This window comes from Microcoleus sp. (genome assembly GCF_041354475.1).
In the GTDB taxonomy this organism is placed as follows: Bacteria; Cyanobacteriota; Cyanobacteriia; order Cyanobacteriales; family Microcoleaceae; genus Microcoleus.
In genome coordinates this window covers 1-53,215 of record NZ_JBGJZU010000041.1, presented here as the reverse complement: position 1 = coordinate 53,215, position 53,215 = coordinate 1, and the positions used below count along the sequence as shown (strand labels likewise).

At 45.9% G+C, this 53,215-nt stretch carries 42 protein-coding genes and 1 tRNA gene; 29 read left to right on the top strand and 14 right to left on the bottom strand.

Annotated features, from left to right (window positions below; translation table 11 throughout):
- Positions 1-1,987 (bottom strand): DUF4114 domain-containing protein (locus ACBR23_RS16420; protein ID WP_371125663.1); only part of this gene is annotated, 1,987 nt, incomplete at its 3' end.
- A gap of 847 nt (positions 1,988-2,834) precedes the next feature.
- On the opposite strand from ACBR23_RS16420, the gene iscB reads away from it, so the two are divergent.
- From iscB to ACBR23_RS16400, 4 genes are all read left to right on the top strand, one after another.
- The gene (gene iscB, locus ACBR23_RS16415) at positions 2,835-4,109 is read left to right on the top strand and encodes an RNA-guided endonuclease IscB (protein WP_371119948.1); all 1,275 of its coding nucleotides are present in this window, start codon (positions 2,835-2,837) and stop codon (positions 4,107-4,109) included.
- Positions 4,110-4,299: 190 nt separating this feature from the next.
- Positions 4,300-4,716: a hypothetical protein gene (locus ACBR23_RS16410; RefSeq protein WP_341731938.1), complete on the top strand. Its 417-nt coding sequence runs from the start codon at positions 4,300-4,302 to the stop codon at positions 4,714-4,716.
- Positions 4,717-4,795: 79 nt separating this feature from the next.
- Positions 4,796-5,812, top strand: a complete 1,017-nt coding sequence (locus tag ACBR23_RS16405; protein ID WP_371119947.1) for a saccharopine dehydrogenase-like oxidoreductase — start codon at positions 4,796-4,798, stop codon at positions 5,810-5,812.
- A 171-nt stretch (positions 5,813-5,983) separates the two neighbouring features.
- A complete protein-coding gene (locus ACBR23_RS16400) occupies positions 5,984-6,586 on the top strand; it encodes a Uma2 family endonuclease (protein WP_371119946.1) in 603 nt (200 codons plus the stop codon).
- Here the strand turns inward: ACBR23_RS16400 and ACBR23_RS16395 are convergent.
- A complete protein-coding gene (locus ACBR23_RS16395) occupies positions 6,563-7,471 on the bottom strand; it encodes a Uma2 family endonuclease (protein WP_371119951.1) in 909 nt (302 codons plus the stop codon). The two genes, ACBR23_RS16400 and ACBR23_RS16395, sit on opposite strands and share 24 nt — an antisense overlap.
- Before the next feature lie 245 nt (positions 7,472-7,716).
- Here ACBR23_RS16395 and ACBR23_RS16390 point away from each other — a divergent pair, with 245 nt between their 5' ends.
- Positions 7,717-9,228: a hypothetical protein gene (locus ACBR23_RS16390; RefSeq protein ID WP_371119945.1), complete on the top strand. Its 1,512-nt coding sequence runs from the start codon at positions 7,717-7,719 to the stop codon at positions 9,226-9,228.
- 55 nt (positions 9,229-9,283) lie between these two features.
- Here the strand turns inward: ACBR23_RS16390 and ACBR23_RS16385 are convergent, their stop codons facing one another.
- The 4 genes from ACBR23_RS16385 to ACBR23_RS16370 all read right to left on the bottom strand — a co-directional run bounded on the left by ACBR23_RS16385 (position 9,284) and on the right by ACBR23_RS16370 (position 14,760).
- Positions 9,284-9,898: a hypothetical protein gene (locus ACBR23_RS16385; protein WP_371119944.1), complete on the bottom strand. Its 615-nt coding sequence runs from the start codon at positions 9,896-9,898 to the stop codon at positions 9,284-9,286.
- Between the two features lie 81 nt (positions 9,899-9,979).
- Entirely contained in the window at positions 9,980-11,107 is a 1,128-nt protein-coding gene (locus tag ACBR23_RS16380) for a type II secretion system F family protein (RefSeq protein WP_371119943.1), read from the bottom strand.
- 347 nt (positions 11,108-11,454) lie between these two features.
- Positions 11,455-12,549, bottom strand: coding sequence for a type IV pilus twitching motility protein PilT (locus ACBR23_RS16375; protein WP_371117929.1), 1,095 nt, complete (start codon positions 12,547-12,549; stop codon positions 11,455-11,457).
- A gap of 210 nt (positions 12,550-12,759) precedes the next feature.
- Positions 12,760-14,760 (bottom strand): GspE/PulE family protein, encoded by a 2,001-nt coding sequence (locus ACBR23_RS16370; protein WP_371116477.1) that lies wholly within the window; start codon positions 14,758-14,760, stop codon positions 12,760-12,762.
- A gap of 501 nt (positions 14,761-15,261) precedes the next feature.
- Between ACBR23_RS16370 and ACBR23_RS16365 the strand changes: the two genes are divergently transcribed.
- The 10 genes from ACBR23_RS16365 (at position 15,262) to ACBR23_RS16320 (ending at position 25,620) form a co-directional block, all read left to right on the top strand.
- A complete protein-coding gene (locus ACBR23_RS16365; protein ID WP_341736029.1) occupies positions 15,262-15,879 on the top strand; it encodes an IS607 family transposase in 618 nt (205 codons plus the stop codon).
- Positions 15,803-16,960 carry an RNA-guided endonuclease InsQ/TnpB family protein gene (locus tag ACBR23_RS16360; RefSeq protein WP_371119950.1) on the top strand — a complete coding sequence of 386 codons (1,158 nt, stop codon included), beginning with the start codon at positions 15,803-15,805 and terminating at the stop codon, positions 16,958-16,960. The genes ACBR23_RS16365 and ACBR23_RS16360 overlap by 77 nt, the downstream gene beginning before the upstream one ends.
- Positions 16,961-17,003: 43 nt before the next feature.
- The gene (gene grpE / locus ACBR23_RS16355) at positions 17,004-17,798 is read left to right on the top strand and encodes a nucleotide exchange factor GrpE (protein WP_341736028.1); all 795 of its coding nucleotides are present in this window, start codon (positions 17,004-17,006) and stop codon (positions 17,796-17,798) included.
- A gap of 195 nt (positions 17,799-17,993) precedes the next feature.
- Positions 17,994-20,132: a molecular chaperone DnaK gene (gene dnaK, locus ACBR23_RS16350; protein ID WP_371116476.1), complete on the top strand. Its 2,139-nt coding sequence runs from the start codon at positions 17,994-17,996 to the stop codon at positions 20,130-20,132.
- A gap of 125 nt (positions 20,133-20,257) precedes the next feature.
- Positions 20,258-21,388 carry a molecular chaperone DnaJ gene (gene dnaJ, locus ACBR23_RS16345; protein ID WP_341736026.1) on the top strand — a complete coding sequence of 377 codons (1,131 nt, stop codon included), beginning with the start codon at positions 20,258-20,260 and terminating at the stop codon, positions 21,386-21,388.
- 340 nt (positions 21,389-21,728) lie between these two features.
- On the top strand, positions 21,729-22,016 hold the full coding sequence (locus tag ACBR23_RS16340; protein WP_371119942.1) for a sulfurtransferase TusA family protein: 288 nt from the start codon (positions 21,729-21,731) through the stop codon (positions 22,014-22,016).
- Positions 22,013-23,206, top strand: coding sequence for a ribosome small subunit-dependent GTPase A (gene rsgA / locus ACBR23_RS16335; protein ID WP_371116474.1), 1,194 nt, complete (start codon positions 22,013-22,015; stop codon positions 23,204-23,206). The genes ACBR23_RS16340 and rsgA overlap by 4 nt, the downstream gene beginning before the upstream one ends.
- 129 nt (positions 23,207-23,335) lie before the next feature.
- A complete protein-coding gene (locus ACBR23_RS16330) occupies positions 23,336-24,121 on the top strand; it encodes a MotA/TolQ/ExbB proton channel family protein (protein WP_341736023.1) in 786 nt (261 codons plus the stop codon).
- A 141-nt stretch (positions 24,122-24,262) separates the two neighbouring features.
- Positions 24,263-24,958: a biopolymer transporter ExbD gene (locus tag ACBR23_RS16325; RefSeq protein ID WP_341736022.1), complete on the top strand. Its 696-nt coding sequence runs from the start codon at positions 24,263-24,265 to the stop codon at positions 24,956-24,958.
- Between the two features lie 464 nt (positions 24,959-25,422).
- Complete coding sequence (locus tag ACBR23_RS16320; protein WP_340525411.1) at positions 25,423-25,620, top strand: NblA/ycf18 family protein; 198 nt, start codon at positions 25,423-25,425, stop codon at positions 25,618-25,620.
- Between the two features lie 459 nt (positions 25,621-26,079).
- On the opposite strand, the gene ACBR23_RS16315 is transcribed toward ACBR23_RS16320, so the two are convergent.
- The 8 genes from ACBR23_RS16315 to ACBR23_RS16280 form a co-directional block, all read right to left on the bottom strand.
- Entirely contained in the window at positions 26,080-26,529 is a 450-nt protein-coding gene (locus ACBR23_RS16315; RefSeq protein WP_340525467.1) for a hypothetical protein, read from the bottom strand.
- A gap of 92 nt (positions 26,530-26,621) precedes the next feature.
- Entirely contained in the window at positions 26,622-27,791 is a 1,170-nt protein-coding gene (locus tag ACBR23_RS16310; RefSeq protein ID WP_371116472.1) for an anhydro-N-acetylmuramic acid kinase, read from the bottom strand.
- A 53-nt stretch (positions 27,792-27,844) separates the two neighbouring features.
- Positions 27,845-28,576 carry a PP2C family serine/threonine-protein phosphatase gene (locus tag ACBR23_RS16305; protein WP_341736019.1) on the bottom strand — a complete coding sequence of 244 codons (732 nt, stop codon included), beginning with the start codon at positions 28,574-28,576 and terminating at the stop codon, positions 27,845-27,847.
- A 650-nt stretch (positions 28,577-29,226) separates the two neighbouring features.
- Positions 29,227-30,993: an AarF/ABC1/UbiB kinase family protein gene (locus tag ACBR23_RS16300; RefSeq protein WP_341736018.1), complete on the bottom strand. Its 1,767-nt coding sequence runs from the start codon at positions 30,991-30,993 to the stop codon at positions 29,227-29,229.
- A 95-nt stretch (positions 30,994-31,088) separates the two neighbouring features.
- On the bottom strand, positions 31,089-31,424 hold the full coding sequence (locus tag ACBR23_RS16295; RefSeq protein WP_341736017.1) for a DUF6825 family protein: 336 nt from the start codon (positions 31,422-31,424) through the stop codon (positions 31,089-31,091).
- A gap of 296 nt (positions 31,425-31,720) precedes the next feature.
- Entirely contained in the window at positions 31,721-33,289 is a 1,569-nt protein-coding gene (locus ACBR23_RS16290) for a serine/threonine protein kinase (protein WP_371119941.1), read from the bottom strand.
- A gap of 454 nt (positions 33,290-33,743) precedes the next feature.
- The gene (locus tag ACBR23_RS16285) at positions 33,744-34,193 is read right to left on the bottom strand and encodes a DUF2127 domain-containing protein (RefSeq protein ID WP_371119940.1); all 450 of its coding nucleotides are present in this window, start codon (positions 34,191-34,193) and stop codon (positions 33,744-33,746) included.
- A gap of 14 nt (positions 34,194-34,207) precedes the next feature.
- Positions 34,208-37,309: a CBS domain-containing protein gene (locus ACBR23_RS16280; protein WP_371119939.1), complete on the bottom strand. Its 3,102-nt coding sequence runs from the start codon at positions 37,307-37,309 to the stop codon at positions 34,208-34,210.
- A 261-nt stretch (positions 37,310-37,570) separates the two neighbouring features.
- On the opposite strand from ACBR23_RS16280, the gene psbZ reads away from it, so the two are divergent.
- From psbZ to ACBR23_RS16210, 14 genes are all read left to right on the top strand, one after another.
- The gene (gene psbZ, locus ACBR23_RS16275; RefSeq protein ID WP_371116469.1) at positions 37,571-37,762 is read left to right on the top strand and encodes a photosystem II reaction center protein PsbZ; all 192 of its coding nucleotides are present in this window, start codon (positions 37,571-37,573) and stop codon (positions 37,760-37,762) included.
- Positions 37,763-37,972: 210 nt separating this feature from the next.
- Complete coding sequence (ribH, locus tag ACBR23_RS16270; RefSeq protein WP_340522660.1) at positions 37,973-38,521, top strand: 6,7-dimethyl-8-ribityllumazine synthase; 549 nt, start codon at positions 37,973-37,975, stop codon at positions 38,519-38,521.
- Positions 38,522-38,781: 260 nt separating this feature from the next.
- Positions 38,782-39,360 (top strand): Uma2 family endonuclease, encoded by a 579-nt coding sequence (locus ACBR23_RS16265; protein WP_371116468.1) that lies wholly within the window; start codon positions 38,782-38,784, stop codon positions 39,358-39,360.
- Positions 39,361-39,891: 531 nt separating this feature from the next.
- Positions 39,892-41,130, top strand: a complete 1,239-nt coding sequence (locus ACBR23_RS16260) for a sedoheptulose 7-phosphate cyclase (protein WP_371116467.1) — start codon at positions 39,892-39,894, stop codon at positions 41,128-41,130.
- Between the two features lie 2 nt (positions 41,131-41,132).
- Positions 41,133-41,936 (top strand): O-methyltransferase, encoded by an 804-nt coding sequence (locus ACBR23_RS16255; protein WP_371119938.1) that lies wholly within the window; start codon positions 41,133-41,135, stop codon positions 41,934-41,936.
- Positions 41,937-42,430: 494 nt separating this feature from the next.
- Entirely contained in the window at positions 42,431-43,825 is a 1,395-nt protein-coding gene (locus ACBR23_RS16250) for an ATP-grasp domain-containing protein (protein WP_371119937.1), read from the top strand.
- 2 nt (positions 43,826-43,827) lie between these two features.
- The gene (locus tag ACBR23_RS16245) at positions 43,828-44,865 is read left to right on the top strand and encodes a D-alanine--D-alanine ligase (protein WP_371119936.1); all 1,038 of its coding nucleotides are present in this window, start codon (positions 43,828-43,830) and stop codon (positions 44,863-44,865) included.
- 410 nt (positions 44,866-45,275) lie between these two features.
- Entirely contained in the window at positions 45,276-45,911 is a 636-nt protein-coding gene (locus ACBR23_RS16240) for a Uma2 family endonuclease (protein WP_371116463.1), read from the top strand.
- Positions 45,912-46,021: 110 nt separating this feature from the next.
- Positions 46,022-46,645, top strand: coding sequence for a Uma2 family endonuclease (locus ACBR23_RS16235; RefSeq protein ID WP_371119935.1), 624 nt, complete (start codon positions 46,022-46,024; stop codon positions 46,643-46,645).
- A gap of 106 nt (positions 46,646-46,751) precedes the next feature.
- Positions 46,752-48,068, top strand: a complete 1,317-nt coding sequence (rimO, locus tag ACBR23_RS16230) for a 30S ribosomal protein S12 methylthiotransferase RimO (protein ID WP_371119934.1) — start codon at positions 46,752-46,754, stop codon at positions 48,066-48,068.
- Between the two features lie 587 nt (positions 48,069-48,655).
- Positions 48,656-50,140, top strand: coding sequence for a DEAD/DEAH box helicase (locus ACBR23_RS16225; protein WP_371116456.1), 1,485 nt, complete (start codon positions 48,656-48,658; stop codon positions 50,138-50,140).
- A gap of 790 nt (positions 50,141-50,930) precedes the next feature.
- Positions 50,931-51,000, top strand: a tRNA-OTHER gene (locus ACBR23_RS16220).
- A 147-nt stretch (positions 51,001-51,147) separates the two neighbouring features.
- Entirely contained in the window at positions 51,148-51,351 is a 204-nt protein-coding gene (locus ACBR23_RS16215; protein WP_371125662.1) for a hypothetical protein, read from the top strand.
- Positions 51,352-51,512: 161 nt separating this feature from the next.
- Positions 51,513-53,042 carry a slipin family protein gene (locus tag ACBR23_RS16210; protein ID WP_371116444.1) on the top strand — a complete coding sequence of 510 codons (1,530 nt, stop codon included), beginning with the start codon at positions 51,513-51,515 and terminating at the stop codon, positions 53,040-53,042.
- Positions 53,043-53,215 lie beyond the last annotated feature (173 nt).

Genomic DNA, 53,215 nt, shown 5'->3' with positions numbered 1-53,215 from the left:
GAGTTGGAGTTGGAGTTATTGTCGGAGTTGGAGTTGGAGTTGGAGTTATTGTCGGAGTTGGAGTTGGAGTTGGAGTTATTGTCGGAGTTGGAGTTGGTGTTGGCGTTGGAGTTGGAGTTGGAGTTATTGTCGGAGTCGGGATAGCTTCCTTGACAGTCAAACTTTTGACTACCGTATTGCTGGTAGCCCCTTCTTTATCATAGGCGATCGCCTTTACCTCATACTTCCCTACACTCAAATCCGGCAAAGAATAGCTAAAATTTCCCCATCCAAGGCCATCAGCCACGAAAGTTACAGCATTACCAACCTTAATCAATGCACCGCCTTCCTTTTGCACCGAAAATTCTACACTTTTCAGGTTATCAACACCATCAGCATCGTAAACTTTACCACCCGTAAAGCTAATGTTGTCTCCCACCGTGTATGTACTTGAACTCTCAAATTGCAAGTCTTTTGGTGCTGTATTTACTGGTATCGGCGTTGGAGTAGGCGTTGGAGTAGGCGTTGGAGTAGGCGTTGGAGTAGGCGTTGGAGTCGGTGTTGGTGTTGGAGTTGGAGTTATTGTCGGTGTCGGTGTTGGAGTTATTGTCGGTGTCGGTGTTGGCGTTGGTGTTGGCGTTATTGTCGGTGTTGGCGTTGGAGTTATTGTCGGTGTTGGTGTTGGCGGAACCACCACTTCAGGATTTTTGACTGTAAATTCTTTAGTCACCACAGTGCTAGAATCACCTGTTCGATCGTAGGCGATCGCAGTCAATTGATAATCACCAATTCCTAAGCTATTGAGCGAGTAGTCAAAACTTGCAAACCCAGCACTATCCGCTGTAAAATTTACAGCATCATTGCCTAGCTTTTGCCAATTATTCTTATCTTTATTGAGCCAAAAACTTACTTGCTTGAGGTCACTAACTCCTTCCGCATCATATACTTTAGCGCCAGTCAAACTAACTATATCCTTGGGATTGTAAATATCTTTGACATTGAATTGTAAGGAAGTAGGTGCTGTATTTTTAGGTACTATATTAACTTGGTCGTTAATGTATTTCACTACATCTGGCAATTTCGGTCGCCAATCAAGTGTAGGCTCGATCACCTGATCGAGTGCGATCGCCTTTCCTGTCGCATTCGTGATTTGAAAAATCGTATCATTATAATCGCGATCGCTCCCTAAATCCACCCGTAAATCTTCCATGACAAACACATTGCCATTCTCATTCACATCTGCTATTTGACCTATATGAAAAGCCTCAGATGGATTAGCTTTAGCCAGCGAAAACAAAGGACGCTTCGTACTACCGATAGTGGGATTATTAAACACTTCTTGTACCGTCCCATTCGGAACCAGCATCAGCCCAAATTTATCCCCCGGTCTCATCGTAAAGTATTGAGCACCTTTATATTCTCCAGAATTCTGGTTAGCTTCCCAGGGTAAAACCGCATCAAACTTAGCTCCTTGATTGAAGTCAGAAATTACCACATGACCAAAATAGGAATTGCTGATAATTCGCCGACTGGTTTCCTTAATAAACTCCACAGAATCGGGATTAAATTCTCCAATTCCCTCCAAGCTGAACATCCCAATTTCACCTTGGAATGTGCCACCATCCAGCAGCAAATCAAAACCTACTTCCCCTTGTGGATGAACATCAAAAAAACCTGATTCAAAAGGTGAACCGGTCAGAGAGTCAATGGTTAGCTTATAATTGGTATCACTACCTGCTTGTTGAACTTCTAAAGAATAGTTGCCTATTCCTAAATTGCCAAAATTAATGACTTGAGGAGCGAGGGGGTCTAGTTGTGTTATGGATAAAATCCTGTCAGTGCTATCTTTTAGTAGCCAGTTTATAGGAGCGCTTAAACCAGAAAATGATATGTTCAGATTGCTCGGTTCCGTAATCTTAAATTTATAAGTATCATCGGGGGCTGCAAAGTTAACCGAGTCTTGGTGACTGTATGTATTTTTAAAATTACTAATATCTAAAATCGACATTGTTTATATTCCCCTGATAAGTTGACAACACACACAAAAAATAGCCTTAATTTTGGCTGTGAGCAAAATACGCAGGATTTAAAATGCCGATGTGTCGCCGAAACTCGCCAAGCAGTTTCACGGAAAAAATAAGTGATACTTATGATTCCCTGATTCTCAGCTTAGTCTTCGACTTGCTTTAACAGCAATTCAATTCGTTTGCAGATGCTTCTAACCCTGAAATTGAAAGTCAGAACAGATATATGAATATGATGTACTTGATTTTTGGTTGAATTTTTATCTAGACCGTTAGCATTATAGGTGAATTTTAGAGCTATATTGCATTTTTTTATAAATATTTTGCTTTCCGCCTGCTGTGACCAATAAAGCTAAACTCACGGGATTACAAGAAAGTGAGAGCAAAAAGAAGAAAACAGCAGAAAAAAGCCATAAAATAAATATTTTCATCCCTTAAGAAACCCTTGATGCCCATCCCCCATGCCCCGAAACACTAGATCCGCATAACCACTTAACAGGTTAAAATATTTATACTAACCCCCACGGAGGTTCTATAATTCTGTCATTCCGATCCTTCACAAGGTTCAGGAGAGTCATGAACCCCATGCCTAAAGGCAGGGGCTTGTAGACTGTCCGACTCTTCGAGCGGGATACAAGCCAGAACACGACCAGCCTCAGACCTTCGAGGTCTACGTTTTCAAGGTCACGATACCTACAAATGCGTCGCTAGTTTGTAGCCCTATCGTTGGTTGTTAAACATCTGTAATGGGTTAAGGAAGTGCAGCCAACCTGACAAGCCTTGAAAACATTGGCGAAGCGAACGTTACGAGCAATCAGAGGAGACGCAACAATGTCTAACTTTGCCTTTGTAATTGATACCAATCGCAAACCGCTATCACCCTGTAAACCAGGAATGGCCAGGTCATTGCTGAAAGCTGGAAAAGCAGCGGTATTTCGCCGCTATCCGTTTACGATTGTTTTAAAAAAAGCAGTTGAGACGAATCCTGAACCGCTAGAACTGAAATTAGATCCGGGATCGAAAGTCACGGGGGTTGCAATCAAACAGGACAACAAGATTATCTTCGGAGCCGAACTGCAACACCGGGGCCAGCAAATTAAAGATGCACTTCTCTCTCGCCGTCAACTTAGGCGAGGAAGACGCAATCGCAAAACTCGATACCGTAAGGCGCGATTCCTCAATCGCACTCGCCCCGATGGTTGGCTCGCTCCATCCTTGCAACACCGAGTCGAAACAACACTTACATGGGTTCGCAAATTGATTCGACTCGCTCCCGTTGCCAGCATTGTTCAAGAGTTAGTGCGGTTTGATTCTCAACTCATGCAAAACCCTGAAATCTCAGGCGTTATGTATCAGCAGGGAGAATTGCAGGGTTACGAAGTCCGGCAGTATCTCTTGGAAAAATGGCATCGGCAGTGCGCTTATTGCTCGGGTGAAAATGTACCTTTTGAGGTTGAGCACATTCAGCCCAAGTCAAGAGGTGGTTCTGACAGGGTTTCCAATTTGACGCTTGCCTGTCACGATTGCAATCAAAAGAAAGGCAATCAGGATGTTGGAGCATTCCTGACAAATAAACCCGACCTGTTAAACCGCATCCTCAAACAAGCAAAGCTACCACTCAAAGATGCAGCAGCGGTCAACTCAACCCGATGGGCATTATTTAATGCACTTAAAGAAACGGGATTGCCCGTCACTACTGGCACGGGCGGACAAACTAAGTTCAATCGCCATCGGTTAGGTTTGGCTAAATCGCACTGGCTTGATGCTGCGTGTGTGGGCAGCGTTGACACGCTCAAAGTATTGACTTCAAAGCCTTTGTTGATCGTGGCATCATGTCAGGGGACACGACAGATGTGTGGCACAAACCAGTACGGATTTCCCATTCGGCACAAGTCCAGAGTGCAAATTCACAAAGGGTTTCAGACTGGCGATATTGTCAGCGCAACCGTTACCGCAGGGAAGAAACTCGGCTCTTATACAGGGCGGCTTCTATGCCGTGCTTCAGGCAGTTTTGATATCGTAACGAAGGCTGGGAGAGTAACAGGTATTAGCCACAAGTATTGCAAAGCAATCCACAAAAAAGATGGCTATAGCTATGGGTTTTAAAAATATTTCAAGGCGACGGTCGTCGCTGCCGCTTTCCTCCCCATGTCTAAAGCCAGGGGCTTCTCGCTCGTTTTTCTGGTGAAAAATCTCGCAGATACTTGGCTACACTAGGTGTCGGTCAGTATGACAAATATATCAACCGTCTTGAGGGTTGCCCGATCGCATCTACTTAACAAGGGAACATAAAAAAATGACTCGTCCTCAAAGTGTTACTATTCTGGCAATTTTACAGCTAATCAGCGCTGTTTTTAGTCTGCTTGATGGCTTATTTATCTTATTTTTTGCAGGAATTTTTGGTGGCCTCGGTGCTGTGGTTGGTGGCGCGAAAGTGGGCACTGTCATAGGGGGGGTTATTGCCATATTTGCCGCGATTAGTCTGATTTTAGGAGTTATTTCTTTAGTTTTAACTTGGGGTTTGTTTCAACTCAAAACTTGGGCTTGGACAGGAACATTAATTGTCCATGTCATTGCTACCCTTGCACAGGTGGCGAAAATGTTTGGTAGTGGTGGTACTGCGGTCAACTTTTTGACTCTGGGTTTTGCGATCGCTACAATTTACTACTTACTGCGATCGGAAGTTAAACAGGCTTTTGCGATCGCACCATAGCCACCTTATTTCATTATTCCCTTCTCACTTGTCCCCAATTGACCGATAATGAAAAATTGTCCAATATCAAGAAAGTCCCATGAATACAAAAAAAGCTACAGATTTAATTAACCAACCAATTCGAGTAGGGGTCTTGGGTTATGGCGGACTCGGCCAAGCAGCCGCCCGTTTACTCGCTCCCAAACGGGAAATGCTCTGGGTAGCCGCCGCAGATCAAAAAGGTTACGCCTATGCTGCTGAAGGCTTAAATTCCAAAGAGTGCGAGGCAATTTACAAATCTCAAGGTTCTTTAGGTTATTTGGAATCAGCGGGAGTTTTGTGCGATCGCAGTATTCAACAACTGATCCAAACAGCACAAGGAGTAGACGGCTATTTCCTCGCATTACCAAATCTTCCCAACACATTCATGGCATCCGTAGCCAGACAATTTATCGAATCCGGCTGGAAAGGAGTATTAGTAGATGCCATCAAACGCACCAGCGCCGTCGAACAAATTCTTACCATGAAAGACGAACTTCAAGCAGCAGGAATTACCTACATGACAGGCTGCGGTGCAACACCAGGATTACTAACCGCAGCAGCAGCATTAGCAGCTCAAAGTTACGCAGAAGTGCACAGCGTCAAAATCACCTTTGGAGTCGGAATTGCTAATTGGGAAGCTTATCGAGCCACCATTCGCGAAGACATCGCACATTTGCCCGGTTATGATGTACCTAAAGCTCAAGCCATGACTGATGCAGAAGTTGAAGCGCTGTTAGATAGCACCAACGGTTTATTGAAACTGGAAAATATGGAACACGCTGATGATATTATGTTGGAATTGGCTGGAATTTGCGATCGCGATCGAGTCACAGTCGGCGGCATCGTCGATACCCGCAATTCCAAAAAACCTTTGAGCACCAACGTCCAAATTACCGGCCGCACCTTCGAGGGCAAAATCTCGACTCACACCTTTACATTAGGCGACGAAACTAGCATGGCCGCCAACGTTTGTGGCCCCGCATTCGGTTATCTGAAAGCTGGTGTAATGCTGCAAAGAAAAGGTATTTCTGGCTTATTCACTGCCGCTGAAATCATGCCTCAATTTGTCAAGTAAGAAATTAGGACACGGCAGTGCCGTTTCCCTACAATATTATTTTGGGTAGGGAAACGGCACTGCCGTGTCCTCTATATCATTCCAAAACCCGGTTTCTGGCCACCCACTGCGATCCAAAAAAGTTCAGGTATTCTGTCACTAATTCACGCCTACACCAACTGAGGAAAAACCATGACAACCCTGCTAATTCAAACCCAAAGCGTCCCAATGACGATCGATCTCCCTGCGATCGAACCAATGACTGTTGAACAGTTCTATCAATTCTGTCTAGCCAATCGCGATTTGAGAATCGAACGTACCGCCAATGGAGAAGTTATCATTATGTCACCAGCTTTTTCGGATACAGGGAACCGCAACTTCAAGATTGCCATACAACTGGGGAACTGGGCAGAAGAAGATGGCACAGGTGAAACATTTGACTCCAGTGCAGGCTTTACCTTACCCAATGGAGCAACCCGCTCCCCCGATGCCTCATGGATTAAACTAGAGCGCTGGAATGCCTTAAGTGAGGAACAAAAAGCCTCATTTGCACCGATTTGTCCAGACTTTGTGATTGAATTACGGTCTTCTAGCGATACTCTCAAAGGATTGCAAAAAAAGATGCAAGAATATATTGACAACGGTGCATCGCTCGGCTTGTTGATCGATCGCAAAAACCGAAAAGTTTACATCTACCGTCCCAATCAAGAACCTGAAATCTTGGATAATCCCGAAACAGTGAGCGGCGATCCAGAGTTACCAGGATTTGTCTTACGGATGGCCAAAATCTGGTGAATCATCCGCATCAGGATCGATACCCATTGCTAACAGTCTTTCTGCAAGTCGCGCCGCTTTTTGTTCTGCCCGTTCAGCACGTTGATGTTCTTGTTCAGCACGTTGATGTTCCTGTTCAGCACGTTGATGTTCTTGTTCGGTTCGTTGACGCTCCTGTTCAGTTCGTTGACGCTCCTGTTCAGTTCTGAGTTTTTCAAGTTCAGCCCTTTCATCACCAATTAATAACAAATTACCCTGATTATCCCACCACCGCAACCAAAGTTGCGTTTGATTTTGATAACTTCCTTGCCACAGTCCCAACTCAATTTCTAATGGTTCAATCGGATAATGACCCCGTTGATTAGGTTCTAGTTTGTGATAAGACAAGTCTCTCAAATGATAGACTTCTAATCTATCGTTACTCATCTCATAAATGCCGTAGTAAGGAATCCGAATAATTTGCTCGTAAACCCAAAACTTACCCGGTTTTTGCACTTCTCCTTCATCAGTCATCAACAGAGGAGTGGCATCGCGTTCTTCATTGCCATTGCCGCTGGCAAATTCCAACGCAATTAAAGGTGCTAGATGTTCTCGCCACAGCACGTAAGAACGACGATATTTGCCCTGTTCCGGGCGTGCTGAAACATTCGGCGCGTAGAACCAGTCAGGAGCTTCTGCCCCTTTTTCTGGTGGTTCAGTTTGTCGCCAATAAATGCCAGAATCTTGTCCGATGCAGTAGCGTCCGTCGGGATGTAGCCGTTGCAAAACAGGCCCGATCGAATCGGTGAGAATTATGCTTTGAGGATGCTCCTGAAAATTTTTCACGAAAGTACCGTCAGACTCAGGAAGTTGTGTATGATCTGGAAATTGGGGGGGCAGATCTATGTCAATTAGTGTTTCCGACATAATTTTAGTGCGATCGGAGCTATTGTTAGTCATTTTATCAGAGTTTATGGCGATCGAGCAATTTAGTTATAAGTCCCCGAGGGCGCAGCCACAATCTCAAATCTCTAATCGAGTATAGCAAGTGGCGTGGATTTAGGGGGCTTGTGACTTGTCCGATCTAAAAAATCGATGGGAAATTGTGCAATACGTCTCGTTATGTAATAATATGAAGTTGATACTCAAGCAAGTCTGCTCAACGTTCAGGTATGGAAGAAATTGAAAAACGTGTCGTAGCAATGTTTCCACCAGGAGTGGAACTTTTCGATATTTATAGAAACTACGATGATGAGGAATACATTAAAATTCTAAATTCTGTGGACGACTTCCACTGGTTTAGTGGAAAGTCGTCTCACTACTCATGGTGCGCTTTTCTATATTCTGGTTGTCTCACGTTCAATAGATGGACTGCCCTTCTTCCATTCGTTAAATCGGATATTTTGGCTACATTTAGTCGTTTTGTAGAAGCTTTAATTATAGCAGAGAATGGAGTTTCAGATAATACACGAATGTTTCTCTTACAGGAGATAAGAAGTGAAATATTCAAAAGTTTTGATTGCATCCCTCTTGAATTTATAGAACCAAGAGAAGTTGGTCTTTTTATCGAGAAAATTGCTGCTATTAATCCTCCGAAGAATTCTGAAAAATTCAAGGAGTTTCTGACGGAAAAGGATAAAAATCTCAAGCTCATTTCTGGTCTATTAGGTGGCAGTATACAAACAAAAATAACTACAGATCTTCCATATATAGTTCACAAATCTCCACTATCTATTACTTCTTCTTGGCAAGGAATTAGTATCAAATCAAAACTAACTCCTACTTTCTTACAGTCAGAATTTTTGGTTTCATCAAACATACCTAATCAACCAATCAGTCCTTCAAGATGGCAGGCGGGTATCACAAAGGTAGAATTAGAGTTTCAATGCTTAATTGACTATGATGCTTGGACTCCAAGCTTATTAGAGCTAGGTTCTGAACCCCTTCCCTTTGATGGATGGGCAAAGGGCTTTACTTTAGCTTTTCAAGTTATTGATGATCTCGTTTGGAGAGTTCGTATTGAATATGGAGGAGAATCTCAATGGATTCCAGCACCCAGAGATATTTCCGCATCAAGTTTTGAGATATTATCTGACGGTCAACAAGTAGCATGGAAGCTCAAAGAAGCAGCTTCTATGCGAATTTTCCCCAAAACAGATGAAGAACTAGAGATAGAATTGGGACAGCTTCAATCAATTCCTTGGTATATAAAATGTAGATCCTTAGCTGTAATGTACCTTGAAATAGGAGAAACTAATGAGGCACTGTTTTGGTTAAATGCTGGAATTGAATCATTGTTTCAGAATCGATTCAAGGAAATAGCTTTGGCAACTGGTAGAACTAATCTAGAAGATGAATTAAATAGTCCAAATGTCTACTGGAATGATGCAGAAGAGATAGTAAAAAATCAATTCCCAGAACTTGCAGGAAAGATAGAGTGGCCAGATCATAAAAGTCACGTTAGTCTCTATAAAAAGCTGAAATACTTGCATACATCCGTGAAGATGAAAACTTCTGAAAAAGAACTCAAGGCTAAATATAGTAAAATTTCTAAACATAGAAATTCATTAGTTCATGGAGTCATAGATCAGCGTTTACCAGCAGGTGTAGTGAAAGAAGCTTTAAGTAACTTCGATTGGATAAATGAAAATTTTGTCTTATATGAAGATAATTCATGTACTTGAAGATGTTAGTTTAAAAGCATTAATTAACAGCTCGGCATAGGCGATCGCACTTACCCTACAATTCATAACTCTCCTCACCCATACTTCCCACTTCCCCGCTACCCAGAAACTCTTCCTCCTCTACTTCCTCAATCCCAGACTCGAAACTTTCCACCACAAACGGCAAACCAGCCCCCATTAAACCTCGCTGAATCAGTTCCGGCGTTTCATCAAACAACACAAATAAAGGATGAATAGCCTCAGCTTTATCGCTGAAAATATGCCTGTAGCGATGTGGCATCAACCACTCATAATCTTTATCCAGCCAAACCTGACACTGCCGCCAGCGACCGAGTAACTCAGAAAACTCCTCATCGGGGCGATGAATAAAAATCAAAATTTCCACCCCAATTTTAACTTTCCATTCAGGATCGCACATCAAAATCGCCAAATCGCAGGGCAAACAAACTGCTTGTCCGGGCGATATACTAGCGCCGCTGCTTCGCGCATAGGAAACTCCTTCTCGCAGCCGTGCGATCGGCAAAGGAATTGCGATTAAACTATCATCAATGCGGCGGATACTCGGAATCATTTCCATGTAAAGCCGATATTTTTTCAGCAGTTCAAGGGCGTTAGAAGATTCGCTATATTGTGCTAATAAAGCTTCGTAATGTGATTGTTTAATAGACATTTTAAATTAAGTAATAGGTAGTAGGTAACTGTCAACAGTCAACTGTCAACAGTCAACTGTCAACAGTCAACTGACTGTTTTTTACAACTTCTGAAACACTGCAAACATCGGCAGATACATAGACAGCAAAATCGAACCTACGATACCACCTACAACCACAATCATCAGCGGCTCTAGCATACTCGTGAGTCCTTTTACCGCTTCTTCCACTTCAGTTTCGTAGAAAGCACCAACTTTCATCAGCATCTTGTCAAGTTCCCCAGTTTCTTCGCCAATTGCGATCATTTGAATTGCCAAAGATGGGAAAACTTGCTGTTCTTGCAAAGCAATACTGATCATGCCACCGCCTTGAATTTCCTGCCTTGCATATTCGATCGCATTTGAGATTGCCTGATTCCCCGCAACATCTCGCACAATTTCCAAAGAGTTGAGAATCGGCACACCCGATCGCGTCAGCGACCCAAATATCACACAAAATCGAGCCACCGCCGATTTTTCCAGCAAATCTCCAAAAATCGGCGCCTTCATCATCATCTTATCAACTTGCAGATGACCTACTGGAGTTTTGTAGTACATCCCGAATGCAATATTTAGCGCTATAATCACCCCAATAGTTGTCACCTGTTGGATGGGAGGCCAAGCCGTACAAAATGCACTAATTGCCAACATAAACACCGTAAAAGCCGGCAAATCTGCACCAATATCCTTAAAAATTTTCGCAAAAGTTGGTAGCAGAAATATGGTCATTGCGAAAAAAATCACGATCGCGATGGAAAACACAGTCTTCGGATAAGACATCGCCGAATTAATTTCCGCCTCTGTTTTGTGATTTTTTTCCATCATCACAGCCAGACGGTCTAGTGATTCATCTAGCACGCCCCCGACTTCTCCCGCTGCCACCATACTGATAAACAGTTGGTCAAAAACATCAGGAAACTTCGCCATCGCCTCTGCCAAATTTATCCCTTCCTGCACATCAGCATTCATGCTCCTGAGTGCTCGTTTCAACTTAGGATTAGAACACTGTTCCTGCAACACAGAAAGACATCTAACGATGGCAACCCCTGCATTAAACATCGCCGAAAACTGACGAGCAAAAATCGCTAAATCTTTAATAGTAACACTGCTAAAAGTGTACTCTATTTGCTCCTGGATTTGATTAAAGCTAAAGCTGCTTTTAGGCTTTTCTCTGATAACATTCGTTGCCATATATTGCCTCTGGGATTTTAGTGAAAATTAGTAATCAGTAGTTATTGGGAATGGGGCATCGCTGCACTGGGCATCGCTGCACTGGGCATAGGGCATCGCTGCACTGGGCATAGGTTAGTTGTTATGGGTAATTGGTAATTGGTTATGGGTTACTGGTTAGTTACTGGTTACTGGTTGCTGGTTATTGTTTAGTTGTTACTGGTTACTTATTTAACCAATGCCCAGTGCAGCGATGCCCCATTCCCAGTGCAGCGATGCCCAATTCCCAATTCCCAATTTCCAATTCCCAATTCCCAATTCCCAATTTCCAATTCCCAATTCCCAATTCCCAATTCCCAATAACTGAATTAATGACCCCCTGTCTTTGCACCAACTGGTGCAGGGCCAATCAAGCGTTCGAGTTCATCAGCCTTAGAAGCCTTAGCCATTGCCGATTCCCAAGAGACTTTACCAGTTTTGTAAAGTTCAGCTAAAGCCATTTCCATTGTCCTCATACCCAACTTCGCCCCCATTTGGATTTGAGAGTAAATCATGGGAGTTTTCCCCTCCCGGATCAAGTTAGACATAGCAGGAGTATTCAGCATGATTTCCATAGCACAGCAACGGCCGCCGCCAATTTTTACAACTAAATTTTGGCTGCAAATTCCCACCAAAGAGTTAGATACCTGAGCGCGAACCTGGGGTTGTTGAATGGGGGGGAACACGTCCAAAATCCGATCGATCGTAGCAGCCGCAGAATTAGTGTGCAGCGTTCCCATGACCATGTGACCCGTTTCCGCAGCCGAAATTGCCAGACCGATCGTTTCCAAGTCGCGCATTTCCCCCACCAGAATCACATCAGGATCTTCCCGTAGAGCAGCCTTCAGCGCATTAGAAAAGCTCTTAGTATCTTCGCCCTTTTGACGCTGGTGAAACAAACTCTTGATATTGGGAAACACATATTCGATCGGGTCTTCAACTGTCAGAATATGTTCCGCCCGCGTCCGGTTGACCAGATCCAACAAAGCCGCCATCGTCGTTGTTTTCCCAGAACCCGTTTGTCCCGTCACTAAAAGCATACCTCTGGGTCTTTCCGTCAGATCCCGCAAAATCTGTGGCACACCTAAAGCATCGGCGTTCGGAATCTTAGAAGCCAAAGCCCGCATGCAAGCAGCCCAAGCACCCCGTTCCCGGTAAACGTTCACCCGGAACCGAGCCAAACCCTTAACACCGTAAGCGCAGTCTAATTCCCACTCCATTTCCAATTGCTTGCGCTGCATATTGTTGAGCATTTGGAAGATCAGGATCTGCACTTCCTCAGCAGACATAATTTCCCCGTATTGTGGCTGAGGAGTTAGTCTCCCGCTCACCCGGAAGAAAATAGGTGCGCCCGCTTGGATGTGTATATCTGAACCCCCTTGCTCTACCAGGGACTCCAGTACGTCTTCAATCATCAGACCCATAGATATATCTCCCTAATCAAGTTGATAGTTATTGACCAATTTAACTCAGTTATTTGTTGTCTGTTGTCTGTTGTCTGTTGTCTGTTGACTGTTGTTTTTCTAATAACCGATTACCAACAACTAATGACTACTGACTACTGACTACTGACTACTGACTACTGACTACTGACTACTGACTACTGACTACTGACTACTGACTACTGAATCAATCTAGAAAACGCGCGGAGTCAAACAGTAGGGACAATCCAGCATCTCCGGCTTCAATTCCGCCTGACAAGTCTTGCAGGTTAGTCCCTGCTTGCGTTTCGCTTTCAATTCTGCCTCCAGCCCAGAGTCGGTAAAAGTCACCCGCTCCACTTCTTCAAAGGTAGTCGCCCCTTCTCGCACTAACTGCAAGCTATAAGCCAACAAGGTTTTCATCCCTTCTTCTACTGCTGCTTCCTTAATTTGCTCTGTGGGAGCACCTTGAGTAATCAGAGCTTGCAGCCGCTCAGTATTTTTCAGGAACTCGTAAACCCCTACCCGTCCTTTGTAGCCGATACCACCGCACTTGGTACAGAGTTGCTCCCGATCGGCCAATTCCTTCCTCTGTTCAACTGCTATGGTGTTAGCTTTGTAGACAGTCAGATCCATTTCTTGAGTAGCCGACAGACCGTACCGACCGAGTTCTTCGGCCGTGGGCTGGTAAGGAATGCGACATTTGTCACAAACCCGGCGCATCAAACGCTGAGCCAACACGCCTAACAAAGCTGCCGAAACCATGAAGGGTTCTACGCCCATTTCGTCCAAACGGGCGATCGCACCGGCCGCATCGTTGGTGTGGAGCGTCGTCAACACCAAGTGTCCGGTCAAAGCAGCTTCTAGAGCGGTTTTAGCCGTTTCCTTATCCCGCGTTTCCCCCACCAGCAGCACGTCAGGGTCTTGCCGCAAAAACGCCCGCAGAATATTGGAAAAAGTCAAGTCTTTTTCCCGAATTACTTGACACTGGGTAATTCCCGGCAAAGCATATTCGATCGGGTCTTCCGCCGTACTGATATTAATCCCCGGATCATTCTTTTCTGCCAGAATGGAATAGAGCGAAGTGGACTTACCCGAACCCGTCGGCCCAGTCACCAAAATCAGTCCGAAGGGACGACTGGCAGTTTCTCGCACCAAAGCCAAAGTTTCTTGATCCGAGATTAACAAACCCAGACCCAACTGAGTGCTGGAACTGTCCAAAATCCGCAGCACAATTTTTTCGCCGTAACGAGAAGGCAAGCTATTTACCCGGAAATCCACCGTCCGTCCTTCAAATACCCGGCGGATGCGACCATCTTGAGCTTGTCTGCGTTCGGCAATGTCCAAATTGGCAATAATTTTGAAGCGGGCAGTAATCCCTTGCACCACTTGTTTGGGAAATCGGAAATATTCTTGCAGCACCCCGTCCTTCCGCATCCGAATCCGCATGAACTCTTCTTGAGGTTCTACGTGGATGTCAGACACTTTTTCCGATAAAGCTTTAGCCAAAATGATGTTCACCGCTTTGATGACAGGAGCTTGGTCCATGTCATTTATGGTGTCAGCGATGTCTTCTGTATCGGCAGAAACCTCTTCTAAGGAGAGTTCGCCAAAGTCTCCCTCCCCTAGGGAAAGCTTTCTCTCCTTTTCGGCTTCAGCCATTTTGGCTGCTATCTTAACTTGGTCTTCTTGATAGGCAGAAGTAATGTCTTGATAGTCATCTGGCGTAATCACCCGTCGCTGAAAACTCAACCCCTTCAAAATCCGCCGCAAATCTTCTTGAGCATCCAGGTTGTCAGGATCGACCATTGCCACTACCAGCGCCGGAGGTTCAGTTTCTGTCTTCGCCACAGGCAAAAACCGACGTTGACGACAAATGTCGATCGACATTTTCAAGTCATCGAGCATTGCTCCAAGTTGCTCGTTAGACAGTTCGCTCAATTCCGGGTCAAACGCTTCAACCCCGTAGACTATTTTGAGTTCAAACATCTGCTGCTTTTTGTAAAGCCGCAGCAATTCTGGCGGCAAGGGCAGCCCTGTAGCTGATTCCAGTACCTCCGTCAACCGCTTACCTGACTTTTTACTTTCAAGTTGAGCTTTTTTCAGTTGGTCACCGTTCACGTAACCAGACTGAATCATCTTGTTGAGAGCGGGAGTAAACAGGCTGGTAGTAACTATAGATGTGGAGAAACGCCGATCAGATGTGTTAGTCATTTACCTAAAACCCGCGGGAGACTCCCGTGATAGCAGAGAGGGCGCAGCACTTGGGCATTGCCCTTACCGGGAGAGGAAAGCGGGGCGGGGTGTATCGCTTTCCAACGATAATTTTATATTCTGTTCTAGCAAGCTTGACGGGAATCTACCGGCCATAACTTAACATTGGTTCCCTCTTGCAACCAGAAGAGACTACTCTGGGGGCAACAAGCCTAACTTGTTGAATTTGACCGCAGGATGTTAAACATTGCCTGTTCTGTGATGATAGCTTTTAGAAAGCCTTCGATCGGTCTAGTGAGATATATTTTGATTAATCAACTGCCCATCCTCCAGTCCTCACCAAGGCCGATTTGAAGCAGGTCTAATTTGCCGTCAGCAAATACTACACAGAGGGCGCGTCTCTTCCGACTGCTGACACAAAGTAAATGATTTCCTAGAAAGTTTCGGTAAATCCCTGTAAAATCTGGTACTATGTATTGAGAACAAAAATACCATCTAGCGATGACCAGATATGTCACACCGCGAGAAGCTTGCAAAATCCTGCAAGTCTCAGATAAAACCCTTAGAAACTGGGAACTTGCCGACAAAATATCAGCCATCAGAACCCCATCCAACCAGCGACGCTACGACATCGACAGCGTTCTTGGAACCGGACACGACCGAATTACAGCCATCTACGCCCGGGTCAGTAGCTACAAACAGCGAGAAGACCTCGACAGACAAGTCAGCTACCTCCAAAGTCTCTATCCGCAAGCTAAAGTCTTCAAAGACATCGGATGCGGACTCAACTTTAAAAGAAAAGCGCTGCTTGCCCTTCTGGGACAAGTCATGTCAGGAGATATCTCAGCAGTTGTGGTCGGACACCAAGACAGGCTCGCAAGGTTCGGTGGCGATCTCATCAAATGGATCTGCGAGCAAAACAATTGCCAACTCATGGTTCTCAGTAGAAATGAGTTGTCTCCAGAACGAGAAATGGTTGAAGATATCCTTGCCATCATCCACGTCTTTAGTTGCCGACTCTACGGTCTCCGAAAATACAAATCTGCTATCAAAGAAGATTCGAGTTTACCCGGAAACCAAGCTAGCAGCGAAATGGAGGACTTGGATCTCAGCAAGTAGGTGGTGTTACAACCAAGCAATTGCTATTCTTAAAAACGAAAAAATTGGCAAGTACGATTTAAGAAAGAAGGTAATGGACTCGGCTCCTAAGTGGGTATCCGAGCAGCCTTACAATCCGCGACAAATGGCAGTATTTCAAGCTTTTGAAGCGCACAAAGCTGCTAAGAAAGTCAAAGGAACGGCAAAGTTTAGAAGCCGTTTTGACACATCTGGGACTATCCGGTTCCAAACATCTAACTGGAAGTTGGGTACTTTTTACCCAAATTCTACCAAGGGGCTAAGCTTTAAAACATCAGAACCAATCGTTGAGGTAATGCAACACGAACCAACACTCAGCTTGATTAACAGGCAGTGGTTTATCTGCTATGCGATTGATGCACGAGGAATGAAGCCAATCAATAGCGATTTGGCGATCGCGTTAGATCCGGGTGTTAGAACTTTCCTTACTGGTTTTGACGGCAGTGGTTTCATCGAAATAGGGAAAAACGATATTGGCCGCATCTATCGGCTAGCAAGACATCTCGATAAATTAATGTCGCGAATTGGGGTAAGTAAAGGAAGGCAATTCAAACGACTGAGGTATTGCTTGCGAAAATCAGCAGCAAAAATCAGAATCAAAATCAAAAACTTAGTCAATGAATTGCACAAAAAAGCTGCAAAATATTTGACAGGTAAGTACAAGTTAATTTTCTTGCCAACCTTTGAGACACAACAAATGGTCAAGAAAGGTAAGCGCAGGTTGGCAACTAAAACCGCTAGAGCGATGGTCACTTTGAGTCATTATCGTTTTCAACAAATGTTGAAGCATCAAGCCACCAAACACGGTGGTGTTGTAGTAGACGTAACAGAAGAGTACACATCGAAAACTTGCTCAAAATGTGGGCATATCCATACTAAATTGAGCGGGTCTAAAGTTTTTAAATGTCCAGAATGCGGACACATTCTAGATAGAGATCAAAATGGCGCTTTCAATATTTTGTTGCAAGCTTTGAGAGATACCTCCTTGACAGGAGAGCTTGTTGCTTTCTCTGTCTTGCCATACACGGTTATTCCTGGCTTAGTCCGGGATTTACCGGATTAAATGTATCTGCTAGAATTGATAGGGTTCTGTCGCACAGATATATATGATTGACGAGGAAAAACAGCAACATCAAGATCCTAGCTCAACGGGGGAAACCCCAGAGAGTTCGCCAATGGTAAGCGAAAATCCGCCGCCAGCATCCGCAAACTCCAATGCAGCAGCCGATTGGGAGCTGGAACTTGCTCAAGCTTATCAAAGTGCTCAGGTCGATCCCGGGGCGACTCACAATGCCGGGGAAACAGGCTCCTCTAGTTCCAGCAACAGCGTCACTGCTGATGCTACGGAGTTGCTCAAGAGAGAGCTGGCACAAGCAACCAGCGACAAAGAGAGTTTAAAAGCTCAGTTGCAAGCCTATTCTACTCAATTAGAAGATCTGAAAAATCAAAATCTCCGCTTAGCAGCAGATTTTGAAAACTTCCGCAGGCGCACCCAAAAGGAAAAAGAAGAGTTAGATTTACAGGCAAAATGTTTAATTATCAAACCCCTGTTGCCAGTAATTGATAACTTTGAGCGGGCAAGAGCCCACATTAAGCCACAAACAGATGGCGAAATGAACATACACAAAAGCTACCAAAGCGTTTACAAGCAAATGGTAGAATGCCTCAAACAAATCGGAGTTTCTCCGATGCGTCCAGAAGGTGAACAGTTTGACCCCAACCTCCACGAAGCTTTGCTCAGCGAACCAACTGACGAACAGGAAGAAGGCACAATCATCCAAGAACTAGAACGAGGCTATACTCTGGGCGATCGCGTCTTGCGGCACGCCAAAGTTAAAGTTGCAGCGCCGGGGCTATCTGTGGTAGCCTCAGATGACCATCCTGATAGTTCGGAAGGTTGATCGGGATCAAACCTACTGCATTCTGGAAGCTGAAGCAGAGGCTACGTTCACATTTAAGAAACGTTGCAGTGCGATCGTCCCTAAAATATCGATAGCCTCAACGCTTCAAACTGTACAGGCCGTAACAGACCCCCGAATAGAATTCGGGGGTTTGAAAAATTTTTGTAAATATCCCACGAAGTTTTATGAGGCGCTATGGGAAAGGTGATAGGCATCGACTTAGGCACAACCAACAGTTGCGTAGCTGTGTTAGAGGGCGGTAAACCAGTCGTGATCGCCAATTCTGAGGGCGGTCGCACAACTCCGAGCATAGTAGGATTTGGCAAAGGGGGCGATCGCTTAGTAGGTCAATTGGCCAAGCGGCAAGCTGTCACTAATGCTGTAAACACTGTCTACAGCATCAAACGATTTATCGGACGTCGTTGGGATGACACAGAAGAAGAAAGATCCCGGACACCCTATACCTGCATTAAAGGCAAAGACGATACCGTTAACGTCCAAATTCGGAACAAGGTTCACACCCCCCAAGAAATTTCGGCAATGGTACTCCAAAAGCTGAAGCAGGATGCAGAAGCTTATTTGGGACAACCTGTTACCCAAGCCGTGATTACAGTCCCGGCCTACTTCACCGATGCCCAGCGACAAGCGACTAAGGACGCAGGTACAATCGCGGGTTTAGAAGTCCTGCGGATAGTCAACGAACCGACAGCCGCCGCCCTTTCCTACGGCTTGGACAAACAAAATATAGAACAAAAAATCTTAGTATTTGACCTCGGCGGCGGTACTTTCGATGTTTCCATCCTGCAACTGGGAGACGGAATTTTTGAAGTCAACGCCACTGCGGGTAATAATCATCTGGGAGGAGATGACTTTGACAACTGCATCGTGCAGTGGCTGGTTGAAGCTTTTCGCACCAAAGAAGGCACGGACCTGTCAAAAGACAAAATGGCCTTGCAACGCCTCCGAGAAGCAGCAGAAAAAGCAAAAATAGAACTTTCTAGTTGCGAATCAACCTCCATCAATTTGCCCTTTATTTCCTCCGATGAAAAAGGGCCAAAGCATCTGGAAATGCCACTTTCCAAAGCTAAGTTTGAAAAACTGGTCGCTCATTTAGTCCAAGCCACGATCGACCCTGTAACTCAAGCCCTCAAAGATGCCAGTTTGACCCCAAAAAATATAGATCGAATTATTTTAGTAGGAGGGTCAACCCGAATTCCGGCAGTTCAAGAGGCAATTAGCAAATATTTTGGTGGCGTATCTCCCGATAAATCGGTCAATCCTGACGAAGCTGTAGCCGTAGGTGCCGCCATTCAAGCCGGGGTTTTGGGTGGCGAGGTCAAGGATTTGCTACTGCTAGACGTGACTCCCCTGTCCCTAGGACTCGAAACCTTGGGCGGAGTGTTCACCAAAGTCATTGAACGCAATACCACTATCCCCACCAGTCGATCGCAAATGTACAGCACGGCCGCAGACGGCCAAACTTCCGTAGAAATTCATGCCCTGCAAGGTGAACGGGCATTAGTCAAAGACAATAAAAGTCTGGGCAAATTCCTGCTCAAAGGTATTCCCCCAGCACCCCGTGGCATACCTCAAATCGAAGTTACCTTTGAAATCGATGCCAACGGCATTCTGAAAGTTTCCGCTCAAGACAAGGGAACCTCAAAAGAACAGAGCATCCAAATTTCCAATACAGGGGGATTGAGCGAAACCGAAGTCGAGCGGATGAGACAAGAGGCAGAACTTTACGCCGAGGAAGACCTCCAACGGGCCCAACTTGTCGAACTCAAAAATCAAGCCGACACCCTGGTCTATAATTGTGGTGTCACCTTAAAAACCAATGCCCAATTACTAGGCGACGACCTGAAGGCAGAAGCCCAAACAGCATCTGTTACCTTGCGGGCAGCGATGGCTAACCCAGACATCACCTGCGAAGAACTCGAAGCACAAATCGAATCTTTCAAGCAACTGCTATACTCGCTTGGTACTGCTGTTTACGAGCAAGCTCGGAACGAGGAAGCCACTTCCCCCACTGTGGTTGCCAGCGAATCGGTGCCAGAATTAGATGAGGTTGCAGTTAGCGATGAAAGTATCTTGCCGACAGAAGACCTAATGACAATCGCGGAACCAACGCTGAAACCAAAGGCGGAACCAAAGCCGGAACCAAAGCCGGAATTAAGGCCCGAACCAAAGCCGGAATCAAAACGGCAACCAAAGCCGGAACCAAAGCCGGAACCAAAGCCGGAACCAAAACGCGAAAAACAGCAAAATCTACAGACAAAACCAAAACCACAGGTTCCCGAACCTGAAGTTGATGATATGAATCCTTTCCTTTAAAAATTAAAAATTAAAGATTAAAAGTTACAAATAAACGCTCGTAATTTTTAATCTTTAACATCTGGAAAGGTCAATAGTTTCTTTTTCGTACACTTTTTGTTATTTACCTCCAGGCAAACAGCTTTATGGCCGGCGATTACTATGAAATATTAGGCGTTTCTCGAAGCGCAGACAAAGAAGAAATTAAGCGTGCCTACCGCCGCCTAGCTCGTAAGTACCATCCAGACGTGAATAAAGAACCCGGTGCCGAAGACCGGTTTAAAGAAATTAACCGCGCTTACGAGGTACTGTCAGAGCCGGAAACCCGTGCTCGCTTTGACCGTTTTGGCGAAGCAGGCGTTAGTGGTGCAGGAGCGCCGGGGTTCCAAGACTTCGGCGACAGTTTTGCCGATATTTTTGAAAGCTTCTTTCAGGGTTTTCAGGGAGGGGTAGGCGGTCCACAACAACAAGGTCGCAGACGCAGCGGGCCCGTGCGCGGTGACGATTTACGCCTCGATTTGCGGCTAGATTTTCGCGAAGCAGTGTTCGGTGGGGAAAAAGAACTCCGCATCAAGCACCTAGAAACCTGCGAAACTTGCACAGGCACCGGCGCAAAACCGGGAACCAGACCCCAAACCTGCTCGACTTGCAGTGGCGGTGGCCAAGTCCGGCGCGCTACCCGTACTCCCTTTGGCAGTTTTACTCAAGTTTCAGTTTGCCCCACCTGCAATGGCACCGGGCAAGTGATTGAGGACAAGTGCGAAACTTGTGGCGGCCGGGGCCAAAAAGAAGTGATGAAAAAGCTGAAAATTACCATCCCGGCAGGGGTTGACAATGGTACTCGTTTGCGCGTTTCCAATGAAGGGGATGCTGGCAAACTGGGGGGGCCACCAGGGGATTTATACGTGTTCTTGGCTGTGAGTGAAGACCCCGTATTTAAGCGCGAAGGTACTAACATTAACTCGGAAGTTAAAATTAGTTACTTGCAGGCAATTTTGGGGTGCAGGTTGGAAGTGGAAACTGTAGATGGGCCGACGGAATTGTTGATTCCTACGGGAACTCAAGCGAATACTGTTCTGACTCTGGAGAAAAAAGGGGTGCCTCGGTTGGGCAATCCAGTCAGTCGTGGCGATCATTTAATTGTGGTGTCTATTGACATTCCGACTAAGGTGACGACGGAGGAGCGGGAGTTGTTGATGCAGTTGGCTAAGCTTAAGGGCGATCGTACCGGAAAAGGTGGCTTGGAGGGATTTCTGGGAAATCTGTTTCAGAAATAAGCAATTTTTTGACACCCATGGGTGTCAAATTTTCCTGTTTGATGATTCGCTGGCAACTTTCAAAACTCTCTCTCAAAAAAGTGAGACCCATGGGTCTCACTTTGTACAGGTAGAATAATTGTTTGGCAATTTGTGGGAATAGTCCTCAAAAAAGTGAGACCCATGGGTCTCACTTTGTACAGGTAGAATAATTGTTTGGCAATTTATGGGAATAGTCCTCAAAAAAATGAGACCAATTGGTCTCAAAAATCGGTCGTAGAATAATTGTTTGGCAATTGGTTCACGATAAAATACGGCTTTCAGGATTTGAGATGGGAAATTTGAAAAGAAAAGGCGCACTATGAATTCAACATCGAAAATTGAAAATCCCAAATCCCCCGATGCCCAACTCGATCTGCGGGGTACGCCCTGTCCGATCAATTTTGTCCGAACTAAACTGCGGTTGGAGCAAATGGCTCCTGGAGCGGTTTTGGAGGTTTGGTTGGACGCTGGGGAGCCGATCGAACAAGTGCCTGATAGTCTAAAAATGGAAGGCTACCAAATTCTCGAAACCCAATTTATGTCTTCTGATGATAATTCAGGGTTTTTTGCCATGAAAGTGCAGCGACCTGAACAGGAAATAGCATGAGCCGGGATTCTTCCTTGATTACGGGTACTGTTGTGGCTGTTCAGGCTAACTTCTATCAAGTGAGGTTAGATCCAGATGCCAGCACTGATGGGGCACATCCTCTTTTAGCCGATCTTCCCATTCTCCTGTGTACTCGCCGCACTAGACTGAAAAAAATTGGTCAACAGGTGATGGTGGGCGATCGCGTCGTGGTAGAAGAACCAGACTGGAACGATCGCAGGGGTGTGATTTCTCAAGTGTTTCCCCGCCAAACAGAACTCAATCGGCCGCCTGTAGCTAATGCCGATCGCATTCTCCTGGTTTTTGCCCTCACTGAACCTGACTTAGACCCCGCATCATTAACTCGGTTTTTAGTCAAGGCCGAATCTACCGGTTTAGATGTGAGTTTGTGTCTCAACAAATGCGATTTAGTCACGGCCGAGGATTTGGCACAGTGGCGCGATCGGCTGAAAGGATGGGGATACGAACCCATGTTTATTAGTGTCCGTAGCGGCTTAGGAATCTACAAGCAAACGGCTAATGACAGTCAAAATCAAGTTTCTGCCACAAACCCAAATTTATTAGACAAAATCGATAGCTCCCTTCTTCCTTCTTCCTTCTTCCTTCTTCCTTCTTCCTTCTCTCTCCAAAGTCACCTCCAAGGCAAAATAACCGTAATTTGCGGCCCTTCTGGAGTGGGTAAGTCCAGCTTAATCAACCAACTAATTCCGGCACTGAATCTGCGAGTCAGTGCTGTTTCGGGCAAACTAGGGCGCGGCAGACACACTACTCGCCATGTAGAATTGTTTGAACTCCCAGGTGGCGGACTTTTGGCCGATACTCCTGGCTTTAATCAGCCCGCACTTGAATGCGAACCATCTGAGTTAGCTCAATATTTCCCAGAAGCTCGTCAGAGGCTGGCTTTGGGTAGTTGCCAGTTTAGCGACTGTTCGCACCGAAGTGAGCCTAACTGCGTTGTGCGGGGCGATTGGGAGCGCTATGAGTATTACTTGCAGTTTCTCTCTGAGGCGATCGTCCGTCAGCAACAAGAGCTAAACTCTACCAGTGCCGAGGCGAGTTTGAAGCAGCAAACTAAGTCTGATGGTACGCAGCAATATGAACCCAAGTTGCAAACTAAAAAATATCGCCGTTCTTCTCGCCGCCTTCAACACCAGTCGCTGCAAGATATGTGTCAAGACGACTTATTCTAGGTTGGAGCAAATAGTTGATCGGCTTCAGAACAGGGTAAATTAATAGCTAAAATTAAATTGCCTTAAATTTCTTAAAAAAAAAGTACAACAGAAGTATCATTTAGCAGGTTATGCGGGAGTAAAAATACTGTGAATATTCAAGAACTGTTTCAAAAAGGCGGCCCAGCCATGTACCCCCTGTTGGTGCTGTCTATTCTATCTGTAAGTACAATTATCGAGCGCTTATGGTTCTGGGCGAGCCTCCTCACTAAGGAAAAGCAAATAGTCAACCGCATCCTCGATGCCGCTCGCAGTGATTGGGGCGCTGCTAATGAAATTGCTAGACAAGCTAATCGACAGCCTATAGGACGATTTTTATCTGCACCTCTGCGACTGTACAATCCTGAACCAGAATTATTTCGACTCGCACTGGAAGCCTCTGCTGATGAAGAGTTGGCTTCTATGCGCCGTGGTGACAAAATCTTAGAAGCGACGATCGCTCTAGCTCCTTTGTTGGGCTTGCTGGGAACTGTTTTGGGTTTGATTAACTCCCTGAGTTCGATCCGGCTGGGCGACATCGGTACCTCGGCAACGACTGGAGTAACTTTGGGGATTAGTGAGGCGCTGATTACTACGGCGACGGGGATGGTAGTCGCAATTTTTACTTTGGCGTTTTATCGCATATTTCAAGCTTTTTTGTTCGATCAGGCTAAAATTTTTCGCAAAGCTGGAAATGAACTGGAATTGCTCTACAGACAATATTGGCCTACGGCTAACGCTAAAGGTCGATCGTCTAGTACAGAAAACACCAATTCTTCCTTTGGTGTCGATGGCTTGAACCGCCATTCCCTCAATTCTCAAGAATCTATGGAACGAAATCGAGAGCCGAAATTGAAAGGTTCCGATCCTGATGTTGATTCAACTTCTAACAAGTGAACTACCTACACCCACCGCTTAGGCGGTAGGTTTGAGGCTTCCAACTTCGACGAAAGGAGCCCATTGGTGTCAACCCGCACTAAGCTGAGTAAAGCTATAGTGGCCCAATCCCCGCCGAGCTAGTTAAAACCTTGAAAAACAATGAAAATTCATCTAGATACTCCTGCTGAAGAGGCTCGGATTGAACTGGTACCTTTAATTGATGTGATATTTTGCATTCTGACGTTTTTTCTGCTGGCTGCTTTGCAACTGACTCGCCAGCAAGCCATTAATGTCGATTTGCCTAAAGCCAAAACAGGACAAACCCAGATGCGAGAAATGCTGATTGTCAGCATTGACGATTTTGGCCAAACTTATATCGACCAATTGCCTGTTAATTATCAACAGCTCGATCGAGTTTTAAACAGTTTCCACAAGCAAAATCCTGCGGGATTGACGGTGCTATACGCTCCTCAAAATGCCAAGTACGCCAAAGTGGTGGAGGTTTTGGATAAATTGCGAGAAGTAGGAGGCGATCGCGTGGCTCTAGCAACTCTTCCTAGTTCGGCTCCATCCCCGCAGCCAACTCCCTCGGTTCCCAATTCTGGCATTCCCGTCGCACCACCCACCGGCAATCGGACTCAACCCCAGCCCTATCCTCTGGCAACTCCCTCGAACCCTCCACAACCTCAGTTACAAGTACCACCGCCCCAGCAGTTGAATCAAAGTCAGTTTCCATCCCCTCTCCCGACTCCTAGCCAGGGGGTTAGCAAATCTCCTGTTTCCCCTGCACCCACTGCTCCTAATATCGGGCCGGGAGTCGCAACTCCATCGCAGAATGTTGCGCCTCAAAATTAGGCAATATATTGATTTATCTAGGCATTGGCCAAACAGGGCATTGGCCAAACAGGGCATTGGGCATCGGACTTCGGACACTGAGCGTAGTCGAAGTGTCGAAGAACCTTCTTCCTTCTTCCTTCTTCCTTCTTCCTTCTTCCTTCTTCCTTCTTCCTTAAAAAATCGGTATAAATCGCTGCAATTATTTTGGTTCGTACTGAGCTTTTTTTCTCTAGACAAGTATATATATTTATATATATCTACAGAAGGAACCTTTGTCTGTGGTTAGCCATCTCTACTCATAGATTATTTCTTAGGAAAGATGGCAATTTTGTCAAATCATTGTTACCTTTTGTAATATAGCTAAAGCAAGATGGGCTTTAGGTCATCCTGAAACCAACTAGCGTGAGCTGGAACAACTTACAAAACCGGTGAATCCAGATTTGTACTTTCAAGTCACCTCTACTTGTCAAGGAGTCAAAGTCATGAACCAACCAGCAGAACTATCTTTGGAACAGCAATTTAGCCTGTGTTCCTTCAAGACACAGGTCAATGACATGAGCCGCGAACAAGCTCAAGAGTTTCTAGTTAAGCTCTACGAACAAATGATGTTGCGGGAAACCATGTATCGTCATTTTCTGAAACACCACTGGGGCCTAGAACCAAACCCTGGTCTTGAGTAATGTCAAGTCGCAGTGGGCGACCTCCGTCTCTTACTCTCTTCCCAGATGGAAATGAGTTGGGGGTGATGGGGCGTCAACTCGAAGCCACAAGTTACAACCTAAGTTACAACCTATAGAAAGCAGAAGGTATTTTAACCTACTCATCCTTGGCTATGAACATTTGAGGCTTTCTGTTCGGAACTTTCGATCGCCCAGAGCAAGTTATTTAAATAAATCAAATATATTCGTCTCAACTTCCAGCGGATGAGGTTGAACAAAAATTTCGTGAGTCGGACATCTGAAACCGACATCCGACTAACAAGACTTTAAATTTTTCAATCAAAGCCTAGAACTCAAAAGTGATAGTTTTTCCCTAGACTTACGCCAAAACCGGGTTGTTTACGAAAAGACTGGGTTTGAACCTGGAAAACTTGTGAAAAACCCGGTTTTTTTGGTATTTATGCGTAAGTCTCAAAACATCTATTCCGACTGACGTTCCAAGGTAGCCTCCATGGTGCTGGTTAAGTAATGACCAGACATGATGCCGCTAGAGTGGTAGTAGCGGTTGCTATCGACGCGGTGAAGGGTATCAAAACCTGTTCGCCGTTGGCGTTCGTCTCCGAGTACCCAGTAACGTTGGACGATCGACTGGGGAGCGATCCAACCTTCGCCCTCGACGCGGCCAAGTTCGCTGTGCTGGAGCACAAAAGTATACTGCCGTTCATCGCTGTTGAGGTGTCCTCGGTACTGCAAAATAAGTTCTTCGCGATCGCCTCCAGGAAACACGAGCTTCGTCACCATACTGAACCAATCTGTTCGGTTCCAGCTCACTAAAGTTTTGCCTTTAACCGTAATTGGCACGCCATTGCGCTCAATCCAACTTCCTTCGAGCGTCCATTGGCCTGATTCCATTAAAAACGTGTGAGCCACAGTGCTGTTCCTATGCTTTTCCTGCTGGCTAAAATGCTGTTGCAACAACGCACAGCCGTTGTCCCTCAAACTATATGGTATCACGCCCAACTCTACCCACAGGAGTTAATTTCTCCTAAAAGTACGGGGGCTGAAGCACCAGTAACTTGAGGGAGATTACCCGGAATACCTAAAACCCGCCAGTGGGCTAAAACCGCGAAAGCGATCGCCTCTTTAAAATCTACATTCAAGCCCGCCTCAGAAGTAGTCAACACTTGCACCGAATGCAATTGTGCTTGTAATCGGCTTTTTAAGTAGAGATTGTGGCTACCGCCCCCGCATAGCAAAACTCGATCGGGCATCTGCGGTAAAAAAGTTTGGTAACTGTGAACGATGGAGGCAACTGTCAGTTCTGTCAGAGTAGCCAGCACATCAGCAGGACTGAGCTTGTAATCAGAAGCCTCGACCAAACAACGGTTAAAATAGTCTACACCAAATAACTCTCGCCCTGTAGATTTTGGCGGTTTTTCCAGGAAGAACTCTTGCTGGAGCCAAGCTTCTACTAAAGCTTGACAAGGAGTACCAAGGGCTGCCCAAGCTCCATTTTCATCACAAGTTTTAGTTCCCCCTGAGAAGTGTTGCACCGCCAAATCTAATAGAGAATTTGCCGGCCCTGTATCCCAGCCCAAGATGCCATCCCCCCCATGGGAAACCACAGAGTTGTCCTTCAAGGGGCTATTTTCCCTGGAAGGTAGATAAGTCACATTGCCAATTCCACCCAGATTTTGGATGCACAGATTGAGATTGGGTTGTGCCAACAAGTAAGCATCAACTATAGGCACTAAAGGAGCTCCTTGACCCCCGGCAGCAATGTCTGCCGATCGAAAGTTGCTCACAGTAGTAATGCCTGTCAATGCCGCCATCAGCGCGCCCCGCCCTAGTTGCAAGCTGTAACCCATCTCCCCCTTCCCAGCAGGTCGGTGGTAGACTGTTTGCCCGTGAGACCCGATTAATTCAGCTCGATCGTACTTTGCTTGAATAGTCAAGGCTGCGGTGGCAAATTCTTGGGCGATGGCATCATCCAATGCTGCTAGTTGGGCCATTGACAAAGCAGCCCCTCCGCAAACTGAAAGAATTTGCGATCGCAAATCAGGAGAATAAGGAAAAGTGTTACCTGCTAACAACTCAATTTTCAAGTCAGTTTGGGAACCGACCACATCCACCAAAGCAGCATCAATGCCATCCACTGAGGTGCCGCTGATCAAACCGATAACGCGAGTCATTCGATTTTAGATTTTAGATTTTAGATTTTAGATTGTCCGGGCGTGGACTGGATTTATTTGAGGTCGATAGTGACAATCACCAGAGTAATATTGTCACGGCCGCCTTTCTCCTTAGCTGCTTCAATCAAAGCAGTTGCAGCCGCTTCACAGGGGCGAATCGACTTCAGAGGTCCAGCAATCAAAGGATCGGAAAGTTCCTCAGTCAAACCGTCGCTACACAACAGCAAGCGATCCCCAGGCTTGACATCCACCGGCAGAATATCTATCTCACGCAAATCCTCACGGCCCAAACACTGGGACAAAACGTGACGCCAGGGATGATTGCGAGCCTGTTCAGCAGTCAGAGCCTTTCTTTGTACAGCTTGAGCCACCCAAGTTTGGTCTTCAGTAATCTGATCCAAATGAGAGCCATGCAGTCGGTACAAGCGAGAGTCACCGACATTAGCACACCAAGGCCGCCCCTCATCCCGGAACACTACAACCACAGCCGTAGTCCCCATATCAGCCCGTTCGGGATGGTTGAGCTGATCGTTCAAAATTGCTTGATTGGCGATTAAAAAAGCCTGTTCTAACAACAGGGGAGAATCCTCTGGGCCTTCCCAATGTTCTACCAGATAAGATTGAATTGCCTCAGTAGCAATCCGGCTGGCTTCTTGACCTCCGGCGTGTCCTCCCATGCCGTCGGCCACGATAAAAAATCGCCCCTCCGAGTCGATGTAGTACGAATCCTGATTTACTGAACGAACTAACCCTGTATCTGTCTGACCTGCGAAAGAGAGTTTCATCTCAAACCTCCAAGAAACCTCCACCATAGCTGTACTCAGCACGGTGGTGGGAGAAAGGTAGGCTCAATTGTAAAACATCCCTTAAGTGTATTTGTGCATGAGCACCAACCATGAGAGAGACTGTTAAATAATTAACAAATTTCTTAAGTCCCATAGGAGTAAATGTCCTGTTTGTGAATATGTGTGCTAGCTCTGTGAGTCATCCTTTGTAGCAGCCCCTACGTGGTTGAAATATAAAAATTTCCAGACTTGCACTCGATCGCAATTCTCTCCATGTATTCGCCTAATTTTGGGAAACGGAGCGCCGCAACTCTAACAATATCACTTCTTTGAAAACTAAAGTAATATTTTGTTCTCTCACAGTTTGACACTGAGATTTTTGTATCTTCAAGGCTCAAAGTCAAATAATAGCCATCAGCTTTTTTAGTGAATGATGGGGTTATAAACAAGCAGGTCACGTCTGATGTGGGAACGCTTTTGCTCACACCAATTCAAGCTATTTGCCAATAAATAATTGTCATGAAATGCCACCAGGGAACATCTCAATAGCTGGCATTGGTAATAGGGAGAAATCTCAAATCTACAATTTAAAATCTCCCCTGGTACGGCGGCACTTACACAGCCAGCGCAAAGCAGCGGAATTCCAAGCCTCAAGAAATTCTATCGAAGCGATCGAGTCGCTTAAACAAGCGCAGGAGAACAAACCCAGTACCGACTGCTAGCAAAGCCATCACGAGAGCGGGCCATACTTGATTGCTGACAAACAAAATTGTCGCCGACAAAGTAAAAGCACTCATCAGCAAACTATAGTTGGTTCCCATTTGAACACTGCTAATGCGGCGGAGCAAACGGTCTGTTTCAGAAGAACGGACGCGAATCCGCAAATCTCCCTGTTCCAGTTTGTCAATAGTTTCCTCAATCCGGCGAGGTAAACCCAAAGCAGTGGAACTTACCTGAGCCGCCTGACGGCCAAGTTCGTTAAAAATACTGCTAGTTGTATCATGCCCATTTCCATTACTCATAAGCTGCATGGCAAAAGGCTGTGCCACCTCCATAAAGTTAAACTCTGGATCTAAACCGCGGCCGACCCCTTCAATGGTCGAAAAAGCGCGCATCACAAAAGTAAAGGTAGCTGGGAAGCGAAAAGGTTGGTCGTAGGCAATATCGTAAAGGTCATCTGTAATCGCGCTGACGGACTGATTTTCAAAAGGCTTGTCCATGAAGTTATCCAGCATATACTGGATCGATCGGCGCACCGGACTCATATCACCCGTAGGAACCAAAGCCCCCAAATTAATCAAAGAATCCATAATCCGTTGACCATCTTTGGAAGCAATACCGTAGAGAGTCTCCATCAGTCCTTCGCGAACATTGGCCTGAATTTGGCCCATCATGCCAAAATCGTAGAAAATCAGATCCCCATCAGCACTAACAGCGATATTACCTGGGTGGGGATCGGCATGAAAAAAGCCATCATTGAGCAACTGGTGCAAATAAGCTTCAGCTCCCTTTTGGGCGATCGACTTGCGATCGATCCCGGCCGCCTCCAAAGCCTCATAGTGACTGATTTTAATCCCCGGCAGGTACTCCAAAGTCAGCACCCTCGGAGCCGCGTAGCGCCAATAAACCCGTGGCACCCGCACCCAGTCGCGATCGCGAAAATTACGGCGAAAAGTATCAGCATTCCGCCCTTCATTGAGATAATCAATTTCCAGCCACAGAATGCGACAGCACTCTTCATAAATCCCCAGCCAATCTCTGCCCCTGCCCCATTTAGGATGATTTTGAAAGTAGCGAGCGATGCCCTTAAGAATTTGCAAATCAATCTCGAACAGCTTCCGCAGTCCAGGTCGCTGCACCTTCACTACCACTTCCGGGCCAGAATGCAGTTGAGCCTTGTGTACCTGGCCCAAACTGGCAGCAGCCAGAGGCACCGGGTCAAAACTCTGGTAGAGTTCGTGAACCGTCTTGCCCAAATCCTGCTCAACAATTGCCTCTAACTGCTCGTAGCTGAAAGCAGGGACTCTATCTTGCAGCTTAGAAAGTTCCTCAACATACTCTGCGGGGAACAAATCAGCGCGGGTAGAAAATAACTGACCTACCTTAATAAAAGTTGGGCCCAAATCCAAGAGAGTTTCACGAACCCAGATAGCCTGAAAACGCCGTCTGGCAACTTTCTTTTCTTCAGTAACACCTTTCCAGTAGCTCCAATCTTTGCTGTCGAGCCACAGCGAAGCCAACCAGAGCAATACAAAGGTCCAAATGTCGAAGAAGCGCCGCTGCCGGGAGTATTTTTCGCGGTTCCAGCGATAAGCTTTATTGCCGTAGGATTTACCAGCGGTGGGCGGCAAAACGGCATCGCCGGTAGGCTTGGCGTATCGCTTGCGATTAACAGAGTCATCAAGGAGAGCAGACACTTGGGTTCCTAAATTGCTTATTTTATGTCGTTGCTGTGATTAGAAGTAAGAGCGCATAGCTTTGCGCTCCTAGGGTAAATATTTGTTAGTGGCTGTTAGGGCAAACTGCTGCGGTAGCGCTGCAATTCCGATCGCACTAAGGCCACTTCTGCACGTAACTCATCAATAGTTACTTGCAAGTCGGCTGGTTGGATGTCTTGAATAGAGGTAGTAGTGCTTCCAGTGCCTGTTCTACCTTGCATTGCCGAATCAGCTTCTCTATGAGCTCGTTCCACAACTCGATCTGTGAACTGCCGCAGTCGCTCTCTTTGTTCGGCATCAAATTTACCGAATTCAGAGAAAGCGTTAGTGGCTGCACTCTCCAATTGTTCGTATAGTGCTTCTGCAAGTGCTCTGCCTATGAAAAAGGCATGAACTGGGGGTTTACTCATAAAAAACTCCGGTAAGTAGGGAAACTCTATGTTTTTAGACTATGGTTTAAACACGATTTTCACAGATTCTGAATCTGTGTCATGCTTCAACGAATTTCATGGATGTGAAGAATTTTGTCTCATCTTTTCATCCCTTTAATTCGCGATCGCTGACGAGAAAATTTTCTGTGTACTTCCCCAAACAATTATAACTTGGTTATCCCTTCTCTGAAACTTCACGAGCATCTATTCAGGGTATGATTTCAACTTCTTTTCCTGCCACCATCTTGGGAATCCGCTCCTGAGTTGTCCACAGACTAATTCGTAGCAGGTTCTGGGAAAGGTACGGTTGGTGCTGGAACTGTGAGCGGGGAGTCAGGTACGATCGGACTATCGAAACTGCCTTCATTACTGCTCGGTATCGGGACTTGAGGCGATCGATCTGGCAGAATTACTGGTGAAGGCTGCTCCTGTGGCGGAGAGAAAGTTTCAGCACTCTTAGCCACTGGCGGAGTGGGAACCCCGAAGGATTTGCGAGGCGGTTCCGGGGGCAGAGGAGGAACCTCTGGTACGGGTGCTGGGGCGATGGGAGGAGATGGAGCGATGGGGATTTTAGGCTCTGGGGTAGGAGTTTCTGAAGGCTTCGGTTCCGGTGTGGGGGTGGGAGTTTCCGAGGGTTGCGGTTGCAGTGTTGGGCTGGGAATTTCTGGGCTTGGGGATACCTCTGGTTGGGAGCTAACTTCTGGGGACTCGATGGGTTCGGGCGTGCTGCTATCTGGTGTAGATGTGGGCAGATTGTCAACTTCTGGGGGTGCCACAGGACTACTTTCAACGGAAGGCTGTCCAAACATAGGTCCCGACAAATCGCGGGATTTGAGTAAATCTTCCAAAGATGGCAAGGATTCAGTTTTGGCAGTGCTATTCCTGCTGAGATTCGTACTATTGTAGCGCCATGCTAGGTCAAAACCCATCCAGCCTGCAATTAGAGATGTGACTACAAAGACCAGCAGAGTCAACTGTGGGGGCGGTGGTGCGGGCAAACGCAGAGTTTGCTTAGTTTTTGCTGGTAATTGCTCTGCTTCTTGCAGCATAGCGAGCCAATTTTCCACGGTTTGGGGGCGTTTGTCGGGTTCAGTTTCTAGTCCCCGAAGGATAGCTTGCTCAACTCCGGGGCTGAGGTTGGGTTGCCATTGTCGCAAATTTGGCAGGGGAATCCGATCGCGCAACGGTGCTGCTATGGGTGGTTGGCCTGATAGTAAGTAGTATAGGGTTGCCGAGAGGGAGTAAACATCTGTGGCGGGTGTACATTTACCACCATGGAGGTATTGTTCGATCGGTGCATATCCTGGGGAGAGCAAGTTAGTGTGGGTTTGTTTTGTGCCGGCAGTAAAGTCCCTGGCTATGCCAAAATCTATGAGCATGACGATATGAGTATCCTCTCGCCGGATCATATTTTCTGGTTTGAGATCTCGGTGTAGCAAGCCGCTGTGGTGTACTGTGCTTAAGGCTGAGGCTATTTGCCGAATGTAGTGTAGGGCTTGAGCTTCTGGTAGTGGCCCGCCTGTGGCGACTATTTTAGCCAAAGTTTGGCCGGGAATGTAGTCCATGGCGATAAAGGACTGTCCGGCTTCTGTAAAAAAGTCTATAACTCTGACTATGTTGGAATGCTGACAGCGAGAGAGGCGTTGGGCCTCGGCGATGAATTGCTCCTGAAATTGGGCAGATTCAGGGTGTTGGCGCAGACTTTCGTTAAGGGTTTTGAGTACGACGGTTTGGTTTAAATGGCAGTGTGTGGCTCGGTAAGTGATCCCGAACCCTCCTATGCCTAAAGTCGCGTTAAGTGTGTATTTGCCCTGTTGCAGGACTGTTGTTGGCGCTAAGTTCATCTTTAGTTGATGCCGTGTCCCAACCTATGCTACCGCCTTTGGGTAATTAAAGCAGAGTGAGGGCGAGCGGTTCGATGGAGCCGAAGCCTGATTTTACTCTGCTTTGTCTAAATTACTAGACTTTGTATCTGGCGATGGTTTTATGGGGATGTCCCAATCAGTTTATCTGTAACCAGCGTCTTAAAACTTAATATAATAGTTTTCCAATAAAAATCCCGCTCTTTTGGAGCGGGAAAGCCATCAGGGTGCATCTATATCTATGACTATAGTCGATGGGGGGTGTAACCCCTCTCTCCTTTAACAAGTCTTTATACTAGACTCACTTTTGTCAATTTTTAGTATTTTGCTTGACTTATGATAATAAGTATGGTAATTGAGAGTTTGAGGGCGAGCTTGAGCTTAAAAAAATCCACCCACCAATCAATATCCAGGCTAGCCACTGGTGATCGCACGTTCAATTACCGTGTTTCGGCAAATGGTGCAACAAATACCAGAATACAGCGACATTGGCGATAAATACCGCTAACTTCAGGAGAGTAACACCCTGAATTAATTCAAAAATTTCCGGCGGAATACTGATACCAACTAGCACTAAAACTAAGATTGTTGCCCAACCTTTTTCGTACCACAATCCTACAGCTTCAACAGCAGTGAGCACTGCATAAAGTCCGGTCGCAATTCCGCTAAACAGTAATGTCTTAGGCTTGAGTATCAGCAGCTTATCTAATAAAAATTCAATAAGTTTCACCTTAGTTTCTAACAAATAAGAATCAGAAAAATCTTCTAATAATTGATGATTTTTCATAGCAAAAAGCAAAGCAATAGAAGTCACTGTCAAGAGGGAAGCCACAAAACTCTTGTAAATCACTATGGCGATTAAACCAAAGGGGCGCTGTTTTTTCACCTGATTATTTTCACCTATTTTGAGAGTGGATAATGTGCTGCCAAAAAACCAATTGCCGAAGTGCGATCGCCCAAATGCCCATCCAAAGTCGCCGCCAACAAATCATCCAACATGAGTTTAAACCCAGGCCCAGGCTTGTAGCCCAAAGCCTTCAAATCATTGCCATTCAAAGGGGCTTCAACCTTCACCCACTTGGTGAAAAATTCCCAAATTTGGTGTCGAACACTTCGGGGACTTTGCAGGGCGATCGCAATTAACATCGGTAACTCATAATTCCGCAAAAATAGCACCAATTGACTCGGCAACTCACACTTGGGCAAACGCTCTAACACCTCAGAATTGCGGGCTGACAAATCTTGAAGTCGCTTAATGCTATCAGCAGGTAATTTAAGATTGGTAGCCACCTTACCCCGATATTCCGGCGCTAAATAAGCGATTAAAACTTCTAGTCGCATCTGCCAATCAGGAATATTGATAATGGGGAATTGGGAATGGGGAATTGGGAATTGGGAATTGGGAATAGTTTCTTTTTCTTCCTTCTTCCTTCCCCCCTTGGGGGGGGCTGGGGGGGGTTCTTCTTCCTTCCCCCCTTGGGGGGGGCTGGGGGGGATTCTTCTTCCTTCCCCCCTTGGGGGGGGCTGGGGGGGGTTCTTCTTCCTTCCCCCCTTGGGGGGGGCTGGGGGGGGTTCTTCTTCCTTCCTTCCTTGCAAAAAACGTTCTAGCAGACGCAATTGATGCCAGAGCGCTTTGTCCAAATCCAACGTAGGATGAATGCAGCGCAACGCCTCCAAATCTCCCAAAATTTGCAAAGCAACTTGCCAATAAGGAGCTTGCAAAATGTATTTTAATTCACTTTTGAGCCTGGTTTCCAAAGCCGGAGCGCGACCATTTTCTCCTTGAATTCGATAATAAATCCCGCTGGCTAGAGCGTGGCGAATATATCCTTCTGTCTGCGGCTCAATGGAAAATCCCAGCCGCACCGCAAACCGCACAGCTCGATAAATTCGCGTCGGATCTTCAATAAAACTATTGGCGTGCAAAACTCGAATTTGTTTACCTTCCAAGTCTAACAAACCGCCAAAAAAATCTAACAATTCGCCCGATCGCGGCGTACCCAATCTGACTGCTAGGGCATTAATGGTAAAATCTCTACGGTACAAATCTTGGCGAATCGAACTGGCTTCAACTTCAGGATTGGCGGCGGGATAAGGATAAAATTCAGTACGAGCCGTAGCGATATCCAGCCAGAGGGAGCCGAAAGGGGAGTCTTTGTGCCACAACAGGGCGGCGGTTTGAAATTCACCGTGAATTTCTAAACGGGAGGTGGGGTATAGTTTTTGTAGTTCGGAGGCTAATTCGACACCAGCACCAGAGTTACCCGATCGCCCATCACCATCTACAACCAGATCGATATCCATTAGTTGCAGTGTATCATTAGCCTCTAACCGATCGGCGGCACTCTCAGCAACAGGCATCTTGCCTATAGCACCAGAATTGGATGTTGTTGTCGGGAGTAGGGGTTGGGCATCTTGCCTGTCTGATGTCAAAGTTAAGAGTAAATCTCGAACGGCTCCACCGACAATATACAGTTGCCAGCCTCGCTCTTGTGCAATGTTGGCGGAGATCGACAATAATTGCCATAATTCAGGACTAATACGCGATCGCAACAACGGCTCAACCACTTCAGGTAAATGACAATAGGACAATTCGGTATCACTTGCTGTGTCTCGTCCTTTTTGTTGGTGCAATTGGCGCAACACATCAGTGCGAGTCACAATTCCCACCAGTAAGCCATTTTCCAACACCGGCAAACGCCCGATATCATAAGTCACCATTAAAGATTCAATTTCTGGTAACAAGGTATCGGGGGTGATGGTTTTGAGCTGCGGAGTCATGTAACCCTTGACAGGAGCGTGACTGAAGCCGTGGTGCAGGGCAATGTCAATGTCGCGACGCGAGATAATTCCCGCCAGCCGATCGCCTGTATCGACCACAGAAAGCCCGGAATGTCCGTAACGTAGGAGGATACGGTGAGCATCACCCACAGAAGTTTCTGGGCGAATACTCCGCACTGGAGATGACATTAATTCACGGGCTGTGGGCGGATGGGGAATTTGAGCTTTGAGTTCCTCAGCTAACTGATTTAAAGTTAGTAAGGGTTCCACATCTCTGACAGCTAGGGAGGCGGCGCGGGCGTGGCCTCCGCCACCTAGGGGTTTGAATAATGTGCTGAGGTTTGTGCCTTCTATGCGCGATCGACCGATAATAGTTAATCGATTGGAAACTGACGATTCGGGAGAGTCGGGATCGATGGTATCGCTGTTTTGTTTTTCACCAGATTTATACACATTTCCTAATAGCAGAGCATCGGTTTCAGTCAAATCCAGCAAGCGAGATGCTAGGGCAGAAAGTCCCGGAACATAGGCATCAGTTGTGAGCAATACCCAAGCTACACTGTTACCGCGTACAGTTTCTGATCGCAAATTATTCAGAGCTTCTTTCAGCAAATCCTGCAATTGAGCAGACAAACCGGGTTCTACATATTCAGCGATGACTCCCAAACTCGCTCCCTGCTGCATCAACCACGCCAAAGCATTTGCATCTCGCGCCGTTGCACCCTCGAAGGTGAGGGAACCTGTATCGACGTGGATACCGAGGGCCATGACTGTGGCTTCTGAGGGATCGAGATGGAATTCTTGGTTGCTCTGTGGGACTTGATTTGCGAATTTTTCCCTAAGTTTTTCGACTATTAAAGTAGTGGTGGCCCCGACTGCTTCGATGTGGGTGACGGTGGCCCCGATGTCTGAAGGGGCTTCTAAATGGTGATCGAAAACCGTAATTTCGTTAAGTTGTGGCAAATCTAGCCACTCGGCGGCTTTTCCTAGGCGATCGCGCGTGCTAGCATCAACAATGGCGATCGATCGAATTTGTTGCGGATTGACCGATCGACGTTCGATTAACGGGTACTCATCGCGGTGTAGCGCCAAAAAATCCCGCACCGTCGGGTGACACCCACCAGCAAGCACGATTCTGGTACCGGGGTGCAGCACGCAAAGTCCCACCGCCGCTCCCAAGGTGTCAAAATCTGCTGTAGTGTGGCACAAAACTAAGTCCATAAACAAATCCTGCATCTGTAACCCAAAGTGTCCCTGAATCTGGCTCACGAACAGCACACGAGCCGATCGCACTATAACTCAAGCTTAGTCAAGTATGGATTCTAGTTTCAATCGCAGCAGCCAATAATGGTAAAATTTAAGTAAATCTCAAGAGCTGCTGACTGCTGTTCGCACCACTGAGAATTTGTACGGGCCAGTCGAATTTCAACAACCGACAATTTTCCGATCAATCGTCCCACCGCTATATCGAAAGGAGAAAAAATGTTATCAATTCTGTTTCAACTTGTTTTACTAGGTTTGGTACTGCTATCTTTTGTGATGGTAGTTGGCGTTCCAGTTGCTTATGCTTCTCCCCAAAACTGGAATCAGTCTAAAACACTGATTTTTGCAGGTTCTGGTCTCTGGTTTTTGCTGGTTATTGCCGTGGGTGTTTTAAACTTTTTGGTAGTTTAAAGTTCGGTCTAGATCGACGTAAAATAGTTGTGAGTTTTGAATTTTGACTTAAATTTATGCTATAATTAGTAGTCTTAAATTTGGAATTAATTATTGATAGAAGTGACTTTTTCAATCAGTTAATTCACAGCCCAAATTTAAAACTCACAACTCATAAATAAAGCTAAGAAAAATCCCATTACCACTTACCAATTACCAAAGTATAAAATTATGGCAGTTTTCGAGGGTACTTTTACTCAAACCGAATCTTTGCGGTTTGCGATTGTCATTGGTCGTTTTAACGACATGGTAGTCAACAAACTTTTGGAAGGTTGTCAAGATTGTTTGAAACGCCACGGGGTTGATATAAATCCTCATGGTAATCAGGTTGATTTTTATTGGGTTCCGGGATGTTTTGAGATTCCCTTGATTGCTCGTCAAGCTGCATTTTCTCGTCGCTACGATGCAGTAATCTGTCTGGGTGCGGTGATTCGCGGCCAAACTCCTCATTTCGATTTTGTCGCTGGTGAGGTTTCTAAGGGAATTGCTGCTGCGGCTTTTCAAAGTGGAGTACCGGTGATTTTTGGGGTGGTGACGACTGACACGATGCAGCAAGCTTTGGAAAGGGCCGGAATTAAGAGCAATTTGGGCTGGAATTATGCAATGAGTGCTTTGGAAATGGGCACTTTGATGCGTCAAGTTAATGGTTTGGGTGGAAGTTCTTACGATAAATTAGCTGCTGCGTCTGCTGTTGAAGTGCTGTCAGGTGATCTAGCCTAATATATATCATAAATCAATACGGGATGCGGGAAACTCAGAGACTTCAGTCCTTCCTAGGGAAGCGGCGCGAGGGACTTTAGTCCCCGCGAGAGTTAGACTTTGGGTATTACCCAAGCCTACTTTGTCCGCAGAATCTCAGCGTCTTTAGACCGCTTGAGTGTCAATATGTGATTCCAACTGGTTCCCCGGCTCTGCCTGGGAACCGAGATCCAGAGGCTCTGCCTCGCTCGTCGCTTGTAGAATACTAGGTAAGCAAAGCTATGACTACTGTAACTGCAAAACGATTCTCGATCGCCGAATATCACCGTTTGGGAGAACTGGGATTTTTCGCTCCCGATGAGCGAGTAGAATTGATTCGCGGAGAACTTATCAAAATGGCTGCTAAAGGTAGACTTCACTCTTTTTGCAACAGTCTTTTAGTTGAGGAGTTAATAATTTTACTGACAAGACGCGCTCGTGTCCGCGTACAAGATCCGATAATTTTATCTACTACAGATAGCGAACCAGAACCTGATGTGGTTATCGCCCGCAATCGTTCTGATAATTATTTAGATTCTCACCCGGAACCTGCGGATATCTTGTTAGTGATTGAGGTTTCCGATTCTAGTTTAAAATACGATCAAATAACTAAGTTATCTCTCTATGCTGAAGCTGGGATTTCTAATTATTGGATATTTAATTTAGTCGATAATCAACTGGAAATGTACAGCGAACCTTATCAAAAAAGACAAGGGGATTTCAATTATCGATCGCAAAACATCGTTCTACAAAATGAGACCGTGGTAATTCCGGGTTTTCCAGATTTGTCTCTGGATTTGTCTTTGGTCTTTCCAGCCTAAGCTGAATTGAGGCTCTAAGTTAATTTATACCAACCGCCAAGGCTGTTAAGGCGACTGCTATAAAATACTCTCACGATTTTATGTATTTTTTTTATACATTTATAGACATACCTAAGTAATTTATATTTATTAAATATTATATTATACACAATACTGATAAAATACTGAATGAAGATCGACTTTTTAACTAAAAATCCCTAACTATCTAATATTTCTCAACATTTTTATGAGATTTAGATGAATCTGGTTGCACAAATATGAGAAATTCGTTATGTTAAGTTTTGTGTAAGCATTAAGGCAGTCTCAACTAGATCCTAGGATAGCTTTCATCATAAAGACTGTATAAACAGTATTTAATGTATTCTTAACGAACAGCCCTGAAAATTAATTTTCAGGTCAATTGTTAATGAAATCTTAAATAATCAATTTGTTCAGTTAACACCTAGAAAGCTTGCCAGAAAAGGGATTGATAATTTTGAGGGTAGCCCGGATACTTACAGTTACTTACCAGCCGGAAATTGCAACAATCTTATGGGTGACATTCAAGCTACGTTTACAGCGACAGACCGTGCTTTTCATGTTGAAGGGTACGAAAAAATTGATTTCAGCTTACTCTATGTAGATGGCGCTTTCAAACTTGAAAATCCAGAAATTGCCGATAGCTATCGCCCCTTTTGTCGCTGTTTAATGGTTGTAGACCAAACAGTGTATGGTCTGTATGGCAAGCAGATGCAGGCTTATTTCAAATATCACGAGATAGATTTAACCGTCTTTCCAGTGAGTATCAAGGAACCCGATAAGACCTTAACAACTTTTGAAAGCATCATAGATGCCTTCGTTGATTTCGGACTTGTGCGGAAAGAACCTGTGTTGGTAGTTGGTGGTGGATTGACTACTGACGTAACTGGTTTCGCCTGCTCCTCCTATCGCCGTCGGACTAACTATATTCGTGTACCAACAAGTCTAATTGGGCTGATTGATGCCAGTGTGGCGATCAAGGTAGCTGTGAACCACGGTAAACTGAAAAACCGCCTCGGTGCTTACCACGCCTCAAAGAAAGTAATTTTAGATTTCTCCTTCCTAAAAACTCTGCCGATCGACCAAATACGCAACGGCATGGCAGAGTTAATTAAGATCGCCGTAGTAGGAAACAAAGAAATCTTTGAGTTGCTGGAAAACTACGGCGAAGCATTGCTGCATAGCCATTTTGGGTATCTAGACGGCACATCTGAACTGCGCGAAGTGGCACATCGGTTAACCTACAACGCCATTGAGTCAATGCTGGCATTAGAAGTACCAAACCTACACGAGCTAGATTTGGATCGAGTGATTGCTTATGGTCACACTTGGAGTCCGACGCTGGAACTAACACCGGAAATTCCGATGTTCCACGGCCATAGTGTCGCTATCGATATGGCTTTTTCGGCGACGATTGCTCAACAACGTGGCTACATTTCGATCGCCGATCGCGATCGCATCTTAGGATTAATGAGTCGCCTAGGACTAGCAATTGATAGCCCTTATCTCACCTCAGAACTGCTCTGGAAAGCCACAACATCCATCGCCCGTACCCGCGATGGCCTTCAACGTGCGGCGGCACCGAAGCCCATTGGTGAATGCTTTTTCATGAACGACTTGACTCGGACTGAGTTGGATGAAGCCCTAGCGGTGCATCGAGAAATCTGTCAGGGCTACCCGCGCCATGGTGATGGCGAGGATATGTATGTAGTATTGGACAAAGTTGGAACTCGTTCCAAAGCCGGGGTATAAAGATGAGACCTGTTACCCCTGTCGGGATTTTAGCGGCTAAACTCGAAAGTCTGGTCGAGGAAGCAAAAAAAATCAATCATCTAGATCCAGCTTTCAAGGCAGAATTGCAACAAGCCTACGAATTAGCAAATGGTCTCGATCCCTACCTGAACCTTTGCACCACAGCGGAATCTGCGGATTTAGCCACCTTAGTAAAACGCACCCAATCAGAAGATTGGAGTCAGCGATTCTCCGACGGCGAGACAGTGCGCCACTTGGAACAAGAGATGCTCTCCGGCCATGTGGAGGGGCAAATGCTGAAATTTCTCGTCCATCTCACCAAAGCACAGCGCGTGCTGGAAATCGGGATGTTCACTGGCTACTCAGCACTAGCCATGGCTGAAGCCCTTCCTGTTGATGGAGAAGTAGTCGCCTGCGAAGTAGATACTTACGTCGCACAATTTGCCCAAAAGTGTTTCAACGAATCGACTGCTGGCCACAAAATCTCAGTGCGAGTCGCACCAGCCCTAGAAACCATGAAACAATTGGCTGATGCTGGAGAAGTGTTCGATTTGGTGTTTATCGATGCTGACAAAGGTGGATACACTGACTATCTCGATTTACTACTCACGACTGGTTTGTTGGCTCCCAATGGCTTGATTTGTGCTGACAATACTCTGATGCAGGGACAGCCCTATTTGTCTGGTACTACTAATGCTAACGGAATTGCGATCGCCAAATTCAATCAGGCTCTGGTTGACGATCCGCGCGTAGAGCAGGTGTTAGTGCCATTGAGAGATGGGATTACCTTGATTCGGCGCGTTTAGCAATATTAATTAGGAGACGGCACCGTGCCCGTTGGTGTCAACTTAAGGTCAAACCCATAGTCCGGCGGGGGTTTAAACCCCCGCCTCAAAGCTAAAGTCCTCTAAAAGAGGACTGAGGAGTTAGTTGATGTGTATGGGTTTTAGGCAAATTTTCAGTCAGTTTCAGGCAAATCGACCGTCGGTTTCAACCGACTTTAGCTATGAGACAGGGGTTGAGACCCCTGCCTCATGAGGAGTTAGTTGATGTGTATGGGTTTTAGGCAAATTTTCAGTCAGTTTCAGGCAAATCGACCGTCGGTTTCAACCGACTTTAGCTATGAGACAGGGGTTGAGACTTCTGTCGGACTCGTAGGATGACTGACAGACTTGGTGCGCTGACAGCTTAAGTTGACACCTATGGGCACGTGCAGTCTCCTGATTGGCGATCATATTAATTTCGATGCCAACGGATTTAATATTAATTAGGATTTTTTTTACTGTCATACTAGAAAATTATGATCGAAACAGCTTCAGTTGCAGCGATGCCATCTGAACAGGAAAAAAATGCGGGTACTCGGCGCTTTCAAACAGCACTTAAAACCATAGTAACTCTGACTTTGTTGCTATTAGTAATGCCCCTGAATCTCGCTTTGACAATCGTAGCCTTGCTCAGAGCCATCATCATCAAACCGTTCCAGTCTCCACCGACTACAGCTAATCCCCAAACAATTTTGATAAGTGGGGGCAAGATGACTAAGGCATTACAGCTAGCGAGATCTTTCCACAAAGCCGGTCATCGAGTAATTTTGATAGAAACGGAGAAATACTGGCTGACTGGTCATCGTTACTCTTGGGCGATCGAGCGCTTTTACACAGTACCAAATCCCCAGACAAAAGAATACTCCCAAGCACTCTTAAAAATTGTTCAACAAGAGGGAGTTAATGTTTATGTTCCCGTGTGCAGTCCCGTCGCCAGTTACTACGATGCCGAAGTCCAAAGGGTGCTTTCTCCCCACTGTACGGTAATGCACGTCGATGTGGAAACCCTTCAAAGATTGGATGATAAATATACATTTGCCGCCACTGCGGAAGCCTTGGGGCTGCGAGTTCCAAAGTCTTACCTAATCACAAATCCCCAACAAGTAATCGATTTTGACTTCACTGGTGCACAGCGCAAATACATTATCAAAAGTATTCCCTACGATTCTATCCGCAGATTAGACTTAACTAAATTACCCTGCCAAACCCCATCAGAGACTGCCGCTTTTGTCAACTCTTTACCAATTTCTGAGAGTAAACCTTGGATTATGCAAGAATATATTCCGGGACAAGAGTTCTGCACTCACAGTACAATCCGTGATGGTCATGTTCAGTTGCATTGTTGCTGTGAATCATCCGCATTTCAGGTAAACTACGAAAATGTCGATCGCCCGGATATCGAAAATTGGATTCGTCAGTTTGCCAAAAGCCTCAATTTGACTGGACAAGTCTCCTTTGATTTCATTCAGGCGGCGGATGATGGACAGATTTATGCGATCGAATGTAATCCCCGCACCCATTCAGCCATCACGATGTTTTACAACCATCCCGATGTAGCTAAGGCTTATTTAGATCGCGACTCTTTACCACAAACTGTGCAGCCTTTGGCATCTAGTCGCCCGACTTACTGGATTTACCACGAAATTTGGCGATTGGTGACTAATTTGTCGTCGCCAAAGCTAATTTCTGAGCGGTTACAAATTATCACCAAAGGTAAAGATGCCATCTTCGATTGGAACGATCCATTACCATTTTTGATGGTGCATCATTGGCAAATCCCACTGTTGTTATGGGGAAATTTGCAGAAGCCGAAAGAGTGGATTCGGATTGATTTTAATATTGGCAAACTTGTGGAAATAGGAGGAGATTGAGTATGTCAGTATTACGGGTTTTGCATTTAGTCGGATCGGCTGTCAGTGATTTTTACTGTAATTTGTCGCGCCTTTATGCTCAAGATTGTTTGGAGAATACGGCTAATTCAGCACTGTATGAATTTCATATTGCCTATGTTTCTCCCGATCGCCAATGGCGTTTTCCTACCTCTCTCGATCAAAGTGCGATCGAGGCTGCTAATCCCATGTCTTTAGCGGGCGCTGTGCAGGTGCTGACCGACCTCCAAATTGACATAATGATCCCCCAGATGTTTTGTATCCCAGGCATGACTCAATACCGCAGTTTGTTCGATCTGCTGAGTATTCCTTATGTGGGTAATCCCGCAGAGTTAATGGCGCTGGTGGCTGACAAAGCGAAGGCTAAAGCAGTGGTAGCAGCCGCTGGGGTAAGTGTACCATTAGGAGAAATTGTCCGTGGGGGCGATCGACCTTCGATTGATTTCCCAGCCGTACTTAAGCCAGTCAATAGTGATAATTCCATTGGAGTGGCTTTCGTGAAAAATGCTGCTGACTATGATGCAGCTTTGGAGACAGCATTAACTCATTCAGATGAAGTGCTAGTAGAAAAATTCATTGAATTGGGTAGAGAAGTTCGCTGTGGAATTATCGTCAAAGCAGGCGAGTTAGTCTGTTTACCGCTAGAAGAGTATGCTCTAGATGCTGATACCAAACCGATTCGGAGTTATGCTGATAAGCTGAAACAAAATGATGATGGCAACTTGAGCTTGACCTCTAAGGATAGTACCAAATCGTGGATTGTTGACACCAGCGATCCGATTACGGAGAGAGTTTGGGCGATGGCGAGAAAATGCCACATCGCTTTGGGCTGTCGCGATTATAGTCTATTTGATTTTCGCATCGATCCGCAGGGAAAACCTTGGTTCTTGGAAGCGGGGTTATACTGTTCTTTTGCTCAGAAAAGTGTGCTTTCTACTATGGCCAAAGCATCAGGGACTTCTCTGGATACTTTTTTTGAAAGTATGTTGCAAAACGCCTTATGTGAAATCCCAAATAACTAAGAAATTAGGACACGGCAGTGCCCATTGGTGTCAAGTTAAGCCTGAAAGCCCGCCCCGTGTCCGTTAGTCATCCCACAAGTCCGCCAGGGGTTAAAACCCCTGTCTAATAGCTAAAGTCGGTTGAAACCGACGGTCGATTTGCCCCAAACCAATACACATCAACTAACTCTTCAGTCCTCTCAAAGAGAACTGAAGAACTCATTAGTCCTCTTTGAGAGGACTTTTGCTATTAGACAGGGAATTGATTCCCTGTCGGACTCGCCTGCCCACTAACGGATTTGGCGGGCCCAGAGCTTAAATTGACACCTATGGACACTGCCGTGTCCTCTGTATCATTTTAAAATAGGAACAGGACTTGTGTAATATTTGAGCTTTCCGCATACTAATCACCAGACAGAGGAAACCACAACATGATCCAAACCATATCGAAAACAATCACGTTTGATGAGTTCGTTGCCTGGTATCCAGAGAACTCTGTCCATAAGTACGAACTACATAATGGAGTAATTGTTGAAATGCCTTTAGGAACCGGCCGCCATTCCCGCGTTATAGGTTTAACCAGGGACGAAATCAGCGCAGAAATCAGGCGACTGAAATTGCCTTGCTTTATCCCCGGTGACTGCCTGCTCAAACCCGTCCGCAACGAGGCGGGCTACCTGCCAGACGCAGTTGTCCTGGATGAAGCAGCTCTCGTCAACGAACCGCGCTGGGATAGGGAATCTATCATCACGATGGGGTCTTCGGTGCGACTGGTTGTAGAGGTCGTCAGTACCAACTGGCGGGACGATTACCATCTCAAATTCGCCGACTACGAAGAAATGGGCATCCCCGAATACTGGATTGCGGACTACCTCGGTTTGGGCGGCCGCAAGTTCATCGGTACTCCCAAACAACCCACACTATCGGTTTACCAGCTAGTTGACGGGGAATATCAAATCAGTCAGTTTCGGGGAGATGACACAGTTGAGTCGCTGGCTTTCCCAGAGTTGAGGTTGACGGCCGAGGTGATTTTTCGAGCCGGTCTGCCTCCAACTGAGCCAAGCTAGAAGGACTGGGGGGCGATCGGGTATCAAAAGAATATCAAAAATTGTACTCTGTATATTGTGTAATCTTCTAGCTTTCCGCATACTAATCACCAGACAGAGGAAACAGCAACATGATCCAAACCATATCCAAAACAATCACGTTTGATGAGTTCGTTGCTTGGTATCCAGAGAACTCTGTCCATAAGTACGAACTACACAATGGAGTAATTGTTGAAATGCCTTTAGGAACCGGCGACCATTCGGATGTTACGGGTTTTATAAACTTGAAACTAGCAGTTGAAATTGACCGTCGTGAATTACCCTACTCAATCCCTGGTGATTGCTTACTCAAGCTTTCCCGTGACGAAGCGGGTTATCAGCCAGACGTAATAGTCCTAGACAGAACCGCACTTGCAAACGAACCGCGCTATAAAAAAGAATCCGTCATCACGATGGGGTCTTCGGTGCGACTGGCTGTAGAGGTAGTCAGCACGAACTGGCGGGATGATTATTTTTTCAAAGCTTTTGACTATGAAGAAATGGGCATTCCCGAATACTGGATTGTCGATTATTTAGGTTTGGGCGGCCGCAAGTTTATCGGTAATCCCAAACAACCAACACTTTCGGTTTATCAATTAGTAGATGGAGAGTATCAGGTCAAACAGTTTAGGGGAAGCGAGAGGGTTGAGTCGCTGACTTTTCCAGAATTGAAATTAACGGCCGAACAGATTTTCCGGGCTGGCTTGCCAAACTAGCGAGTAAAAATTATGCAAAGGTCGATCCACCGACACATTGCAATTTATCAAATTGTGTGATATCATAAAACGTTCTCGAAAATAGCGCAACAGCAAATATTACTGCATGGCAACGAAGCCAACGATCGCATTTACCCACCTCGGTTGCGAAAAAAATCGCATTGATACCGAACACATGATTGGCTTGCTGGCCCAAGCAGGCTATGAAGTCGATTCTAATGAAGAATTAGCGGATTACGTCGTCGTCAATACTTGCAGTTTTATCCAAGCTGCGCGAGAAGAATCAGTCCGCACCCTGGTAGAATTAGCCGAAGCTAAGAAAAAAGTAGTCATCACCGGCTGTATGGCACAGCATTTTCAACAGGAATTGCTCGACGAATTGCCCGAAGCCGTCGCAATAGTCGGCACTGGCGATTATCATAAAATAGTCGATGTAATGCAACAGGTGGAAAAAGGCGATCGAGTTTCCCTCGTCTCGAAGGAACCAACTTACATCGCTGATGAAACCACTCCCCGCTACCGCACGACATCGGAAGGTGTCGCCTATCTGCGAATAGCCGAAGGCTGCGACTATCGCTGTGCTTTTTGCATCATCCCCCACTTGCGCGGAAATCAGCGATCGCGCACCATCGAATCTATTGTCGCCGAAGCTAAGCAATTAGCCTCCGAAGGGGTAAAGGAAATTATCCTAATTTCTCAAATTACCACCAACTACGGGAAAGATATCTACGGCGAACCCAAACTAGCCGAACTGCTTCGGGCTTTGGGTAAAGTAGATGTACCTTGGATTCGGATGCACTACGCCTATCCTACAGGTCTGACTCCGCAAGTTGTCGAGGCAATGCGAGAAACGCCAAACGTTTTGCCATACTTGGATTTACCTCTGCAACATTCCCATCCCGAAATTCTGCGGGCGATGAATCGGCCTTTTCAAGCTGGGATTAATGATGCTATAGTCGATCGGCTGAAAGCATCAATTCCCGGTGCGGTAATGCGGACAACTTTTATTGTCGGCTTCCCCGGCGAAACAGACGAACACGCAGCACACTTGCTGGAATTTGTCAAGCGCCACGAATTCGATCACGTAGGAGTTTTCGTATTTTCCCCAGAAGAAGGAACGCCAGCCTACAGTTTGCCTCAGCAATTACCAGCAGAAATAATGGAAATGCGGCGAAATGCAGTAATGGCGGCACAACAACCTATATCATTGAAAAAGAATCAAGCATCTGTCGGTCAGGTAGTCGATGTCCTGATAGAACAAGAACAACCAGAGACAGGTGAGTTGATTGGTAGATCCGCCCGGTTCTCCCCCGAAGTAGACGGACTCGTCTATGTAACAGGACCAGCGAGGCTCGGTTCAATGGTATCCGTGAAAATTACTGGTGCAGACGTCTACGACCTTTACGGTCAAGTCAGTAGTTAGTCTCTACAGAACAATCAGAAAGTTTTAACAAATTTAATGTTTTGTTTCTGAATGTAAAGAGCTATAATGTAGTAACAAGCCAGACATAAGCGGGATGATCCTAGATTGCTTCGCCGTCGGTCCCACACCACAACGGTATGCCGAAGAAGTGTAGAGCTGATAGGCGGTGACGGTCGCTACATCCCTTACTTAATCCCGTAGACGAAAGATTGCGGGATAGCGCCTGAACCAATAAACGTGGTTACTACTATTTAGTGAAGTGGGGCTAGTCATAATCCTCACTATAAAAAGCCCAAGAGGGAAAACTGGCGAGTACCTCAAAGGAAGTTCAATATGCTTTTCAAGGCTGTTGGAAGCTTACAACAAACCGCTGGCGGTTTTTGTAGGTCATGTCACAAAATCAAAGACGGCTGTCGAATTGGTAAATTAGTCACCATCGACGGAGCTGCCCTATACTCGATTGCTATTTAAAAAGGTGCGCGCAGGCGCAGCACCATACAGAACTCTTATGAGTTCCTGCCCTAGAGCAGAAATCCGCATCCGAGTTGGGCGACTTAGAAGGCTAAGACTCGTTATTAGGAGCATTAATGAATTTATTGTTTGAAGGCTTGGGTCTTTCGGAAGAACTCGTTCTCCATCTGGAAACACTAGGCTTTACAGAACCTACTCCCATCCAAGTACAAGCAATTCCGCACTTGCTAGCAGGTCGCGACGTTGTGGGTCAAGCCCAAACTGGAACGGGCAAAACGGCAGCATTCTCGTTGCCCATCTTGGAGCGGATTGATTTAGATGTAACTGCGGTGCAAGCACTGGTGCTGACACCAACTCGCGAATTGGCGATGCAAGTAACTGAAGCCATCCGCGATTTGAGCGGCATTAGTAATGATGGCCCGGTGAAATTAGGTCGCTCTCTACAAGTTTTGACGGTGTACGGTGGTCAGTCGATCGATCGCCAAATGCAGCGCTTGAAACGTGGCGTTCACATTGTGGTCGGTACACCCGGACGTATCTTGGATATGTTGAGCCGGGGAAGCCTGAAACTCGACAGAGTGAAATGGTTGGTTTTGGATGAAGCTGACGAAATGCTGAGCATGGGCTTTATTCAAGATGTGGAAAAAATCTTGGATGCAGCACCAAAAGAACGTCAAACGGCATTTTTCTCGGCGACAATGGAACCTTCCATTCGCAAATTGGTGGCACGGCATTTGTGCAATCCAGTTAACGTCACCGTAGAACAACCAAAAGCAACGCCGAAGCGCATTGGCCAAGGCGTCTACATGATTCCCCGCGGCTGGTCGAAGGCAAGAGCTTTGCAGCCAATTCTAGAAATGGAAGACCCGGAATCGGCGCTGATTTTTGTGCGGACTCGGCAGTCGGCGGCGGAACTCACCAGCCAACTGCAAGCAGCAGGCCACAGCGTTGATGAATATCACGGTAATTTGAACCAAGCACAGCGGGAACGTTTGCTGTCGCGGTTCCGCCAATGTCAGGTGCGCTGGGTAGTGGCGACTGATATTGCAGCCCGCGGTTTGGATGTGGATCACTTGACTCACGTAATTAACTACGATTTACCAGACAGCGTGGAAAGCTACGTTCACCGGATCGGCCGCACGGGCCGGGCTGGTCGGGAAGGAACCGCAATTACGCTGATCCAACCAGTAGACCGACGGAAACTCCGCTTGATCGAACGTCACGTTCGCCAAAGTTTGACGGTGCGAAATATTCCGACGCGGGCGCAAATAGAAGCGCGGCAGTTGGAAAAGATGCAGTCTAAGGTTCGCGAAGCCTTGGCTGGGGAACGGATGGCATCTTTCTTGCCTCTGGTGTCTCAGTTGTCTGAGGAGTATGACTCCCACGCGATCGCCGCTGCTGCTTTGCAAATGGCTTTCGATCAAAGCCGTCCAGCTTGGATGGGTGCGGATTACGCTCAACAAGAAGATCCCCCGATCGCCGAAAATGGTGTGAAGCCGATCTTGATCAAGAAGCGGCCTAAGAATGGTACGGGACCAAGTAACACTGCGTCACCGAGCCTTTCAGGAGCGTCAGGTTCTCCGGTTCCACAAAACTACTAATTTGTAGGTAATTTGTAGGGTGCGCTGCGCGCGCCTTACTTTAAATTTTGGTAGAGATGCGATCGTCGATCGCATCTCTACTTTGTTTCAAGGGTGTGATATCGTTTCAGGTTGTATCGGAATGATTTAACCGCGAAGGTGCTCATGACGCGAAGGAAGAGAAGAGAGAGATTAATAATAGCGAAATTCTGGCTTTTGAGAAAGGAATTCAGCAAGCTTTAAAACGACTAGGTAAGTAAAGATGCAAGTTAGCGATCGGACAATTTCTGTAACTAATTCTACGCTGAAAACGTTATTGGATCGCGATCACAACGCCGCGCTAAACATTTTAGCTAAAGGTTTGATATTAATTCCGGTTGTATCGGAATGATTAAACCACAGAGGACACAGAGGACACAGAGAAAGAGAAGAGAGAAATAATAATTCCGATGTCAACGGATTTGATATGAAGCAATCAGGAATCAATTTAAATACGGCGGGGCACGCCGAAATAAACGCTTGGGGACAGAACAATCTCTACTCAATGGTGGCAACATCAACGAGCAAATTGACTGATTGATCCAAGAATCCTCGTGCTTTCAAGCCGAGGAGTGTCAACTAATCTGGCGGCTGTAAGGAAGTATTTTCCCAAACAACCCGGTTTCTGAGTCCCCATGCGTCCAAGACTGAATATGCTATATTGAAGCCGGGATAGCGAAAAAGTTACAAGCTATAGTTTGGGTTTTATATACCCGACTGGTGCGCCTACCTTTGGTTGGAGCGTATACCGCTAGGTACTTTTAACTATATTGTTTGATTAGCTCAGTTGGTAGAGCGATCGGCTTTCCGAAGTGTCACAGGTTCGAGTCCTGTATCAGCCCCACAAAGTTAGCTCAATTGGTAGAGCGAATTGACTAATAATCAATTTGTAACAGGTTCAAATCCTGTACTTTAAAAAACCCTGGCCCTGGGTACGGGCACTTTGTTAAGGACAAAGCAGCTTAATCGTTTGTGTGAATTACTCTGTAATGCAAGTGTTTGTTAGCAGCCAAGAAGCTAGTGCAACTGTATCTCTCCCTGATTTGAGTGTGTTCCTTCGCGTTGCTTGCATTTGGTTTTCCTGCGGGGATGCTGGATTGGTGGGGCGATCGGCGTATTTGAGCATTACTATTTTTTTCGAGATTACCGAAAGGCGATTTAGCAGAAGTAGTGACAATCTTAATCCAGTCTAGGAGGTGCTTTTGCCCGCATCTGAACTGTAAACACTTGTACTTGCAGAGTTAAAAAAAATATTGTAGTATAAGTATTACAGCTAAATTCCAAAAGGCGATCGATGTTTAAATTAAATCTGCCTCGCTGGTTTCGCTTGCCCAAATTATCTATTAAAATTTCTATGTGGAAAACCTTTTATATCCAACCTAACCAAATCGGAATTTTATATCACCGCAGCGACTTTAAGAAAATTTTGCTTCCCGGTACATACACTTATTTCGGTAGCCATTGGAACATAAAAAGCTACGATCTCAATCAGCCAGAAGCTAAGATTGACAACTTAGAACTGTTGCTAAGAAACCACGGAACAGAATTACAAGAACATCTTTCGATTGTCAGAACCGCATTCAATCAAACAGCTTTAGTTCGTTTGGGTCAAAATTGGCTCAGTATTTTACCGAATCAATTGCGGGCATTTTGGCGCGGTTTTATTGAAGTAGAATCTCATGTTTTCAATTTAGACGAGAGTTTGGAATTGCCTGGTGAGTTTGTGCAAAAAGTGCGATCGCTCACTTTTTTGCAAGGACTGAAAAACTTCCAAGTCTCTGAGTATGAACTAGGTTTGCTGTACGTGCAGAATAATTTTGTACGCCCTCTAGAATCAGGAGAATACACTTTTTGGTCTGTGGATCGAAATGTGGCAGTTAAAACTCTGGATCGAAATATTCCTAATCCTGAATTTCCCCAAGCAAATGTCCTAATTGAAAAACATCCCGATTTTGTAGCAGCCTACTGCGAACTCGTGCAATTACTGGGTCATCAAATTGCGATCGTGCGCGATCGAGGAAAAGTTATTGCTTTTTTGCCACCGACAAGCCGCCAGCTATTTTGGCAAGGTGTTGACGTGGAAATAATCGACATTAATACTGATGTTAATTTAGACCTCCGTTTAATAGCTGAGTTGGTTGCTGGTTCCCCAGAAGCTCTATCAACCTGTGCCAAGTATTTGCATCTTTGTGAAGTTCCAGCACAGCACGTTGGACTATTGTATATAAACCAAGAGTTTCAATCGCAATTGCTACCAGGAATTCATGCTTGGTGGAAGTTTGGGCGCTCTTTTCAAACGGAAGTAATTGATTTGCGCTTACAAAATATTGAGGTATCTGGTCAAGATATCTTGTCAAAGGATAAAGTACCTTTGCGCTTGAATTTGACGGCTGGATACCGCATCCGAGATCCGCTGATGGCAAAAAATGGCTTGTCCGATATTACGGGATTTTTGTACAAGGAATTGCAGTTTGCTTTGCGCGGTGCGGTGGGGGAACAGACTCTGGATGGGTTGTTGGATAGCAAAGGTGCGATCGATCGCAGTATATCTGAATACATCCGCGCTAAAACCACAGATTATGGTATTGAAGTCGATTCTGTGGGTGTCAAAGATATTATTTTACCTGGTGAAATTAAGGCGATTTTGAGCAAGGTTGTGGAAGCGGAAAAATTGGCTCAAGCAAATGGAGTTAGGCGCAGGGAGGAGACTGCTGCTACTCGGAGTATGTTGAATACTGCGAAGGTGATGGAGGATAATCCTGTGGCTTTGCGTTTGAAGGAATTGGAGGTTTTGGAACGGATTGCGGAGAAGATCGACCGGATTCAAGTTAATGGGGGCTTAGATAATATTTTGACGGATTTAATTCGGATGAATCGAGAGTGATAGCAGAAGGAAGAAGATCTAGTGAAGAAGGAACAAGTCACCCGCCCCACCCCCCTAGGGCGTGTTTTCAAACCCAAAGATCCCCCCCAGCCCCCCTTAAAAAGGGGGGGGAAAGAGTCTTTAAGTCCCCCTTTTTAAGGGGGATTTAGGGGGATCTAAATCTTAAGGAGTAG

What these genes read in the sequence shown, in the direction of transcription:
- iscB (WP_371119948.1), top strand. Translation starts at nt 2,835, where the DNA reads ATGTCTAACTTTGCCTTTGTAATTGATACCAATCGCAAACCGCTATCA.
- ACBR23_RS16410 (WP_341731938.1), top strand. Translation starts at nt 4,300, where the DNA reads ATGACTCGTCCTCAAAGTGTTACTATTCTGGCAATTTTACAGCTAATC.
- ACBR23_RS16405 (WP_371119947.1), top strand. Translation starts at nt 4,796, where the DNA reads ATGAATACAAAAAAAGCTACAGATTTAATTAACCAACCAATTCGAGTA.
- ACBR23_RS16400 (WP_371119946.1), top strand. Translation starts at nt 5,984, where the DNA reads ATGACAACCCTGCTAATTCAAACCCAAAGCGTCCCAATGACGATCGAT.
- ACBR23_RS16395 (WP_371119951.1), bottom strand. Translation starts at nt 7,471, where the DNA reads ATGTCGGAAACACTAATTGACATAGATCTGCCCCCCCAATTTCCAGAT.
- ACBR23_RS16390 (WP_371119945.1), top strand. Translation starts at nt 7,717, where the DNA reads ATGGAAGAAATTGAAAAACGTGTCGTAGCAATGTTTCCACCAGGAGTG.
- ACBR23_RS16385 (WP_371119944.1), bottom strand. Translation starts at nt 9,898, where the DNA reads ATGTCTATTAAACAATCACATTACGAAGCTTTATTAGCACAATATAGC.
- ACBR23_RS16380 (WP_371119943.1), bottom strand. Translation starts at nt 11,107, where the DNA reads ATGGCAACGAATGTTATCAGAGAAAAGCCTAAAAGCAGCTTTAGCTTT.
- ACBR23_RS16375 (WP_371117929.1), bottom strand. Translation starts at nt 12,549, where the DNA reads ATGGGTCTGATGATTGAAGACGTACTGGAGTCCCTGGTAGAGCAAGGG.
- ACBR23_RS16370 (WP_371116477.1), bottom strand. Translation starts at nt 14,760, where the DNA reads ATGACTAACACATCTGATCGGCGTTTCTCCACATCTATAGTTACTACC.
- ACBR23_RS16365 (WP_341736029.1), top strand. Translation starts at nt 15,262, where the DNA reads ATGACCAGATATGTCACACCGCGAGAAGCTTGCAAAATCCTGCAAGTC.
- grpE (WP_341736028.1), top strand. Translation starts at nt 17,004, where the DNA reads ATGATTGACGAGGAAAAACAGCAACATCAAGATCCTAGCTCAACGGGG.
- dnaK (WP_371116476.1), top strand. Translation starts at nt 17,994, where the DNA reads ATGGGAAAGGTGATAGGCATCGACTTAGGCACAACCAACAGTTGCGTA.
- dnaJ (WP_341736026.1), top strand. Translation starts at nt 20,258, where the DNA reads ATGGCCGGCGATTACTATGAAATATTAGGCGTTTCTCGAAGCGCAGAC.
- ACBR23_RS16340 (WP_371119942.1), top strand. Translation starts at nt 21,729, where the DNA reads ATGAATTCAACATCGAAAATTGAAAATCCCAAATCCCCCGATGCCCAA.
- rsgA (WP_371116474.1), top strand. Translation starts at nt 22,013, where the DNA reads ATGAGCCGGGATTCTTCCTTGATTACGGGTACTGTTGTGGCTGTTCAG.
- ACBR23_RS16325 (WP_341736022.1), top strand. Translation starts at nt 24,263, where the DNA reads ATGAAAATTCATCTAGATACTCCTGCTGAAGAGGCTCGGATTGAACTG.
- ACBR23_RS16320 (WP_340525411.1), top strand. Translation starts at nt 25,423, where the DNA reads ATGAACCAACCAGCAGAACTATCTTTGGAACAGCAATTTAGCCTGTGT.
- ACBR23_RS16310 (WP_371116472.1), bottom strand. Translation starts at nt 27,791, where the DNA reads ATGACTCGCGTTATCGGTTTGATCAGCGGCACCTCAGTGGATGGCATT.
- ACBR23_RS16305 (WP_341736019.1), bottom strand. Translation starts at nt 28,576, where the DNA reads ATGAAACTCTCTTTCGCAGGTCAGACAGATACAGGGTTAGTTCGTTCA.
- ACBR23_RS16295 (WP_341736017.1), bottom strand. Translation starts at nt 31,424, where the DNA reads ATGAGTAAACCCCCAGTTCATGCCTTTTTCATAGGCAGAGCACTTGCA.
- ACBR23_RS16290 (WP_371119941.1), bottom strand. Translation starts at nt 33,289, where the DNA reads ATGAACTTAGCGCCAACAACAGTCCTGCAACAGGGCAAATACACACTT.
- ACBR23_RS16280 (WP_371119939.1), bottom strand. Translation starts at nt 37,309, where the DNA reads ATGGACTTAGTTTTGTGCCACACTACAGCAGATTTTGACACCTTGGGA.
- psbZ (WP_371116469.1), top strand. Translation starts at nt 37,571, where the DNA reads ATGTTATCAATTCTGTTTCAACTTGTTTTACTAGGTTTGGTACTGCTA.
- ribH (WP_340522660.1), top strand. Translation starts at nt 37,973, where the DNA reads ATGGCAGTTTTCGAGGGTACTTTTACTCAAACCGAATCTTTGCGGTTT.
- ACBR23_RS16265 (WP_371116468.1), top strand. Translation starts at nt 38,782, where the DNA reads ATGACTACTGTAACTGCAAAACGATTCTCGATCGCCGAATATCACCGT.
- ACBR23_RS16260 (WP_371116467.1), top strand. Translation starts at nt 39,892, where the DNA reads ATGGGTGACATTCAAGCTACGTTTACAGCGACAGACCGTGCTTTTCAT.
- ACBR23_RS16255 (WP_371119938.1), top strand. Translation starts at nt 41,133, where the DNA reads ATGAGACCTGTTACCCCTGTCGGGATTTTAGCGGCTAAACTCGAAAGT.
- ACBR23_RS16250 (WP_371119937.1), top strand. Translation starts at nt 42,431, where the DNA reads ATGATCGAAACAGCTTCAGTTGCAGCGATGCCATCTGAACAGGAAAAA.
- ACBR23_RS16245 (WP_371119936.1), top strand. Translation starts at nt 43,828, where the DNA reads ATGTCAGTATTACGGGTTTTGCATTTAGTCGGATCGGCTGTCAGTGAT.
- ACBR23_RS16240 (WP_371116463.1), top strand. Translation starts at nt 45,276, where the DNA reads ATGATCCAAACCATATCGAAAACAATCACGTTTGATGAGTTCGTTGCC.
- ACBR23_RS16235 (WP_371119935.1), top strand. Translation starts at nt 46,022, where the DNA reads ATGATCCAAACCATATCCAAAACAATCACGTTTGATGAGTTCGTTGCT.
- rimO (WP_371119934.1), top strand. Translation starts at nt 46,752, where the DNA reads ATGGCAACGAAGCCAACGATCGCATTTACCCACCTCGGTTGCGAAAAA.
- ACBR23_RS16225 (WP_371116456.1), top strand. Translation starts at nt 48,656, where the DNA reads ATGAATTTATTGTTTGAAGGCTTGGGTCTTTCGGAAGAACTCGTTCTC.
- ACBR23_RS16215 (WP_371125662.1), top strand. Translation starts at nt 51,148, where the DNA reads ATGCAAGTGTTTGTTAGCAGCCAAGAAGCTAGTGCAACTGTATCTCTC.
- ACBR23_RS16210 (WP_371116444.1), top strand. Translation starts at nt 51,513, where the DNA reads ATGTGGAAAACCTTTTATATCCAACCTAACCAAATCGGAATTTTATAT.